Consider the following 57671-nt stretch of genomic DNA (forward strand, 5'->3'; position numbering starts at 1 on the left):
CAGTTTGACCAGCTACCTAGGTCGCAGGCTTAACTTCACGCTCCGCAGATAATTTTTCACTTTCCTGTTCCTTTCCGCCCAACTTTCTCTCCTACCGTCACACCTTTACCATGCAGCAACCTTCACTTGGGGAACAGGCTTTAGCCAGTAAAGCACTTCATAGCAGCTCTAAGACAGCAGATTACCAGCGCTGCGTGCGCTGCATTATGGACACAACCGTGCCCGGCATTCATTTCGATAGTAAGGGCGAGTGCAACTTTTGCGGGCTGCACGACAAGATGGACCGCGCTTTCCCCCTAGGCGAAGCCGGCCGCCGGAAAGTGCAGGAGCTAGCCGACGACATCAAGCGCACCGGCAAAGGCAAAAAATACGACTGCGTACTAGGTGTGAGCGGTGGGCGCGACAGCTCATTTACGCTGTGGTATTGCGTTACGCAGCTCAAGCTGCGCCCGTTGGCCGTGCACTTCAACGACGGCTTCGGCAACCCTGTGGCGGGCGAAAATATGGTAAAAGCCTGCCGCAAGCTAGGGGTGGAAATGCGCACTATCACCTCCGACTGGCGCGAATCGAAGGATTTGAAGATTGTTTTCCTGAAGGCCTCCACGCCCGACATGGAGGAAGGCACCGACCTAGGTATTGCCACGGCCCTCTACGGCGTGGCGGCCAAAGAAGGCATTCAGCGCATCGTCATCGGGCAATCGTTCCGCACGGAAGGCATTGCACCACTTTCCTGGAACTATTTGGATGGCAAATACTTGAAGGCAGTGCACAAGCAATTCGGCACGGTGCCGCTGCGACCTTGGTCACCCAATGACCCCGGCTTCAACCTCGACCTGAAGGAAATGTTCTACTATGCCTTCCTGCGTCGTATCAAGACGGTCACGCTGCTCTACCACGTTGATTATGTGCGTGCTGACGTGGATGAGCTGCTAGAACGCGAGCTGGACTGGAAAAATCCCGGTGCCCACTACTTCGACGATCTGTATCAGAGCGTTATCTATTACCTGAACCGCACCAAGTTCAACATTGACCGGCGCTTGTTCAACTATTCGGCGCTGGTTCGCTCGGGTCAGATGTCGCGCGAAACGGCCTTGGAGCGCACCAGCCAAATCAACTCTATTGAGGACCAACGGGTTATTGATTTGTGCATCAAACGGCTAGGTCTCACCCGCGCCGAGTTCGACCAGATTGTGGCCACGCCGCCCAAAACCTTCCGCGATTATCCGAACAATTACTCCCTAATTCGCCTGTTGCGCTGGCCCATCAAAGTACTGAGCCAAGTGAGTCTGTTGCCAGAATCGGCATACGACAAGTACTTCAACTGCGGCACCTAGGTCTTTGGCGTGTAGGAACGCGCCGTGGCGCGTTCAATCGTTGAAGGATTTCGTTCGCTCAACTCAACTTCAACACACGTCCATGCAACACGCACAGGTCGTGCCATGCGGCCGTTCAACGACGAACACGCCGTGGCGCGTTCCTACAGCGAATAACAAAAAAGCCTTTCCGGAACTCGGAAAGGCTTTTTTGTTTATTAATACTGACCAACCTAGCTTGCTGCGTGCAGCCACTCTTTTTTAGCAACCAACTTCTCCTCCGACTCACGATAGTCGGGGTCGTCGACGCAGCAATCGACGGGGCACACAGCGGCGCACTGAGGCTCTTCGTGGAAGCCCACGCACTCGGTGCATTTATCGGAGACGATGTAGTAGTACTCGTCCGAAACAGGGGTTTGGGGGGCAGTGCCGGCCACTACCTGACCGCCATCTACCTCGACTTGCTTCAATGTGGTGCCATCGGCCCAGCGCCACTGCGCGCCGCCTTCGTAAATAGCGGTGTTGGGGCATTCAGGTTCGCAGGCACCGCAGTTGATGCACTCGTCCGTTATCATGATGGCCATAGCCGTTTTCCTCTGGTTTAGTAGGTGAATGACGATAAATACGTAGAAAAGGCGAGCATGGCCCGGCCTGAATAGGCAAAAGTAGAAACTAAGCTGTAGCCTTGCGAGCTATTCAGCAATTTTAAGGGCTGAATAATGGACATTGTGACCGAAATAGCTGTTAGCAGTGACGCGTGATGCTGCGAATTGCTCTTGAGGTCTCGTACTGTCACTCCTTCCATTCAACACTCAACACTTAGCATTCAACATTTCCCTGATGACTCATTCCGACCGCCTCGCTGCTTTTGTGGCCCTGGGGCGCCGTTTAGAACAGCTTACCGACGAAGAAGTAACAACGCTTGCCGCCCGTGCGCGCAACACCAATGCCTGGTTTGATGCGCCTAACGTCACGGCGGCGCTGCGCGGCATTGCCGATCTGCTGGCGGAAGAGCCGTTGCGCCAATGGGCGGCCCGCTACCCGGCCGAACCTAGCACCCCGCGCCGCGTGGGCGTAGTTATGGCCGGCAACATTCCTTTCGTCGGGTTTCACGATTTAATGTGCGTGCTGCTCAGCGGCCACCAGCTACTCGCTAAGCCCAGCGCCGAGGATACTGTGCTCATGCGCTGGCTGGCCGAGGAGCTGGTACGCCTGGAGCCCCGCTTCGCCGAGCGTATGGCCTTCGTGCCGCGCCTCAACGACGCCGACGCTTTCATTGCTACCGGCTCCGATAACACCGCCCGCTACTTCGAGTATTATTTCGGCAAGAAACCTAACCTCATCCGGCGCAATCGCACCAGTCTGGCCGTGCTGACGGGTGAGGAAACCCGCGAAGCACTGGCCAACCTAGGTCCGGATATTTTCCGGTACTATGGCCTGGGTTGCCGCAACGTATCCAAGCTTTTTGTGCCGGAGGGCTACGATTTCACCCCGTTGCTGGACGGCCTGCAACCGTGGCACGACGTGCTCAACCACCACAAGTACCAGAACAACTACGACTACAACAAGAGCATTCTGCTGGTCAACCGCGTGCCGCACTTCGACACAGGTTTCCTGCTGCTCACCGAGAACCCGCCGCTCGTCTCGCCGATTTCGGTGGTCCACTACGGCACGTACTCGGACACGGCCGACCTGACTGCGCAACTCGCGGCGGTAGCGCCTCAAACCCAATGCATCGTCTCGGATAATGGCTGGTACGCGGGCAGCTTTGCGTTCGGGCAGGCCCAGCACCCCGGCGTGGGCGATTACGCCGATGGCGTCGATACAATGGCCTTTTTGGCGGGAATGGCGTAATTAAAAACCGAAACCTAGGTCCAGGTGTTCCACTCACGTTGGTGATCAGGCCTTTGGGTTAGTTTCTTTCACTTTCACCTGCTTCTTTTTCACAACGGTTTTTGTCCCTGTTAGTCTATGCAACCTATTGAACAACAAGATGTAGAGCTTGTCGAGAAAGAAAACATTCCGACCCTGCACTTTCCCTACGATGATGTTTTACCTGACCCGGAGGCTCAGAAGTTGCGTCGTTCTGAGGCCGAGCGCGCTACCTCTCTCGGCAACGCGTACCACAACAAAGTAATCATCTACTTTCAAACCGACGACGGCGCCACCAAATGCGTGAACACCTCCGTCTGGGCCACGCACGAGGAATATATCACGCTCAAATCGGGCATTACCATTCCCTTGCGGGCGATTCTGGGCTTCACCTTTTAGGCCACTCAGGCCAGGTAGTACTGCCACTCGTAGCAGGCTGAGGCACCAGCAAAGTAAGGCTGTAGTCTATCATTGGATTGTAACTAGCCAAGGGCTATTGCAGCTAAGAACCCTTAGCCGCAATAGCCTTTTTTAGCTCAAACGCAGCCTATAGCCACCAAACCGCCACATTGAATAATTATATTTTTTATACATTATGAATATTGTTTAGATTAAATATTACTTTCATTTTAGCAGGAAATAATCCACCTTTTATTCCTGCCCAACATGCATACCTTGCCCAATGAAGTGGTCACCAAAGAAGCCATTTCAACGCTCCGCTTTCCTTCTCACGATGTTCTCTCTACAGTAATTGAGCGCCAGCAAAGACGCTGGCAGGCCGAGCGGGCTACTACGTTAGGCAATGGTTATCAGAGCAAAGTAGATATTTACTTTCAAACGGTTGATGGCTTAACCAAGCGCATCCACACCACCGTTTGGGCCAGCGACGCAGAATATCTCTCGCTAAAATCGGGCAAGGCGCTACCACTTCGCGCCGTGCTAGGCTTTGATTTTTACTAAGGTCAACAACCAGATTCCAACCTAGGTCATAGTATAACTATTACAACAAACCCCAGGATGCGAGCTAAAATAGCTCGCATCCTGGGGTTTGTTGTTTTTCCTGTATTCAGGAAGAGGCTACAGCGCTGCTACACCCGATCCAGCGTTTTGACGATCAAATCGTTTACAACCGCTTCCGAATCGGTGGCAAACTCGCCGGTGGCCCGGTTGGCTACAATGGCGTTTAGGGAGGTTACTTCGTGGCCCAGCATCCGGCATAAGGCATAATAGCCAGCGGTTTCCATTTCGAAATTGGTGAGCCGGAACTCCCCTTCGGCGCTTTCGTAGCGGAAGTTCTGGAAGCGGCTGATCAGGTCGGGCTGGCGCAGGTCGAGGCGCAGCACGCGGCCTTGCGGACCGTAGAAACCGGGGCAGGTGAGCGTATTGCCCACAAACATACCGGCGCCTAGCTGCTCGCGAAGCAGGTCGGAGCCGCGCACGCAGTACGGGCGGTAATCGAGGCCCAGGGCCTGCTGCACGCCGGTGCCTACCTCCACTTCGAGCCCCGTTTCGACTAGCGGGTAGAACTGCATCAGCGAATCCAGCCCCACGGCGTGCTCCGTGACCAGGTGCGAGCCCACCGGAATATCGGCCTGCAAGGCGCCGCTCGTGCCCACCCGAATGATGCGCAACGCAATGCGCTCTTCATGCGGCCGCAGCGTGCGCGTCACGAAGTCGATGTTGACCAGTGCATCCAGTTCATTGAGCAGAATATCAATGTTATCCGTGCCCATGCCGGTGCTGATAACGGTGAGGCGTTTGCCCTTGTAGTAGCCCACATGCGTCACAAACTCGCGCTTGTGAATCTGGGTTTCGATGGAGTCGAAGTGCTGACTTACCAGCGCCACCCGCGCTGGGTCGCCAACGGTGATGATGGTGTCGGAAATATGATCGGGCAGCAGGTTGAGGTGGTAGATGCTGCCGTCGCGGTTGAGAATCAACTCCGAATCGGGTATTGCGGTCATATTGGCTGCGGATTAGTAGGCTACAACGTACGGGTAAGCCAAGCAACGGTTTTGGTGTTGCTTGCCGCGGGTAAATGTACAGGTTGGGGCTAAACTAAGTGCGCGAACAGCTAAACGCATACTTGTCCGCTTTTTATGTAATGCTCCTTCGACGTGCTAACTAAGGCTAGCGCTTGCTTTATCTTAAAGCGAGAACAGTAGTGAAAAAGTCACCGGAATAGCTGTATACTTTGCAAAGAACCTAGGTATTTTCTTATTCAAACATCTAGTGCTAATGATCAGACGAGCACACAGATACTTCTTAATAAGCATTGTTTTCTGGCTCCTGTTTTCCTGCCAATTGCAAGCTCAGTCAAAGGTAAAAAGCACACCCTTGCATGTATTCTTCCAGCAGAACTTTGACAGCACCATCATCTACCATGTAGGCTCGAACTGGAATAATTCGCCCCATTATTTGATCATAGCTAAGCACAAGGAGCGTGTTTACTTTTTCACCTATATCAGCCCTTACCGTCATTTGCGAGGCGCTTATTATCCGGGCAATCTACCCCTAAAGATTATGCGAGCAGAATCCACCTTCCAAGCCACCGCTCCCGACACCAACCGTTACTTTTTGCCTAGACCACTTTCATCAGACACTCTTCTTCGTGCTTGGCAGTTACTAAATCTGCCTCATTTATGGCTTATAAAAGATGAACGTGAAACTCCAACGTCAAGACGAGGCTGTACTGTGATAATGGATGGAGATGAAAATACTTTATACCTAATTGATAAGCAGACTATCAAGGCAGTCGACTTTTATACACCTGATGATGAGGGCTGTGAGGAACAAGACCCAAACAGGCAGCAGGTTGTTAAGGTTAGAGACACGTTACTTATGCTTCTTAAGCAGTGGAATAGGCAATGGCAATGGTAGTTTTACGTAACGAAAATGCAACAGCCTCTATGACGTTTCGCAAGACGTCGTAGAGGCTGTTGCATTTTGTCGTTTCCTTGATCAGCGAACGTTACGACTGCACTTACGGAGCTCAGTATAAAAACAGTTCTTGCTCTGGATTGTAGTTGTTGCTCAGCTTCGGGTACGTACCCATACAATCGTATGGGAGTTTGTTGGGGTGCTGCTGGCACGTTTTGGAGCAGATACATTGAAAGTTGCAGTTGCAGGAACCTAGGTTCAGGCCCCCGCAACATACTGAACTAAGCTCCACCGAATACCTAGGTGCTTATAGGTTAAAGATTGTTTTTACTCCTTCTATCAGAGTGCTCGGTTTGCGCCCCAGTAGCTGTTCCAGATCGGAGCGCACGATTTCCTCCTGCCCATTTTTGATGTCAGTCATGAAGCCTACAATGCGCTGAATGACGATAGCCGGCAGGCCACGGGCGTGTAGTCGTTGCTCAAACTCAGCGGTTTCCAATGGGGTGTAGGCCACTGGCTTGCCGGAGAGAGTAGTCAGGGCGGCGGCTACGTCGTGGAAGGAATAGGCTTCGCTGCCGGTGAGATAGTAGGTTTTAGTATTGCAGCTGCTATCCAGCAAGGTGTGCGCAATGGCTTCCCCCATCTCGCTGCGCAAAGCATACGCTACCTTGCCCTCACCCGCGGGCAGGCCAATGCCGGTGGTCAGTACGTGCGGGCCGGTAAACTGCGGCAGCGCCTCCATGTACAGGATGTTGCGGAACAAAACGTAGGCTAGGCCGCTGGCTTTGATGTAGTCTTCCGTCTGAAAGTGCCGCACCATCAACTGGTTAGTAAGCGAGTCAGGATCTTTCAAGGCGCGACTGGTGTAGGCCAGGCACTGCACGCCGGCTTGGCGGGCGGCATCTACTACGTTGTAGTGCTGCTGAAGGGCATCGTCGTCTCCACCACCCGATATCAGGAGCACTTTGGTTATGCCCTGCATCGCTCGTTGCAGCGAAGCCAGGTCGCGGTAATCGCCCACACGAATGCTTATACCCTGGGCTTGCAGGTCAGCGGCTTTGTCGGGGTCGCGCACCAAGGCAGCTAGGTTATCAGGAGCCGTTTTGCTGGCTAGCGTCTGTAGCACGGCCCGGCCGAGGTGCCCGGTAGCACCAGTTACCAAAATCATACGAACAATCTTATCTGGTTGAACATGAGTTCGCAACACCGCCTCCGCTACTTGCTGCACGGCCGATGGCAAGTAGTGGAGCATCTGGTGTTGCACCAGCAAAGTTCATAGTTGGCCTACCCGCCGGACATAGCCAGAAGGCGGCAGGATTTGGCTAAATGGCGGCAATCAACCTAGCCTTGCTTATAGGCGGTAGGCGAAAGCCCCGTGCTCTTTTTGAAGAACCGGCTAAAGGCAAACTGATCGGCAAAATGCAGCTTATCCGCTATCTGGTGCATCGGCAGCGTGGTTGTCTGCAACAAGGTTTTAGCTTCCAGCACCACGGCTTCGGCTATCAGGTCGCTGGCGGTTTTCCCGGTTACTTCCCGCACCATTTCCGTCAGGTGCTTCGGCGTGACGCAGAGCTTATCGGCATAAAATGCCACGTTGCGCGCCAACGCGCTATGCGCCTGAAGCAAGTGCTTGAACGCCGTTGTCAGCTCCTGGCCCCTGGGTTGCGCGACGGGGCGCGGGGCGGGCATTTGGTCGTACAAAGCGCCAATCTCATACAGCAGCCCATTGATGATATTCTTGACGATTTCCCGGCGGTTCGCGTGCGGGGTACGGTATTTCTGCTGTAGAAAACGGAAGGAAGCGGCAATGTTCGCGGCCTCCGGGGCCGAAAGGGGCAGCACGTACGCCGTCGGGTTCAGCAGAAAACCTAGCTTTCCGACGTGGGCGTTGTTGGCCGTGATAAAGTCGCTGCTGAAAAAGACCGAGAGCGTTTCGTAGTCGTCGGCGATGTGCGTCCACTGCTTGATGATGTGGGGCGTAACCAGCACCAGGCAGCCGGGGCGCACAACGGAGGTTTGCAGGTTGACTTTCAGCTCGGCCTTTCCGCGCAGGCAGAGGCTGATTTTGTAGTAGTCGCTGCGGTAGGGAATGGTAATGGGCGCAACTGCCTTACCCCCAGCATGATACTCAGGGCAAAAGACCTCCGTAGCCGCCTCGTCGTAGTCAGCAAACATGCGCAGATGATATGTCGGAATATGATCATTCATAGCACATGGCCGGCACAGGAGGACATTTATACTGTAAGGTAACTGGTAAAAGTCAAAGAGCCGTGGCTTTCGCCACGGCTCTTTTTACAGCTGTAGGAGCTATAATTGGTCGGTGCTCCTGCCAACCTAGCTTATTCAGCGGCCGGCTGCGACTGGAACTTCTTGATAATCTTCTGTTCCTGCTCGGCTTGCTTGGCAGCAATTTGCGCGCGCTGTTCCGCCGTGCGTTCGGTGCCCAGGCTTTCAAGCTGCTTTTGGATTTCGGCAGCGGTCAAATCCTTGACGTACAACGGCGTGCCGGGCTGCTGCCGCCACGACTCGTGCAGGCTGCCGCCGTCTACGGGGTCAAAACCTAGGTCGTCGCCGAATATTTGCGCCCGCCGAAGCCCTACGTCGTAAGCTTCGGTGCCCGGTACGAAAGCAGCCCTTGCTCCGGGTTGTAGTTGTTGCTGAGCTTCGGATACGTGCCGGTACCGTCGTATGGGCGCTTATCCGGGTGTTGCTGGCAGGTTTCGGAGCAGGCGCCGGCTAACTTTTCGCCGCAGCTCTCGCACATTGCCAGGTGGGCGTTGCAGTGCGGATTGGCGCAGTTAATCATCCGCGCCGAGGGCGTGTGGCAGTGGTGGCACTTCGAGATAATCGTGGGGTTGACGCTGTTTACGTCCACGGCTACGCGGCCGTCGAACACGTAGCACTTGCCCTCAAAATCTTCGCCACCCGCCTCCAAGCCGTACTTGATAATGCCGCCGTGGAGCTGGTACACGTTCTCGAAGCCCTTCTCCAGCAGGTAGGCACTGGCCTTTTCGCACTTGATGCCGCCCGTGCAGTACGTGAGGATCTTCTTGTCTTTGTACTGGGCTAGCTCATCTACTTTATCCGGAAACTCGCGAAAGTTCTCGATATCCAAGGTCACGGCGTTTTTGAAGCGACCTAGCTCGTGCTCGTAGTCGGAGCGCACGTCCAGAATCACGACGTCGTCCTGGTCCTTCATATCGCGGAACTCCTGCGGCGACAGGTGAATGCCGGTGCGCTCGTAAGGCTTGATTTCGGGCAGGCCAACGTGCACGATTTCCGGCTTCACCCGCACGTGCAGCTTCTGAAACGTGTGCGTTTCGGAAGGCTCTATCTTGAATTCGAGCGCCGCAAACCTAGGGTCGGCCTTCACAATGCGCATGTACTCTTCACAATCGGCCGTGAGGCCCGACACGGTGCCATTCAACCCCTCCGGTGCCACGATGATACGACCCAACAGGTTCAGGCGCAGGCACAAGCGGTGATGTTCCTCCCGGAAAGCCTCTACATCGTCGATGGGCGTGTAGCAGTAATAAAGCAGAACGCGGTAATCCATAAAACAATGAGCAATTATCAATGAGCAATGAGCAATTAGTCAGGCTTGTACACCTTTAATTGCTCATTGCTCATTGTTCATTGATAATTAAACTTTAGCGGCGGGGTTGCCGAACACCGTCTGGTTGGCGGGCACGTCAGCTACGACAACGGAACCGGCCCCGATGCGAGCTTTACTCCCGATTTTCACGCCTGCCACAACTACAGCGCCGGCTCCGATAAAGGCTTGTTCGCCTACTGTAACCCCGGCATTGAGAATTGCGCCGGCACCTAGCTGTGCGTAGTCACCTAGCTCGGCGCGCACATCCACCACGGCATTCGGACCAATGATGCAGCCGTTGCCCACTTTCGTGTTGCTGGAAACCACCGCGTTGGCGCCCACCAGAATACCGTGCCCCAGCCAGGCATGTTCCGATACACTGCCACGGGCGTGAATAGCATTGACGGGCGCCACCTGGTATTCGTCGTGGAGCATGCTGGTAAGGCTGCGGCGGCTGGCCGTATCTTCGGTCGCCACAAACACTTCGCATTTCTTGCCCAGCAGCTTCAACAGCTCTTTGTCGTCGGTGTTGCCCATCACAGGCACATCGTTGAGCTCGGTATTTTGGAGCTTGGCGTCATCGTCGAGCAGGCAATACACCACCACGTCGTTGCTGAGAAACGCGTCGAGGGCGGTAGTGCCTACGTTTTGAGCGCCCAGAATAATAACAGGATTTTCCATGCGGAGAAGCGAACAGCCGCTGAGCGGCCGGTTTTTGAACTGCAAAGATAGGCTCTGAGCCGGCCAGGGCCAAGCCTGGCGCTAGTGGGTCCGTAACACCTTATCGGAACCAGCGGTTCAGCCAACGCGCTGCGTACGCATTCTGGAACAACAGAAAGAGCAAAAAAGGCAGCAGCACGGCCCGATATCGATTGAGCGTACCTAGGTTGGGCGTACTCAGCCCCAGCAAAACCGCCAGTACAATGCAATAAAACAACAGGCCTACCACCAATGCGAATGGCAACGCTCCACTCCTGCCCTGCAGCAGCGCCACGCTGGCCACCACCAGCACCACTAGCAAGACCATGTTTTCAAGTCCGGCGGCAATGTACGCCGGGTCATGGTACTCCCAGGGCCATGGCCGCATCAGGGTATAACCAATGGCAAGCGGCGCATTACGGGCAATGCTGGCACCGGTAGGCGCTAGATCATTGAACTCAATATGAGGCCGTTCGAGGGACGTAGCTCGCAGGTCGGAGTAGTTGCGGATGAGCTGGCTGGTAAACTTATTGAAGCGAAACGCCGGGATAACTTCGCCAGCGGCCCAGGCACCCCCGCTCAATATCAGCGCCATTAGCACTACCTGCCCCCAGCGGCTTCGGGCGCCACCCAACTGCTGCACCAGCCGCACTACACCCAGGGCTACCAAGGCTCCCAACAGTAATGCGGCAAAGAAAAACCGCATCTTAAAGAAAAGTATTGCCAGTATTATTATCCACAAACCCAGCAACCTAGGCTGCTGAGCAGTGCCGTAATACCAGCGCAGCACCAACGCCAGCAACCACGCTGAGCTGCCCACCAGCAGGCTTTCCTTCGTGAGACCCGACGACCAGTAGAGCACCGTGGGCCACAGCAAAAAAGCGAGGATAGTGGCGCCACGTGGTGTTTGCGGGAAGACTTGTTCTATTGTTCGCACCAACTGCCAGCAACCCACAAAGCAAAACAGGCTGAGATACAGCACATTCAATAACACATGTCCCAACGAAAGCAAGTTAAGAGCGGAGAGCAGCTTGATAAGGAAGAATGTGTTGGAGAAGCCGTGGTAGATGAGCTGATGCCCTTCAAACAAAAACGTGTCGCTACTCATAGTTTGCAGCCAGGCGCTGGGGGCTGCCCAAAGCTGCTCCGTCAGCACACGCGCCCACGATTGAAAGAACACCGCATCGGCGCTCAACCGCTGCCACGATATCACGCCGACACCTAGCTTCAGCAGGAGCAGCGGCACCAACCAGATCCGCAATGTGGGCTGCTGGTATTGGGTACGCAGCCAACGGCCCAGGGCTAGCAGCAGCGCCGCATTTAGCAGAAGAGCCAATACTATTTTCACCGGAGCACTTTGTTTTGCCGTAGTACGTGGCTGCCGATGGCGCACCGCAAGCAGTGACGCGGCTCGCAGTAGCTCCGCCCCAAGGCCAGCAGCCCCTGCGAATCAGCGGCACTGCGGTGGCTGAAATTCAGTGCCTCGTACGGCTCGGTTAGGTGGTTGCGCTCGGCAGGAAGTTGGTTGAGCAACGCCACTGCGCTTTCTGTAAGCTCGGGCTGGCCCACATAGCGCGCATAGGCTACCCGCAGCGGCACAACTACATTAGTGACAAGTAATTGCGCGCTGCTCCGACCTAGGATGGGCACTTTGCCTGTGCGCCCCGGCCGATAATGTTCGCGCCAGTACTCCGACAAAGGTGCCGCGAAAAATTGCTCCAGCGTCAGCACGTCGGCGGCGGTGAGCAGAGCATCAAATAAGGTGGGCCGAGCATGCAGCAGGGCAGCAAACTGCGAGAGGCGTACCGTCGGGAAATTAGCGGGTCGTAGCCGCAGGAAGTTCCAAGCGTGTACGGGCAAGGCAGAGGAAGCTAGGTTGTACTTGTGAGCCAGAAACATATACTCGTTTCGCAAGCCTGTAATATAGCTGTCGGTTTCCGTTTCAGCCGCTTCTCCCAAGAAACCAGCTTGCCCGAATACTAACGCTTCCAACTGCCTTACATCGTGGCGATGCCGCCGTACGATATTCAACGGCAACGCTTTAGCTAAACGAGCAAGAGACTCGCTGTTCTTTTGGAACCCAAATGCGGTGGCCAACGCGTGGTACGCTGTAGCTTCCCAATCAGCTCCGAGCTGCTGGTGCAAGGCTTCAATTCCCGCCGCTTTCTGCTCCACCCGTTCCAGCAAGGCCCTTTCGACCATCATAGCCCGCGTGATGCCCGGCACCTGCATCAGAAATGGGGCGCACGGCAGCGCGGTTGGTGGCGCGCTTAGCAGCCTTTGGTAGCGCTGTAGCAACTCGGGAGCTAGGCGCGAGGCCAAAGCTAGGGTCGGCACCAGCGTACCATTTGTGCGCCGCACGGCATGGTCGGCGGTGTATACTACGTGCAGCACTACCTGGTCGTATTTGGGGTCGATTTGGTGTTGGTGGCGCGCCCAATCGGAGGCGCTCAGGTGAATTTCCACGGCTCCGTTCCACTCCACCTCCCCTATTTGCAGCCGCGCACCCAGGAAGTCGGGGCCGGCGTCGGCGTTGCGGTTACCGGGGCGCAAAACGGTGATGATTTCGCCTGCTTCCGTTTGTAAATCAGTTTTATCGAAGTATTGATGCTGCCAGATATAGTGTAGGAAATCTTCTTGCATAGAGGATAAACGAAGTATTATTTGTGGCGTTAAGCTAGGTTCTTCTGTCATTCCGAGCAGCGCGAGGAACCTGAGCAATTTGTTGTAGCTGCTACCTCAGATTTCTCGTCTCTGCTTGATGCGCAGAATGCTCGAAATGACAAGAAGTTTACTTAAGCTTCAAAGCTTGGGCCTAATTTTCACAAGCGCCTAAAAAGCTAGCGCGACATACCTAGGTCCTGTATAAACCAAACCAGCCCGCCCTCACACGAAGTGAAAGCGGGCCGGACAAATCGTCAGCGACAACCTAGCGTAGGTCAATCACCTTTACGCCTTTGTACTTAGCCTTGTCAAAGGCAAATGTGTTGGCATCAACGGGCGGATTAGCCTGGAACTTCTTGATAGACACCGTGTAGCGATTGCCATTTTTTTTGAACATCTTCCAGCTTTTCACCGATTTATCGGTTTTGCTTACCGTCATGCGCACTTTATAGATCTGGTTCGTGCGGTCTTCGGGCGAGAGTTCGATTACGTCGCAGGGCTCACCGGCTTCTTTGGTTTCCTGCACGTAGGTGTACTTGTAGCCTTTCTTGTAGAGCGTGTAGATCTGGGAAGGCGAAATATCCTGCTCATCCGGGTCGTAATCGGAGATATTCACCTCATTCTCAGCCTTCATGTAGGTCCACACGGTTTTGCCGTTGTTGATGACCTCCTGGCCGTTCATTTTGAGGTGATACTTCTGACCGCTCACGGTAATATCACCGCTCATGTTGTCTTTTACCTTCGCCGCGTCGTTTTCCAGCGTCTGCGTGAAGGTAGCTTTGAAAGCATTCAGCGCCTGATATTTAGCGCTCATCTGATCCAGAATCTTACCTGCTTTAGGGTCCTGCTGCGCTGAGGCCGACGTCATCAGGGAAGCCGAGAGCAGGAGCAGGGCGATGGTTTTCTTCATTACAAAAGGGTGGTGTTGCTAAGTAAGTAGTAAGACATCAACAAGGAGGCATTCGTTTAAAACAGAACAGTCAACCGAAGCCTTCAAGGTATGTTTCTGTACTTACTTCTAACTTTTCGAAAGATTATTCAATAACTGTTCCAAACTATACTCGTCCGGAATAAGCACTTCGCGGGCTTTGCTGCCCTCAAAGGGTCCTACGATACCGGCGTGCTCAAGTTGGTCGATCAGGCGGCCGGCCCGATTATAACCTAACTTCAAGCGGCGCTGCAACAGGGAAGTACTACCCTGCTGGTGCGTAACAATCACACGCGCAGCCTCTTCGAACATGCTGTCGCGGTCTGTGGGGTCAAAGTCTTCGCCGCCACCGTTGCCGCCGTCTTCGCCGGCCACTTCGGGCAGCGCGTAGGCATCTGGGTAGCCCTGCTGCTCGCCGATGTAGTCGCAAAGGCGGTCTACTTCGGGTGTGTCGATGAAGGCGCACTGCACGCGAATCAGGTCGGAACCGGCCGAAAACAGCATGTCGCCCTGACCGACAAGCTGGTCGGCACCGCCCGTGTCGAGGATGGTACGCGAGTCGATCTTAGAAGTTACTTTGAAGGAAATGCGGCAGGGGAAATTTGCCTTGATGATACCCGTAATGACGTTCACCGAAGGACGCTGCGTAGCCACAATGAGGTGAATACCAATGGCTCGGGCAAGCTGGGCGAGGCGGGCAATCGGCGTTTCGACCTCCTTGCCGGCCGTCATCATCAGGTCGGCCAATTCGTCGATGACCAGCACGATGAAGGGCATGAAGCGGTGGCCTTTCTTCGGGTTCAGCCGGCGCTCCACAAACTTGCGGTTGTACTCTTTGAGGTTGCGGCAGCCGGCATCTTTCAGCAGATCGTAGCGCCGGTCCATTTCCATGCACAACGAATTCAGCGTGTTCACCACCTTCTTGGTGTCGGTGATGATGGCTTCTTCGGTGTCGGGCAGCTTGGCCAGGAAGTGACGCTCGATTTTGTTGAAGATGCTCAGCTCCACCTTCTTCGGGTCCACGAGCACAAACTTCAACTGCGACGGATGGCGCTTGTAGAGCAACGACGCCAGAATCACGTTCAGGCCCACCGACTTACCCTGACCGGTAGCACCGGCCATGAGCAAGTGCGGCATTTTAGCTAGGTCGGCCACGAACACTTCGTTGGTGATGGTGCGACCGAACGCTACCGGCAGGTCCATTTCGGTGTTCACGAACTTATCCGTGCTGAATACCGAGCGAATGCTCACCATCTCCTTTTTCGTGTTCGGCACCTCGATACCGATGGTGCCTTTGCCCGGAATCGGGGCGATGATACGAATACCTAGGGCTGCTAAGCTCAGGGCAATATCATCTTCCAGGCTCTTGATTTTGGAGATTCGCACCCCGGCATCCGGCACGATTTCGTAGAGCGTCACCGTTGGGCCGATAGTGGCTTTGATGCTAGCGATATTGATGCCGTAGTGACCTAGGGTCTCCACGATGCGGTCTTTGTTGGCTTCCAGCTCTTCTTTGCTCACTTGGGCCTTGGCGGCTCCGTAATCATTGAGCAGCTCCAGGGTTGGATACTGGTAGCGCGGCAGGTCCAGCGTCGGGTCGTAGTTGACCGTGGGCATGGTTTCAGCTTCCTCGTCGGCTTCGGCAATAGCGGCCATATCAGCACCAGCAGCGGGGTCCAGCTCGCCGGGCGTGCTTTCGATTTCCAGGGCTGGCGTAGGTGCTTCACGCACAGTTAGCGTAGGCGAAGGAGCCGGCAAGGGTGCATCCGGATCGGCCAGGTCTGCTAACGACAGCGGCGTGGGCACGCGGGAAGGCACCGCAACCGGCGGCTCCGCTACGGGTGCTTCGATGGAAAAGCTAGGTCCGCTGGTGGTGGCGACCTTGGCAGCAGCTGCGGCGGTTGTAAGTGCGGCCGCAGCCGGCGCTACCGTCAGCGGAACCACCGCTGCACCAGCGGCAACTGCCGCCGCAACGGGTGCCGTCGTATCGACGCTGACGCTTAGTGCAGGCTTCGCTATGGGGCCAGTTGCCACCATCGGTACGTCCTGCTCATCGTCAGCATCTTCGTCTTCCTCTTCTTCCTCAAGCTGCGCTTGCGGGCGAGCAGGTGCAGCCGGAGCGGCGACGGGGCCTACGCGGCGCAGCGTCATACCGAGCGGGGCTGCTTCCTCTTCTTCGTCCTCCTCTTCAAGGGAAGCCGTAGGGTTAGCAGCATGATTTACACCTAGGCCATTACGCTCGTATGTATCCTGATAATCAACCTCCTCATCCTCAAGACCAGAGCGGTGCAGATTCAGACTCGTTACGTTGAAGAAGAACACTACGAAGGAAATCAGCAGGAACGCCAGCAGCAGCACCGTGCCCCAGCCAATGAGGCTATCAAGCCAAAGGGCCGTCTCGTAGCCGATGCCACCGCTCAGGAAATCAAGGCTATGTGCCAGGCCAGAGTCGCCATCGGGTGCTTCCAGCGACAGGACGACGTAGCCCAGCAGCACGCTCAGCCACACCATCGTAAACAAGCACAGGGCCAGCACGTAGCTCAACGACAACCCAGGGCGCCGGAACACAATCTTGTAGCCCAGGAAGAACACAATGGGAATGACGGCGAAAGCTGCCACACCGAAGCCTTTGTAAATCAGGACCTGCGCCATGAACGCGCCGACCAGCCCCAGCCAGTTGCCGGACTCCTGCCCCGCTTCCTTCACCTGCGTATTGCTCAGGCCTTCTACCACGCTTTGGTCGGAGTGCCCGGTGAACACAAACGACACGAACGCAATAGTCAGGTACATAGAGCCTAACAGGAAGAAGAAGCCCAGAAAAAGCTGAAAGCGCCGGTCGCGCAGGAAGCCAAACAGCCCACTGAACGACACCGTGGGCAGCTTCAGGGGGCGGCGCGGTGGCTTGGCAGCTTTTGCGGCGGCTTTTGCGGCCGCAGGTCGCTGACTGGCTTCGTTGCGCCGGGGCTCACGTACGGGCTCCTCCGCGGGTCGCGCGGCAGCGCGCGATGGGCGGGGCTCGTTGCCACGAGCAGGCGGAGTCATATTTTGTTTGTATGTATTTTTAGCCATTCTCACGCACCAAAAGGCCAAATCTAGCTATTTCCGGTGAGATGGTGAGTTGGTGAAATAGTGAGTTATCCAGCAATAGGTTGGGAAGTTTACTACTTACCTAACCTAGCTCATCTGGAACATCAAACCTTCTATTCACAAACGCACCATTTCACTACTTCACCTCATAAAGATACACCTGCCAGTACGCCATTGGGTCATGGAACTCGCGCAGTAGGCGCAGACCGCTGCGCACCGGAGTGGCAAGCCGCACGGCCGATAGTACATAGCGCCCACCCATCTGGCGGAAAGCAGCGGCATCAAACGCAAAATCTTGTACTGTACGGTGAGATAACGCGCCGACGCGGAAATTCTTGCCTAGCTCGGCGGCCATCAGATAGCAGCGGTTGCCCCAGGCATCGAAGTACGTACGCAGCACGGCGCTCTTGGCCAGCTCGCCCGCAATCAGGGGGCGGAACTGGTGTTTGTACGGCAGCGGGTAATTGTTCTGGTAGCTGTCCAGCGTGTAGAAGCCGTTGAGTTGGGCAACACTAGGCGGCAAACCCAGGCAAGCCACGCGGTATTGGGCGGGCTCCTCCCCTGTTTGCTGCTGAATACTGTTTTGAATTTCAGCGAACAAAGCTGGTGCTACAAAGGCTTTGTAGCTAGGTTCATTAGTGCGGGCACGACCAACTAGTATGCACAGGTTTGCCAGCCATTCGGTGTTCATCGCTAAGCCAATAAGCAGTTGAAATGTCACCAACGCCATGCGCAACCTAGCATTGAGCAGCCGCCGCAGACAAAACACCAGCACCACAAACCACAGCAAAGGCGTCAGGAAATGAAAGCGGCTCAGGTTGAAGGTGCGCAAGGCAGGCACTTGGTTTTGTACCACCGCTACAAGCTGGGGATAAAATCCGCAGAACACCGCCAAGCAACCTAGCCCGATCAGCAGCGGCACCAGCTCGCGGCGTAAGGAGCGGCGCGCGGCAGCAGACGCCGTAAATAGCGCCGCACCAATGCCCAGCAGCGCCGCGCCCCGGAAGAAAAGGCTAGCATGATATTGCCCCATGAAGAAGTAGAGCGCGGCGCTCTTCAGTCCAGCTTTCCAGCCATGCGGACCTAGCTGACCTAAGTCGAACTCCAAGCGGTGCGGCACAAACTGCTTGGCAATCAGCAAGGAGTAGAACAATGGGTATTCCACAACCAGGAACATAATCGTCAGCAAGGCCAGGCCGGCCACCAGGCGCCACGCCACTCGCCGCTTCTGCCACACGTCCCAGAGCAGCAGCACAAACGCGCCGGCCACCACAAACGCGCCGGCCAAGACAAACATCGACCACAGCGGAAACAGAATCAGCAGGAGCCAGTCGGTCCAGTGGCCGGGGCCGCGCCGTAGGTTCAGCAAAGCCAGCAGCACCCACGGCTGCCCCAGCACTGATACGCCATAAATTGGGTAAATCGGCAGCACGGCCCAGGCCAGACCTAGGCCAGCGGCCAGCCAGCGGCTCTGCGCGGTTGCGTCGGGCAGAAAGTGCCGCCGCAGCAGCGCGTACATGCCCAGCAACCCGATCAGGCGCACCAGCACCTCGTGCGCCAGGTAGGCCCACAACGGTGAGAGAGCGGCAAACAGCGGCATCGTCAGGCTCAGACCCGAGCGCAACGCATTGCGGGGCAGGCCATTCATGATGGGCGGCACCACGGCGTCAGATCGGTAGTCGAGGGCTAGGTGATGGCGCGTGAGCAGGTATGGAATGCTGATTTCTGTGTCCAGATTATCATCGATGGTGATGTAGCTCTGCGGGCCGAGCACCAGCCAGGGCAGCAGAAAAAGCAGCAGCCCCAGCAGCGCAACAACCAGCGGCGATGAAAAACGGGAAGAAAAAGGCATACAACAGCAGGTTGGGGCAAAGGTAACAGGCGGCTCCGAGCTGCCTGCTGCGCTCCTCAGAAGTTCCCGTTGAGCTTACATTTCATAATCTGACCAGTACTTTTAACCCACAATTGCCGGCTTTCGACCTAGGTCGCGACTTTCCGGTTTTCTTTGTTTCTGCTGCTCAGTGCTATACCTGAATCATTGGGCTGCCAACGTCCGTGCCCGCGTACACTCGTTCTCAGCTACTACCATAAACTAAGTAAAGCACAAAGCTGTAAACAGCTTTTAGTTATCACTATGTTTCAACATATACTCACCTTCGCCAATCCGCAGGACGTCTGCATCAATGAATATGACGAGGCAAATGGCTGGCTGCGCGCTACCTGGCGGGGCTTCGTCAACAACCAGGATGCCACCAAAGGCGCTAGCAAAACCCTGGAAGTCATGGAAATCACCCATGCGCCTTGCCTGCTGAACGACAACAGTCAGATCGTCGGGCCGTGGTTCGATTCGGTGGAATGGCTGGAGCGCGTGTGGGTGCCGCAGGCGGCAAAGCTAGGTCTGCGCTACATCGCCCACGTAATGCCGCCCGATGCCAACGCCGACATCACTACCGTTGCCATCCGCCACCCCGACCAGATTCCGTTTGAGCTGCAAATATTCCGGCAGGTAGCCGAAGCCGAAGAATGGCTCCACACCTGCCAGGAGCGGTGAGGTGGTGAGTGGTGAGGTGTCTTCTAAGTGATGGACGAGTTAAACATCAAATTCACCACTCACCACCTCACCACTCAGCTACGCGGGTGAAACTCCGTGATTACCTGCTTGAGATAATCACGGTCGAGGTGGGTGTAGATTTCGGTGGTCGTGATGCTTTCGTGACCTAGCATTTCCTGCACGGCCCGCAGGTCGGCGCCGCCTTCGATGAGGTGCGTGGCAAACGAATGGCGGAACGTGTGCGGGCTGATGGTCTTGCGGATGCCGGCTTTGGTCGCTAAGTCTTTGATAATGTTGAAGATCATGATGCGCGAGAGGCCCGTGCCGCGCTTGTTCAGAAAGACGGTGTCTTCGTGGCCGGGCTTGATGTCGAGGTGCGTGCGCACGCCGGTGAGGTAGAAACCTAGGTGCTTGAGCGCATCGCGACCGATGGGCACGAGGCGCTCCTTGTTGCCCTTGCCGGTCACGCGCACGAAACCCTGGTCGGCGTAGAGGTTGGAGAGGCGCAGCTCCGTCAATTCCGACACGCGCAAGCCCGACGAGTAGAGCACTTCCAGGATGGCCCGATTGCGGGTGCCTTCATTGGTACTCAGGTCCACGGCCTCCAGCATCTGCGTAATTTCCTCGTAGCTCAGCGTGTCGGGCAGCTTACGGCCGATCTTGGGCGCTTCCAGCGTATCAGTCGGATCGAGCAGCAGTAGGTCCTCCATAATCAAGAAGTTATAGAAGGCTTTGATACCCGATAGCGTGCGAGCCTGGCTGGTGGCGCTCATACCTAGCTCGCCGAGCCACGCCAGAAAATCGCGCAGCAAGCGCGTGGTTACCTTTTCAGGACCGGCGGACAATTTTGAAATTTCCAGGTACTGCCGCAGCTTGCTGATGTCGCGCACGTAGGCCTCCACCGAGTTAGGCGACAACGATTTTTCGAGCTGCAAATAGCCTTCGAATTGCTTGATGCTGACGGACCAGTTCACTTGGGGAGAAGTTAGAGGTTGGCAAAGGTCGGTGAACCTTGCTAAAGGTTTAGAAAAACCTAGCTCCAAAATTTCTGTTCAACGACCTTTGCCACCTAGGTTTCATCTACTCCGGGAGAACAGCCAGCCTCCTATTTCTCAGCTCCCAACTCCTAGCTCCTAGCTCCTTCCAAAAAGCACATGCAAATCCTGATCATCAACGGCCCGAACCTCAATCTGCTCGGACGGCGCGAGCCGGGCATCTACGGCACCCGCTCTTTCGACAGCTACCTCCCTGAGCTTCAAGAGGCTTTCCCCGATATCCAGCTCGAATATTTCCAAAGCAACCACGAAGGCGAACTGCTCGACAAGCTGCACGAAGTGGGCTTCACCTACCACGGCATCGTGCTGAACGCCGGCGCCTTCACCCACACCAGCCTAGCCCTCGCCGATGCCATTGCGGCCATTGCCACGCCGGTCGTAGAAGTTCACCTATCCAACGTAGCCGCCCGCGAAGAATTCCGGCAGCACAGCTACATCAGCCGCGTGTGCGTGGGCACTATCACGGGTTTCAAGCTGGACAGCTACCGACTGGCCCTACACTATTTCGAGGGTCTCCGCCCTAAGCGTGTGGGCTTTAAAGTGTGAGGTGGTAAGGTGGTGAAATGGTGAGGTAGTGAGTTTATGAGTCCACCTAGGTCTGATTGCCAAAAACAAACTCACCACTTCACCACTCACCACCTCACCATCAAACTCACCATTTCACCACCGCACCATTTCACCTATCCCTACCTTTGCCTTTTCCAACTGACTTTCTAACTCGTATGTATACTTTCAATCCGGGTCCGTCGCAGGTTTATGCCGAGGTGCGGTCCTATCTCACGGCGGCTTTCGACGAAGGCTGGCTTTCGGCTCCCCACCGCGGCGAGCGTTTCACGGGCCTGGTACGTCAGGTTATTGCCGACCTGAAAGCCAAGCTCAACATCCCGCAGGATTACACGATTTTCTTCCTCAACTCGGCCACGGAGTGCTGGGAGGTGTTGGCCCAAAGCCTGACGCCTACCAAGAGCTTCCACCTCTACAGCGGCGCGTTTGGGGAGAAATGGCTCGAATACGCCAAGGCACTTAAGCCGGCCAGCACGGGTCAATTGTTTGGCGTCGACGAACTCCCTAACCTAGGTCAGATTCCGCAAGATGCTGATCTGGTGTGCATCACGCAGAACGAAACCTCCAATGCCACGCAGCTGCGCGACGGCTTCATTCTGAACCTGTACAACAAGCTAGGTCCTAACTCCTTGCTGGCCGTGGATGCCACTTCTTCACTGGGCGGCATTCAGCTCAAGATGATCAAGGCCGACATCTGGTTTGGCTCGGTGCAGAAGTGCTTTGGCTTGCCGGCGGGCCTAGGTCTGATGATTCTGTCGCCGCGGGCGGTAGCTCGGTTCCGTCAGATCAATGAGCGGGCGCACTACAACAGCCTCGTGTCGCAGTACGAGAAGATGCTCAACTACCAGACCACGCACACGCCCAACGTGCTGGATATCTACCTATTGAGCCGCGTGCTGCAAGATCGGCAGCCGATCAAAACGGTGCACCAGCACCTGCTCGACCGCGCCACCAAGCTCTACGACTACTTCGACAACGCCACGCAGCTCACGCCCCTCGTGACGAACCCCGAAACGCGCTCCACCACCGTTATCGGCCTGCAAGGCCCTCCTGCCCTGATCGACGAGGTGAAGCGTCGCGCCAAAGAGCAAGGCTTGCAGCTCGGCAACGGCTACGGCAACTGGAAACCCAACTCGCTGCGCATCGCCAACTTCCCCGCCATCCCGGACGCCGCCTACGAGCAGCTAGTCCAGTTCTTCGCCCGCGAGTTTGCTTAGAAGTGAGATGGTGAAATGGTGAGTAGTGAGTAAGCTATCCTATCATCATTTCACTATCTCACCATTTCACCATCTCACCTATGTTCAGTCTTCAGGAAATCTTTTCGGTTACGCTTACGCTTTTTGCCATCATTGATATTCTGGGCTCCGTCCCGATTATCATCCAGATCCGGCAGCGCGAAGGCAAGATTCACTCGGAGAAAGCTACGTTGGTTGCCGGCTTGCTGATGGTCACGTTTTTGTTTCTGGGCCAGAGCATTCTTTCGCTGTTTGGCGTTGATTTTCAGTCGTTTGCTTTAGCCGGCGCCATCATCATTTTCCTCATCGGCATGGAGATGATCCTAGGTATCGAGCTGTTCAAGAGCGATATAGCGGCCAGCAGCGGCTCGATTGTGCCGCTGGCCTTTCCGCTCATCGTGGGCGCCGGCACCATGACGACCCTGATTTCCCTGCGCGCCGCCTACTCTTTACCTAACGTGCTGGTAGGCATCGTATTAAACTTGTTGTTCGTGTACATTGTGCTCAAGAGCAGCGCCTGGATCGAGCAAAAGCTAGGTAAGGCCGGCGAAGATATCCTGCGCCGCGTGTTCGGCGTGATTCTGCTGGCTATTGCCATCAAGCTGTTTAAACAGAACTTCTAGGGTCTTGGGGACTTGGGGGCTTAGGGGCTTGGTTGACGTTCTACTAAACATGCGTTAAACGTCAACCAAGCCCCTAAGCCCCCAAGTCCCCAAGTCCCAAAACTCAATATGATTTACCTCTTCACCGATGGCTCCTCGCGGGGCAATCCGGGCCCTGGCGGCTACGGCGCCATTCTGCGCTACGGCCAACACGAAAAAGAAATTACCCAGGGCTTTCGCCTGACCACCAACAACCGCATGGAGCTGCTGGCCGTGATTGTGGGCCTGGAAGCCGTAACGCGCCCCGAAATCCCGATTATGGTCGTCACCGACTCGAAGTACGTGGTGGATGCGGTGGAGAAAAAATGGGTGTTTGGCTGGGTCAACAAGCCGGATTTTGGCAAGAAGGCCAACGAGGATCTGTGGCGCCGTTTCCTGAAAATCTATCGGCAGCGCTCGGTGCAGTTCCGCTGGGTGCGCGGCCATAACGGCCACCCCGAAAACGAGCGCTGCGACCAACTGGCCGTGTACAGCGCCACGCAAGGCCCGCTGCTCATTGATGAAGGCTACGAGCTGATTGAAGCCCGGCGAAGCTAGGTTGCTGCTTGCATGGCCAATTCGTACTTCCAGTTCAAACAGTTCCGCGTCGAGCAGGATCGGTGCGCCATGAAGGTGTGCACCGATGCCTGCGTGCTTGGTGCCGCCGCCGATGTAGCGGGTGCTACCCGCGTGCTCGACATTGGCACCGGCACGGGCCTGCTGGCCCTAATGGCAGCGCAGCGCAACCTAGGTGCCACCATCGAAGCGGTAGAACTAGATGAGGTCGCCGCCACACAAGCGGCTGAGAACTTTGCCGCCAGTCCGTGGGCCGAACGCCTGATGGTGCACGCGCAAAGCCTCCTAGCTTTTGCCAACACTCAGCCCGCACCTTTCGACCGCATTCTGTGCAACCCGCCGTTTTTCCGGAACGCGCTCCGCTCGCCGGATGCGGCCCGCACCACGGCTCGCCACACCGCCCCCGACACGCTGCCATTTGAAGAAATCGCTGCCTTTGCCCAGCAGTTTCTGACCTCAGCTGGGCAACTCATTGTTTTGCTGCCACCGCCTGAGATGCAGCACTTTGAACGAGCGGCCAATGCTGCGCAACTCTACCCGAAGCAGCGCCTGGTGCTGCACCACCGGGCGGGCAGCAAGCCGCTGCGCCACATCACCATGTTTGGGCGGCAGCCGCAAGCCGCAGCGCAGACCAACCTAGCTATCTACGCCTCCGACACCAACGTGTACTCCGCAGAATTTCAGCGCCTTCTGCGAGATTTTTACTTGCATTTATAATTCTGTAAGCCGTCGTGCTGCGGTTCGACAAGCTCAGCATGACGTTCTTCTGGATGACGTGGTAGTGGCGCTGGCTGTCATACTTCTTTGACACGGCGTCGAACTGCTCTTTGATGGCGTTCATAAGGAAGGACTAAAGACATTCATTATCTTGATTTTCAAGCTACAACACTCACTTCATTGTCTAGCCACAAGGCCGCGGGCAGATGGCTGCTCTTCCTCCAAAAACTCAATCTGATAGTCCTGCTTCAGCTCGGCTAATATGGGCTCGTAAAAATCGGCGTTGGTAGGAATGACGACGCCGTGGTGCGCTACCTCGCCGCGTGCCAAGCGGCGCACCGCCATACCCAGCGGCAGGCCTACCGTTTTAGCCATAGCCGTGTGGGTGGCATCTTCCCCGAGCACGATGAGGGAAGCCGTTTTATGGTAAAGCGCGCCATCCAGCTCATACTCAAACTGATGCTGCATCACAATCATGTCGTGGTCGTGGGGCTGGAGCTGCCATTTTTCCGATAGCAGCCGCTCCAGCAGCTGCGCGGGCGTGGCATTAGCGTGGCCCACCGGCTTGTCGCTGAACAAACCCAGCCACGTCAGGCGCTGCATTTCTTCGCCTTCCGGGTCAAGACCTAGGTAGGCAGCCAGGTGCGCGGCAATGTCGAAATCGGGGGGCACGGGCGGCAGGTAGGCGGCTACCAGCTCGCGCCAGGTAAGGCCCGATGAGTTGCCGAGCTGCACCGTATCATCGGTCAGACCTAGCTTCACCAGCGCGTGCCAGGCGGCGCAGTAGCCGGGCCGACGCAACGTGCCGCGCAGCATCGTCGGGATGTGGTCGAGACCATAGGGGGCGCGGTAGCTGAGCGAGTCACGGTTGGCGTAACCCTCAAATTGGCCGTACCCAGGCACTTCCAGCGTTTCGTAGCGGGCAAACAGCTGCTGATACGGAATAAACCGCAAGTGCCCGTTTTCCAGATATTTGGCAGTGCTCTGACCGGCCAGCACCACGTTGCGCGGGTTCCAGGTGAACTTGTACTTCCACGGATTGTCTCCTTCCGAATCGGGCGCCAGCAGCCCGCCACAATACGATTTGAAGCTCGTGAGCGTCCCACCTTTCGCCCGAATGTCGCTCAACACTTGCATCGCCGACATGTGGTCGAGCCCCGGATCAAGGCCGCACTCCATCAGAATCGTGAGGCTAGCTTCTGCCGCTTCCGCGTGCAGCGCCCGAATCTCATCGGTGGCGTAGCTGGCTGTGGCCAGGTGGCGGCGGTGACGAACGCAGGCCTGCGCAACCGGCAAATGAAACCCAGCTGGCAGCATAGAAATCACAATGTCAGCTTCTTGCACCAACTTCTCCAGCTCCTCTTCCTGCTCAATATCGAAGCGCACGGCGCGGGCGTACTCACTGTGCGCGGCCAGTACCGGGACCAGGTGCGCCGGGTTCACATCGGCAATGGTCAGGCGCCAGCCTTCCACCGGAGCGTAGCGCAGCAAGTATTGCAACAGTGAAGCTGCCGAACGCCCGGCCCCCAAAAGCAGCAGGTTTTTCATTTGACATTTACCAATTAACATTTAACAGCTACTAACTGCTGGTAGCAACAGCAGGGCCGTTGGGCCAATAATCGGTAAAATTGACGGAACCTGCGCTGCACGAACCTAGGTTTCACCGCAACGCAACAACATCTCCGCAGCAATTGATAAATGGTAAATGATAGATGTTAAATGATAATTGTAGTACATTCACCGCCCCTCACGCTGTCGGGGCAGCCATTTGGTGCCTGGACCAGCTTTTATTTTATCCGCATCAATGGCCCAATTACTTAACGTGACCATTCAGGTCGACGTACTTTCCCCGACTGAACTTACTCCTGCTGAGACGCTTACCTGGCAGCAAGCCCGCGCCGCTACCGATAATGCGTATGCGCCGTTTTCGCAGTTTCATGTGGGAGCCGCGCTGCTGCTCGACGATGGCTCGGTGTTTCAGGGGAATAATCAAGAGAACCCAGCTTATCCGTCGGGGCTTTGTGCGGAGCGCACCGCTATGTTTGGTCTGGCCGTTAGTCAGCCGCAGCGCCGCATTGTGGGCATGGCCGTAGCGGCGCGGCCCAAGCACGGCGACTTTGTGGTCGGGATGCCCTGCGGCGCCTGTCGGCAGGTGATGGCCGACTACGAAACACGTCAGGGTCAGCCGATTCCACTGCTGCTGCTCGGCCCCGATGAGACGATTTATCGTTTCCGCTCCCTGGCCGATCTGCTGCCTTTTCAGTTTACCAGCGAAAACCTGCCGCCACGAGCCTAGGCTTTGTAGCGCGAAGTTCTGCTTCGCGTATCGTTGAACGATGAAGCTAGCACGACAACCTAGGTGCCAGTCGTTCTGCGATACGCGAAGCAGAGCTTCGCGCTACAGCCACGCACTTTCACTTTTATGTCCGACAACGCACAGGAACACCACCTTACCGTCAGCCGCTCGGCCCGTTATTATCAGTTGGGCGAGCTGTCGGCCGCTACCCGGCGCGTGTGGTTTGTGGTGCATGGCTACGGGCAGCTGGCGGCCTACTTCATCCGGCACTTTGCCACGCTCACGCAGGCCGATCCGACCCTGGTGGTACTAGCGCCCGAGGGTTTGTCGAAGTTTTACCTGAATGGCCACAGCGGCCGAATTGGCGCCAGCTGGATGACGCGGGAAGACCGGCTAACAGAAATCGAAGATTACGTGGGTTACTTAAATCAGCTGGCGGACAGCATATTGGCGTCGTGCCCGGCCGTGGTTGAAATCACGGTGCTGGGTTTCTCGCAGGGTGGGGCCACCGTGAGCCGCTGGCTGTCGCGGGCGCAGTTCCGGCCGAAGCAGTTGATCTTGTGGGCCGGCAGGTTTCCACCCGATATGGATGCTGAAACGGCCACTCACTTGTTGAACCAGCTGCCGGTCACGGTGGTGTGCGGCGATGAAGACCCTTTCGTGTCACCTGAAGCCTTCGAAGAAAATCTCCAACTACTACGCTCGTTCGGCGTGGAGCCCGAGGTAATTCGCTTTACCGGCAAGCACACGCTCGACGCCGACGTATTGCGACAACTAGCAAGCCACTAAGTAGTTAGCTACTGCCACCCAGGTATTCATTTGGCTTTTCTTCAGCTGCTCAGGAGCCGCCCTTCATGGTCTCTTCACAGTGGGGTTGCGTATGTTGTATTCCGTATTCCTCCCGAGTTATAAGCTGTTCATCCTATTGCTATCATGCACGTTCTCATTGTAGAAGACGAAAGAAGCCTGCACCAGGAAGTGAGGCAGTTTCTGCTCCAGGCGCAGTATCTCTGCGATTCGGCCTTCACCTTTGCCGAAGCCTCCGAGAAAATATTTGTCAATAGCTACGACTTCGTGCTGCTCGACCTAGGTTTGCCCGACGGCGACGGCCTACAGCTGCTGCGCGAAGCCAAGCAGAACGAGCGCCAGGAAGCCTCCTTCATCATCCTCACCGCGCGCGGCGCCATCGACGACCGTATTCGGGGCCTCGACCTAGGTGCCGACGATTACCTGCCGAAGCCTTTCTCACTACTGGAATTATTGAGCCGGATGCAGGCCATCACGCGGCGCAAATTTGGATTGAAGCGCCAGGAGCTGACGTTTGGTGGCGGTTTTCAGCTGGATGTAACGGGTCGCACGCTGCGTTTTGAGGGTGCTGAAGTGCCGCTCACCAAGAAGGAGTTCGACTTGCTGCACTACCTGCTGCTGCACAAAAACCGCGTGCTCACGCGCTTGCAGCTCGGCGAACACCTGTGGGGCAACGTGCTGGAGGACGATTCTGACTCGAACTACATCGACGTGCATATCAAGAACATCCGCAAAAAGCTAGGTCACTTCGCCCCCACCGACTTCTTGGAAACCGTTCGCGGCATTGGCTATCGGGTAGCGGATCAGAGTTAAGCTAATAAGCAAACTACGTAGGAACGCGCCACGGCGCGTTCTCACCCGCGCCGTTAGCCCGACGTGCCCACTCATCATCAACTCCAGTCGTTCAACGATAAACGCGCCGTGGCGCGCTCCTACCGTAGTTACTCTCGATAAGAAGTGAAAATGCGCCTGGAGGCCAAGTTGGCCTTGTTCAATGCTTTATCGAAGCTGCTGCTGCTGCTGACGGGCGCGCTGGTGATTCCGCCGGTGGTGAGCCGGGTCGCTGTTGCACACACCGATCAGCGGCTACACGAGCAGATGGGCGAAGTGCTGAGCCTGATTAAGCGCGACGGCATCACGACGTTTGTGCGCACCGAGCACGACGAGGCCTACGCCGATTACAACCTGCTCAAGCAGGAATACATCACCCTCACGCCCGTACCGACCAACGCCAAGCACCTAGGTAAGGTCAACATCTTCGAAGAGATGCGGCAGGTGGACAACGAAATCGAGGATTTTCGCATCCTGAGCTACACCCTACCGAGCCGCGGTCCGCGCACCTACCGACTTGAGATTGGCAGCAGTCTGGGCACCGTGGAGCTGCTGACGCGCACGCTGCGCAGCATGGCGCTCTGGGTGCTGGTGATTGGGGCCCTCATTACCATCATCACCGACGCGGCGTTTGCCCACTACCTGCTCCGCCCGTTGCGGGTGCTCATCCAGCGGAAGCTGCGGGGCGTGCAACACCCGTCGGCCTTCTCGTTTACGCCCATCCCGACGGACACCACCGACTTTCGCCGCCTCGATACGAGCCTTTCGCGCATGATGCGCCAGATTCAGTCGGCCTTCGAGAAAGAGCGCGAGTTCATGTCCAACGTGTCGCACGAACTGCTCACCCCGGTCAGCATCTTGCAGTCGCGCTTCGAGAACATGCTCCAGGACCCCGACCTAGGTGAAGCGCATTCGCTTAAAATCGTGGATTCGCAGAAAACGCTGTACCGGCTGCGCAACACCGTGCGGACGTTGCTGCTTATCGCTAACATCGAAAATGCGCAGTACCTGCGCGACGAGCCAGTGTCGTTGGCAGGGGTGCTGGCCGACGTAATCAATGAGCTGGAAGACCGGCTGGCGCAGCGCGAAATCCGGCTGCTGCAAGAGCTGCAACCCGACTACGTGCTGCCCGCCGCCAACCGCACGTTGCTCTTCACGCTGCTGTTCAACTTGCTCAGCAACGCTATCAAGTACAACAACTGGGGCGGCGACATCATTATTCAGGGCAAGCTGCGCCCGGAAGGTGGCTACCGCCTGAGCGTGACGGATACCGGTCCCGGCATCGCGCCCGAGAACATTCCGCACCTCTTCGACCGGTTTCGGCGCTTTCACAGCGGCGGCGCCTCGCCCGAAGGCTATGGCCTGGGGTTGCCCATTGCCAAAACCATTGCCGAGTTTCACGGCGCGGAGCTGGTTGCCGAGTCGGTAGTAGGCCGGGGCACCACTTTTTCCCTGCTGTTCAAGTAGCACGAAAGCTAGCTTCTGCTTTCACCGCGAATTCATGTCGCTGAGCCTAAATTAGATCTATTCCCGCTCGAATAGTCTCAGCCCTTTACCATGCCATCCTTCCTTCTCTCTGTAGTTCTTGCACTTGCCGCGCTGCCGGGGCAAGTCACGCCAGCCCGAACAGCGGCCGTAAAACCGCACGCCACTGAGCTGCCGTCTCACCTAGCCGTTTTACCGGTTCATAAAAAAATCCAGAAGTCTGCCGCTGCTCGTCGACCCAAGCGCGTGCTGATTATTAAGTCTACCATCAATGATCAGCTGTAAGCTAGGTCAACCTAGGTTGCAACCGATTACTCATCAAGCAAAAAGGCCGGAAGAACTTCCGGCCTTTTTGCTTGCGGCAAAGTTGATCTATTCTAGGAGCTAGCTTTTGTCTTGCTGCTTTTCTTCCCTTTTGCGGGCAGCACCGCCCCGGTAGCCACCTCTTGGTGGGTAGGATTTTCGGCGGGCTTTTCCCCGCTGAGCGCTAAGCTCCACTGCTCATTAAGCTGCGATACGCCATGCTGGGCCGTCAGATCGAACTGGCAGGGCACGATAGAAATGTAGTTCTGCGACAGCGCCCACTCGTCGGTGTCCTGGCCTTGGTCTTCGTTCACAAAATTTCCGATGAGCCAGTAGTAAGGCCGTTGGTGCGGATCGTAGCGCAGGTCGAAGTCTTCCTGCCACTTGGCTCTGGCCTGGCGGCAAATCCGGGCACCTAGGATTGGCTCCTCTGTTTTCTTGGGAAAGTTGATGTTCAGGGCCGTACCTACCGGAATGCCGTTCGCCAACGCCTGGCGCGTCAGGTGTTCTATCCAGGTTTCAATGTGGGAGAAATCGGCCAGGTGGCCGTAGTCGCAGAGCGAAAAGCCGATGGCCGGCAGCCCTTCGATAGCCGCTTCAATGGCCGCCGACATCGTGCCCGAATACAGCACGTTCACCGACGAATTGGAGCCGTGATTGACGCCCGACACCACCAAGTCAGCTTGTCGGTCGCGCAATACGAAGTGCTTGGCCAGCTTCACGCAGTCGGCGGGCGTGCCGCTGCATTCGTAGGCCTCAATGCCGTCGAAGATGGTGCTCGGGTCCAGGCGCAGCGGCTGGCCGATGGTGATGGCGTGGCCCATGCCCGACTGCGGCGAGTTGGGCGCCACTACCACCACCTCACCGATGCGCTGCATCACGCGCACTAACACCGCGATGCCGGGCGCCGTGATGCCATCATCGTTTGAAATCAGAATCAACGGTTTGCGAGATTTGGTAGCCACGGGCAACAGAATTTGGTGAGAAAAACCTAGCCTCCGATACGTAAGGCGGCCGGTTGTGGTCGTAAAGTTTTGATTAGAAGCAGCGCGGCTCAACGACCAGCTAGCTCGCCTCGTACTAAAACCATTATGACAGACCTAGCTTACCTTATTCGCTCGACCGCCGGGGCGCTGCTGCTGACGGCCACGCTCACCGCCTGCGACTCCTCCACGAACAGCACGCCCGCTTCTTCCAGCAGCGATACGCCTTTCGCGGGCAACTCGACGGCTACTGACCCCGCAGCCGCGGCCGAACGGATAGCGGCTAACCCTAATACGCCCGATTCGCTGCACCTGCTCAGCCCCGGCCAAGCGGGACGGTTACGCATTAAAATGTCGGAGAAAGTTCTTCTGGCCCGAGTACCGGCCGAGCAGCTGCGCAAAATCACGCGCACCGTGGGCGACAGCACCTACCCGGCTTATGAGATGCGCGACGCGCAGCAGCCCAGCGCACCCGCTACGCTACTGGAACTCGCTGGTAATGAGCAAAAAGGCTTCCGCTTGCGCCGCATCATCATCACCGATCCGCAGTACCGAACGGGTGAGGGCATTGGCGTCGGCTCACCCTTCGGCGTGGCGCGCCAAACCTTCGGGCTTTCCCGCGTACGCATAACCCCAGACGGCTTCGCGGCCGTGTCGCGCCAAACGCGCATGGCTTGGCTCCTGGATGAAAATTCGCTGCCCGCCAAGCACCCCAACGATATGGCCACCGCTGAAATCCCAACGGCTACGCGTATCACGGGTGTAATCGTCTACTAGGTCAATTGCTGTGTTTTACAGCAATTATTGCACTTTGACGATAGTAAAACCTACTGAGAGCTAGGTTTGCGCTGTCTGCTCCTCCCAAAACCCGCCCCATTACACGATGCTATTCTTCGAAAATCGGTATAACTCCCACGACCTAGGTCTGCTCATACTGCGGGTCGGCATTGGCATTATGTTCACCATTCATGGCTACCCCAAGCTGATTGGCGGACCGGAAAAGTGGGTGGAAATCGGAAGCGTGATGAAGTCGTTCGGGATTAGCGCTTCGCCCGTGATGTGGGGTTTATTGGCTGCCGTATCCGAAGCTATTGGTGGTCAGCTACTTGCTTTCGGGCTTTTCTTTCGGGTTGCCTGCCTGCTGTTGCTCGGCACCATGCTGGTAGCCACCGCCATGCACCTGATGAATGGCGACGATTTTAACGGCTATTCGCACGCGCTGGAAGCGGCTTTCCTGTTTCTGGGTCTGCTCTTCGCCGGCCCCGGCAAATACAGCGTCGACCAGATGCTGTTCCCGGAAGAAAGCGAGCTGTATTAAGCAGGAAACCTAGGTTAGCACACTCGTTGTCATCCTGACAATGAATCATGGCAAGGTTTGTCTGGCGCTAGCCTAGCTTTGCGGCTCTGGCCTTACTCCTGCTTTATGCTTGCTTTTCTGCTTTCCGCGCTCCTGCTCACCGATTCCGGCCCCAAAACAGACTGGCGCACGCCGTTCGAAAAAGGCGACGGCAACACCACTACCACCTACGCCGAGTGCATTGCGTACTACCAACAGCTCGACGCGACGTATCCTGAAATCACGATGCGGGAGGCTGGCACCACCGATATTGGCCAGCCGCTGCACGAAGTAGTCGTGTCGCTGGATGGCGACGCTGACCCGGCCTCCGTGCGGCGCAAAAACCGGCGTATTGTCTTCATTCAGAATGGCATTCACCCCGGCGAGCCGGAAGGCATTGATGCCTCGATGATGCTGGCCCGCGACTACGTGCAGAAGAAAGAGTTGCGGCAGCAATTGGAGAACGTGACGCTGGTCATTATCCCGGCTTACAACGTGGATGGCATGCTGAACCGCTCGGCCACGAGCCGCGCCAACCAGAACGGGCCGCGCGAGTACGGCTTCCGGGGCAACGCCCGCAACCTCGACCTGAACCGCGACTACATCAAGCAGGACTCGCGCAATGCCAAGTCATTTGCCCAGCTTTTCCAGCGTTGGCAGCCTGACTTATTCGTGGACACACACACATCGAACGGCGCTGATTACCAATACGTCATGACGCTGATTGACACGCAGAAGGACAAGCTGCACCCCGCGCTCAGCCAGTATTTGCAGAAAACTATGCTGCCGGATCTGTACAGTGGCATGGCAAAAAAGAAGTGGCCGCTCACGCCGTACGTTGATTTCACGGGTCGTACGCCAGAGAGTGGCTTGCGGGGCTTTTTGGAAACGCCGCGCTACTCCACCGGCTACACGACGCTGTTCAACACCATCGGCTTCATCACCGAGACGCACATGTGGAAGCCGTTCACGCCGCGGGTACGTGCCACTTACGACTTTCTGGATCTGCTGGTGCACCTGGCCCACCGCGACGCCGCACAGCTGGCGCAGGTGCGCGCCACCGCCGAGCAGCAGCTCCGCGCCCAAACGGAGTTCAACCTAGGTTGGCAACTCGACACGACGGCCGTAGAGAAGGTCAACTTTCGGGGCTACGAAGGCCGCACCAAAACCAGCGAAGTGAGCGGGCAGCCCCGCCTCTACTACGACCGCAAAGCGCCGTTTACGCGGCCTGTCAACTTCTACAACACGTATCGACCCACGGCGACGGTGCGCCGCCCGGTCGCCTACCTGATTCCGCAGGCCTGGGGCGAAGTAATTGACCGTCTGCGGCTCAGCAACGTGCGCCTGCAACGCCTGCGCCGCGACACGACGCTCACCGCCGAAGTATATTACGTGGAAGATTACAAAACCGCGCCGCGCCCCTACGAAGGCCATTACCTGCACAGCCAGGTGAAACTGCGCCCCGAGCAGCAGAACCTAGCTTTCCGCCGCGGCGACTATGTCATCTACCTCGACCAGCCCGCCGTGCGCTACCTCGTCGAAACGTTGGAACCCCAGGGCACCGACTCGTTTTTCGCCTGGGGCTTCTTCGACAGCATCTTGCAGCAAAAGGAGCATTATTCCGACTACATCTTCGAGGACCTGGCTGCTGAGCTATTGAAGCACGACCCGCAGCTACGACAGCAGCTGGAAGCGCGCCGTCAGGCTGATCCGGTTTTTGCCAAAAGCGGCGCGGCGCAGCTGGATTTTGTGTACCAGCATTCGCCCTATTACGAGAAGTCGCACTTGCGCTACCCGGTGGCGCGCTGGCAAGGCGGAAAGCTGCCGGTGGAGCCGTAAAACCACTAGCTTTTAATGACTCCCTAATAACCCGGTGGCACCGCCTCTGGCGGTGGCGGCGATTGCAGGGAGTTAGCGTAATTCACCAGAAAAGCTAGCTCGCGGGCATTTTTGAAACTCAACTCGTTCTCCTTCGCATACGCCTTGATTTCGCGGGCCTGCTTCGGAAAGAAAGCCAATAAGTCGCGCTTGGTCTTGTGCAGGGCTACCGGCGTTCCCTGGTTTTTACTCAGGTAGAAGGTTGTTGTGATGTCGGTGCTGGAGCGCATCATGGTCCGGTTGGCATTCACTACCGCGTAGTTGTATTGCACTGGCTCTTCACGCCGTAAGAGCATTACGGGGCCCTCACTGAGTTGCTCAAAAAAGGCCCATACCTTGAATTCGGGCGCTTTCTTCATCGACCACGGAAACGAATAGGAACGGAAGATGCGGGTAAGTGCCACATATTCTTCTCCTTTCTGCCTGTTCTGCTCGCCGCGCACGGCAAAGCCCCGCACTATCTCGGCTGGCAGCGTGTAAATGGTGTCATTGGTCATGCGAAGCGCTATTTTGTTCTTCGCCCGATCCAGGCTGATTTCTCCCTGCACTACCGCGCCGGAAGCCAGCATCACCGAGCCTTCGGTGAAGTGTACAGAGGAGGCATCAGCCCAACCCATTTGTGCCTGTGCCCGTCCAGTCAGAAGCACGCTCAGCAGGATAACAGTAACGCGTAAGGTAGTTTGCATAGTCCATCCTAAAATCTTTCCAGCACCTTATACGCATCAGGGCTGCGGCGCGGGCAACGAGTTGGCGTAGTTCACGATGAAGGCTAGCTCGCGGGCATTGGTGTAGTGGAGGTTGTTTTCTTTTGCGTACTGCTCAATCTGCGGAGCCTTCTGTTTGAAGAAGGCGAGCAAATCTTTCTTAGTAGCCCGCAGCGGCAGCACGTTGTTAGTGCCCAGCGCCAGAAAGAAGTTATCGACGCTTGTTGAGTAGACCATGTTGGCCGAGACATACTGACTAGGCCGCTGGTAGCGCAAGAGCGCAACGGGCCCGTCGCTGATCTGTTCGAAAAAGGCCCAGGTAGGTTGCAAAGAGCTTTTGTTCAGCACATAGTAAGGCCGGAATACGCGCAGAGTTGACACCAGTTTATCCGCCGTAATCCGCTCCTGCTGCTCTTCTACCGCCACGCACTGCACCATCGGCGCCGCGAAAGTATAGACCGAGTCGCTGGCCTTTTTCACTTGCACCACGCCTCTGGCTGGATAGAGCATGACCGTGCCGCGTAGCTGGGTACCGCTGGTGAGCACTACGGCGCCTACGGCGTACTGCTGTGCATAACCGAAGAACTGTGCCTGTGTTGCCTGGCTGAACACTAAGCTCAGCAACCCGATAACCGTAATTTTCCAACGTTTCCACATAATCTGAACGGTTGAATAATGACCTGACAGCTACCCATCTACTTGATTAAATATACTTATTTATGGCTCCTTTGGTGGTGTGTTGGCGCTTAATAGTTTCTGACAAAAAAAGAGCCTCCTGTTATGCACAGAAGGCTCTTTTTGGTGGTTGCTAAATGAAGTACTATACCGCTACTGCTTAGGCGCGCTTTGGAGCGAGTTGGCGTAGTTTACGATGAAGGCTAGCTCCCGCGCTCTGGTATAATCAAGCTGGTTTTCCTTCGCGTATTTCTCGATCTGCTTGGCTTGCTGATGGAAAGCAGCCAGCAAGTCTTTCTTCGGGTTGCGCAGCGAGATAATAGCACCCGCGGGCGTACCTAGGTAGAAGTTATCCTTAATCTCGGTGTAGTAGCCCATTGTGCGCGGCACGCCATACGGGTAGCCGTAGCCCCCATAACCACCGTAACCGCCATAGCCGTAGGGCGAACTAACCGCCCGTTGCACCAGCGACTCACGGCGCAGCAGCACCGTGGGGCCGCTGCTAAGCTGCTCAAAAAACGCCGGCGACTTGAAGTCGCTGTAGTCGTTGTCGCGGTTCCAGCGGTACACCCGAAACACGCGCACCAAACTCGTATCGGGCTTTTCGCGGCGCGGACGCGGCGTCATGCCACCATAGGGGCTACCGTAGAAGTAGCCCATGCGGGCATCGTAGAAGTCATCGTACTGGTTGCGGTTGCGGTCGAGCCGCTCGCCCTTCACCGCGAAGCTCTGCACGGCCACCGCCGAGAGTGTGCTCACGGTGTTGTTGGGCTGCGTCACCAGAATCACGTCTTCATTGCGATGCAGCGTGAGCGGGCCTTCGATCGTGTCGCCAGTCGCCAGCAGCACGGTGCCGCCGGCGAATTGCTGAATGAAGGTAGAGCCATTGGAGCGCTGCGACCAGGCATTGCTGCTAGCTAGTAGATTGAGTACCAGCGCCAATACGCAAGCACTCAGAACGGTACGCATTCGTTTCATAACCTAGGAGAGATAATCTGGAAACGCGCCCCGCTTGCCACTCGTTACGACTCTTTTGAGGCCGCTTCGGAGGTGGGCGCCGCCGGCCGCATTTTAGTCAAAATTGTGTGACCTAGCTTGTCGCGCTTCGTAGTTAGGTAACTTTGGTTATGCTGATTGGGTTCAATCTCAATCGGCACCGTCTCGATGATTTCCAGGCCGTAGCCCATCAGGCCGGTGCGCTTGCGCGGGTTGTTGGTGAGCAGGCGCATTTTGGTGATACCTAGGTCGCGCAGAATGGAAGCGCCCACGCCGTAGTCGCGCTCGTCCATGCCGAAACCTAGCTCCAGGTTTGCCTCCACCGTGTCGCGGCCTTGCTCCTGCAACTTATAGGCACGCAGCTTATTAAGCAAGCCAATACCACGGCCTTCCTGGTTCATGTAGACTACCACGCCGCGGCCTTCCCGGTCGATCTGCTGCATGGCGCGGTGCAGCTGCGGGCCACAATCGCAGCGGCAGGAGCCGAAAATATCGCCCGTCACGCAGGAGCTGTGCACGCGCACCAGCACTGGCTCGGGGCTGCTCACGTCGCCTTTCACGAGGGCCAGATGCTGGGCGCCGTTAGAGCTTTGGGTGAACGAGTACAATTCGAAATCGCCCCACTCGGTTGGCATTTGCACCGAGATATCGCGGGTGATGAGGCTTTCGGCTTTCAGACGGTATTTGATGAGGTCCTGCACCGAAATCAGCTTCAGGCCCCAGCGTTTGGCTACCACCTCTAAGTCGGGCACGCGGGCCATTTCACCATCTTCCTTCAGGATTTCGACCAGCACCCCAGCCGGCTCGAAGCCCGCTAGCCGGGCTAGGTCCACGGCCGCTTCGGTGTGCCCCGCGCGGCGCAGTACGCCTTCCTTGCGAGCTTTCAGGGGGAAAATATGTCCTGGCCGACCTAGGTCCGACGGCTTGGTTTCGGGGTCGATGAGCGACAGAATCGTTTTGCTGCGGTCGGAAGCGGAAATACCGGTGGTCACGCCGTTTTTCAGCAAATCGACGGACACTGTGAACGGCGTGGCGTGCAGGGCCGTGTTGCGGCCTACCATCAGCTCCAGACCTAGCTCGTCGCAACGTTCTTCCGTCAGCGGCGCGCACACAAGGCCGCGCCCGTGCGTGGCCATGAAGTTTATGACTTCGGGAGTAGCACAACGGGCCGCGCAGATGAAATCACCTTCGTTTTCGCGGTCTTCGTCGTCCACCACAATCACCACTTTACCGGCGCGGATGTCGGCAATGGCGTCTTCAATAGAGTCAAGCATAATTGTACGAGCAGCGGAATGGCCTGCTCAACCTGAATAACCAACAGTGGCGGTGCGAAGTTACGCCTTCGGAGAGTAACTGAGTGCCTGAGCGACTGAGTATGGTCGTTCAACATCACCCAACCATTCATTGCGTTACTTAGTTACTTTTTACCTTGGCGTGCTCGAACTGAAGGCAACGGGCTTGAACCTAGCCTCTCATCACATCCAACCCGCTCATGCTAAAAAGCTTATCTCTCTTTCTGCTCTTAACGGCCAGCCTGAACGCCACGGCGCAGGCTCGCCGGGAATACGTGCTGGCCAACGACTGGAAGTTCACAAAAGGCGATGTTCCGGAAGCCGCGAAACCTGACTTCAAAGATGCGCAGTGGCAAACCGTGAGCGTGCCCCACGACTGGGCAATTTACGGTCCTTTCGACGGCAACAATGACCTGCAAACCGTCAAGATTGAGCAGAACAACGAGCAGAAAGCCACTCAGAAAGCTGGTCGCACAGGCGGCTTGCCGTTCATTGGCACAGGCTGGTACCGGCGGCGATTTACGGTGCCGCAGTTCAAAAAAGGCAACCAAGCCGTGCTTCTGTTCGACGGCGCCATGAGCAATGCCCACGTTTTTGTGAACGGCAAAGAAGTGGGTTACTGGCCCTACGGCTACAACTCCTTTTCCTTCGACATCACGCCGTACCTGCAAGCCAGCGGCGAAAACACCCTGGCCGTGCGCCTGCAAAATCAGCCGGAAGCCTCGCGCTGGTACCCCGGCGCGGGCCTCTACCGCAACGTGCACCTGATCGTGACCGAGGACGTACACATTCCGGTGTGGGGCACCTATGTGACGACGCCCGAAATCAACTCCGCTTCAGCTAAAGTCAACCTGAAAACGCAGGTGGAACGCCCGAAAGGCAACACGCAGGCGCTGCGGCTGCAAACCGAAATCCGCGACGCGGCGGGCAAGGTCGTGGCTACCGTTTCGACGCCGCTCGCCTCCGGGCAGGCCAGTGGACAAGAATTCGTGCAAAACCTAGAGGTGAAATCGCCGAAGCTGTGGTCGCCGGAAACGCCGGTGCTGTACACAGCTGACTCTAAGCTGTATGCTGGCACGGTGCTGAAAGACGAATATAAAACCCGGTTCGGCATTCGCTCCTTTAAGTTTGAAGCGGAAAAAGGGTTCTCCCTCAACGGACAGCCGCGCAAGTTCAAGGGTGTGTGCAACCACCACGACCTAGGTCCGCTGGGCACAGCGGTGAACACGGCGGCCCTGCGGCGGCAACTCGCGTTGCTCAAAGACATGGGCTGCGACGCCATCCGCACCTCGCACAACATGCCCACGCCGGAGTTGGTCAGCCTCTGCGACGAGATGGGCTTCATGATGATGGTGGAAGCTTTCGACGAGTGGAAGCGACCCAAGGTGAAGAACGGCTACAGCCAATACTTCGATGAGTGGTCGGAGAAGGACATTGTGAACATGGTGCACCGCGACCGGAACAACCCTAGCGTGATTATGTGGAGCATCGGCAACGAGGTGCCCGACCAGAGCAACCCTGAAGGCTACATTATTGCCAAGCGCCTTCAGGACATCTGCCACCGCGAGGACCCTACGCGCCCCGTAGCCGCCGGCATGGACCGCTTCGACGATGACTTCAAGAACAACTTTGCTCAGGTGCTGGATATTGCGGGCTTCAACTACAAGCCGCACCGCTACCCCGAGGCGAAAGGCAAGCTCCCGCAGGGTTTCCTCCTAGGTTCCGAAACGGCTTCTACCGTCAGCTCGCGCGGCGTGTACAAGTTTCCGGTGGAGCAGGTAAAGCAGAAGAAATACCGTGACAATCAGTCGTCTTCCTACGACCTGGAAGCGTGCAGCTGGTCGCAGATTCCCGACGATGAGTTTGTGAAACAGGACGACTTAGGTTACGTCACCGGCGAGTTCGTTTGGACGGGCTTCGACTACCTCGGCGAACCCACGCCCTACGACGAAGCCTGGCCTTCGCACAGCTCTTACTTCGGCATCATCGACTTGGCCGGCATCCCGAAGGACCGCTACTACCTGTACCGTGCCCGATGGAACACGCAGAAGCCGACCTTGCACCTGCTACCGCACTGGACCTGGCCCGGTCGCGAAGGCCAGACCACGCCGGTGTTCTGCTACACCAGCTACCCGTCGGCCGAGCTGTTTGTGAATGGCAAAAGCCAGGGCAAACAGACCAAAGCGCCTTCGGATAAGTCCCAGAGCCGCTACCGCCTGATGTGGAATGAGGTAAAGTACCAGCCCGGCACCATCAAAGTGGTAGCCTACGATGCCCAGGGCAAAGCTGTGGCGGAGGAAGAAGTAAAAACCGCTGGCAAGCCCGACCACATCAAGCTCGTCGCCGACCGCACCAGCCTCACCGCTGATGGCCAGGAACTAGCTTTCGTGACGGCCCGCGTAGAGGACGCCCAAGGCAACCTCTGCCCCGATGCCACGAACGAGCTGCAATTTGCCGTAAAGGGCCAGGGCAAGTTCCGCGCCGTCGGCAACGGCGACGCGACTAGCCTAGAGTTATTTCACGAGCCAAAGATGCACGTCTTTCACGGCCAACTCGTGGCTATTGTGCAGGCTTCCGATAAAGCTGGCGATGTGCAGCTGAATGTTACGGGTTCGGGGCTGAAAGCCGCACAGGTGACGCTGAAGACGAAGTAATATTTCGTCTTCAAACCTAGGTTATACAACTAGAAAGGGCCGCGCTGATCAGCGCGGCCCTTTCTAGTTGTATATAGACCGTCATGCTGAGCTTGCCGAAGCATTTCGCGTGCAGTCGTTGCCCGAAGTAGAGACGCCATATCTTGCGTCTCGTCGTTGCTGATGTTGTTTACCTAGGTTGTTCTAGGTAAGTCGTTCAACGAGGAGACGCAAGATATGGCGTCTCTACATGGTTTTAGCGTCCGCAACGAAGCGGTAGAGATGCTTCGACCAACTCAGCATGACGGGTTTGTAGTAACCAGACGCTACATCGACACTTTCTTCTCGCCTTTATCAACCCCTAGGATAAACTTCGTAAGGCCTTTCATATAAACAGCCTGATCGTCGTACATGCTCATGTGGCTGCCTTTGTTGCAGATGAGGGCGGAGCCGTTTTGCACTTGAGTGGCAATCCAGCGCATGTGCTCGGGGTCCATGGTATCGTGCTTGCCGCCAATGGAGAGCACCGGCACCGTGAGTTGAGGGAGGTCTTTGGATCGGTCCCAATTGGTGAGCTTACCGGAAATACCAAACTCGCTCGGGCCTTGCATCGTCACGTAGAGCGACTGGTTGATTTTGCTCATCGAGCGGGTAACGGGCTCCGGGTTAGGCACGATGCGGCACAGGTGCTCGGCGTAGAAGTTAGGCTCAAGCAGGCCCATGTACCTAGGGTTGCTGAAATCCTTTCTGGCCTCAATCTGCCGGATTTCGGCCAGCACTTCGGGCTTCATCTGCTTGGCCAGCACTTCATCGGCGTATTTGCCGTAGGCGGGGCAGCTCATCATCATGTTCGAAATGATGAGGCCTTTCAGGTTTTGTTGGTATTTGAAAGCGTACTCGGCTGCCAGGATCCCGCCCCACGAGTGACCTAGCAGATAGAAGTTGTCTTTATTGAGATTCAGCGCTTTGCGTACCTGCTCTACTTCCTCCACGTAGCGCGGCAGGCTCCACATGGCGGTATCTTTGGGGTTGTCGGAGTTGCCGCAACCTAGCTGGTCGTAGTAAATGAACTCGATGCCTTCGGCGGGCAGGAAGCTTTCCATGCACTCGAAGTACTCGTGCGTGGCGCCGGGGCCGCCGTTGAGCAGCAGCAGCTTGATCTTGGGGTTGTTACCGAAGCGCTTCGTCCAGACGTTGAAGGTGCCTTTGGGTGTCGTAATCGGAATGATTTTCACGCCGCCCGTTTGCACCGCACCGCTGCTATCCTGGGCAAAATAGTTGGAAACGGCAGCCGCAGCGGCATTATCCTTCGATTGCTGCGTACTACAAGACAGCGCGCTGAGCCCAAACAGAGACAGGCAAGCACCGACGGCGATTTTCGAGAAGTTCATGGGGGCTGAGGGTAATAAGGCGAGGTAGCGCGTGTAGTTGAATCAGCTCAACTGCTTAAACCTAAAGATACTCCCCTAGCATTCCAAAAGCTAGGTAGCACGATGTAGCGCGAAGCTCCCGCTTCGCGTGTCGTTGAACGATGACGCCTGCAAGACCTAGGTGCCGGTCGTTCAACGATATGCGAAGCGGGAGCTTCGCGCTACATCGCGCCAAGCACCATCACTTCGCCTGCTGGAAGCGTTGCGTCGGCTGCCAAACGGTCGTTTTGATACCGCGCAGATAGCGCCACCAACCCAGCAGCAGCGCCGCGTTCATGCTGTAGAAGTGCGTGATAAAGCGCAGGATACGCGAGTGAAAACCCACCCGCCGCAGCAGCCAATCGAGGCCAACCAGTACCGGCAGACCTAGCTGCCCCAACAAGGAAAGCTGGTAAAACCAGCCCGTACCGCGCACCACCAGCACCACGTTAGCCAGCAACATCAGCAGCAACAGCTGCGGCGTGTACCAGCGCAACACCTTATGGGACCAGAAGGCAAAAGCGCGCCCGTTCCACGGCGGCCACAGCACCCCCCGGAATACGCTCAGATTCTGGAAGTTACCAGCCGAAATCCGCGCTTTGCGACGAAACTCCTCCGGTAGCCGATCCGACACGTCTTCGTAGCAGACAGCTTCCAGCTCATTAATTGCCTGATATCCATCGCGCAACACCGCCATCGAGATATAGAAGTCATCGACCAGGAAAGAGGCCGGAGCCGGATGATACGCGCTGCGGCGCACGGCAAAGCAGCCGCCGAACGCGCCCATCATGGCGCCCCACACCACACCTTCCTCGTACTTGATCTGGTTTTCGCGCTCCAGATAGGCCTTTTCCTGACCCGAAATTCCTTCGCGGCGGTGTTCGGGGTTGATGATGTTGCCACCTACTTGCCCGATAATCGGATTTCGGAAGTGCTTGACTAGATGATAGATTGTATCGGGGGCGAAGAACACATTGGCGTCGGTGAGCAGCAGTACCGGCGCGGTGGCTTCGCGGGCCAGGGCTTCTATCACGCCGGGCTTGCCGGTGCGCTGATAAAAAGGCCGAAACTGCACGCCTGAATACGTAGACGCGAGGCGTTCTACCAGCGTATTTGTCTGATCCTGAGAGTAATCGGAGCCAATATAGAGTGTGATCCGGTCGAGCGGATACGTGGTTTGGAAGGTGCTGCGGATCTTCTCCTCAATCACCTGCTCCTCATTGTGCACGGCCAGCAGAATATCGACAGCGGGCAGGTCGGCACCGTTCGGCGCATATACGTTGCGGTTGGGCTGTCGCCCTTTCGCCAGCCAACCTAACAGCACCGGAAACAACGCATACGTGTGTGCCACCAGTAACAAGCTCAGCCAGAGCACAATTGCCGCCACTACCTCTATCATACCGTAGCAGGCGTAAAGCGGCGATAAAGCTCCAGAAAGCGTTCTACCACTCGACGGTTATCATAAAGACGACCAACCGTTTGCGCAGCCGCTTGCCCGATTTCATCACAGTTTATCTTGCCCCGATGGTAGCGCACGATACGGTCGATCCACTCGCTGGGCTCGTCGCAGATGAGAATATCTTGGTTGTTGGAAACGTGAATTCCCTCCGAACCTAGGCCCGTGCTGAGAATGCACTTGCCCATTGCCATGCCCTCGATAATCTTGATGCGCATGCCGCCACCCGAGAGCAGCGGCACCAGCATCATCTCGTAGCGCTGCATGAAATCGGCCGCCGACTCCACGAAGCCGTGCATGAACACGTTTTTTAGCTTGAGTTTCAGCAGCTGCTCCGGCGGATTCTTGCCGGCAATGTGCAGCTCCATATCCGGCAGTTTTTCCTGGATGGTCGGCCACACGTTGGTCAGAAACCATTCCAGTCCTTCCAAGTTCGGCAGCCAATCGAGGGAGCCGATCATGAACAGCGTGTTGGGCTTGGGCCGAATGCGAGGGTCAGGGCGAAAACGGGCTAGGTCTACCCCGGCCGGGATAAAGACCACTGGCTCTTTGCACCCAAAGGCGCGCAGGCGACGCTGGTCGGGCTCGGTGATGGCCGCAATGCCATCGAAGCGGGGCAGGTACTCCTGCTCAAACTGCTTCACGCCCTTAGCCAAGTGGTATAAGTAGAAGCGGCGCAGCGAGTTAGGCTCGCGCTCAGCCAGCATCTGCCAGATCGTGTGCTCCACGTTGTGCGCCCGCAACACCACGGGCAGCTCAGGCCGCACGCGCTTGATTACGTCGAGGTACCAGGCCACGAACGTACCTTCCACCTGCACCACGTCAAACTGCTCCGTTTCTAGCAGGTGAGTCAGGGTATCGGCCAAAGCCGGGCTCACGAACCGCTCGACATTATAAGGCATTTTGCCTACCAGTAGGTTCTTCAGCGCTTTCCACGGCGACAGGCGCGTATCGACTGGCACGGGCACCAGACGCACAGCCGGACCTAGGTGGTCGAGCACATCTGCTTCCTGCCAGTGCTTGTGCGTGTTAGGCGCTACCACCGTTACGCGGTGCCCCGCCTGCACCAGTCCTGCGGCAACATCATACATGGCAATAGCGCCACCATCAGTTGGCGGAAACGGCACCCGGAAGCAAAGCTGAAGAATATGCACGAAAGAGTAACTGAGCGGCTGAGTAACTGAGTAGCGGTCTACTATCGTTCGGCAAACTTAATCAGTTACTCCGTTACTCAGTTACCCTGAATTATACGTGAAATTGCTGCAACACGGCTTGCACCTGCTCGTCGGTGCCGAGCAGCAGCAGCACGTCGCCGGGCGCGGGGCGGGTGTCGGCGCTGGGGCTCACCAGCACTTCCCCACTTTGCAGCCGCAAACCAATAATGGTAGCGCCCGTGCGGGAGCGTACATCCAGCTCCCGGATGCTGCGGCCCTGCCACTCGCGCCGAAACTCCTGATAACGTAACTCTTCCAGCCTCAACTTATTAGGACCTAGGCCACTAATCATATCCAGGAACCGAATTACTTCGGGCCGCATGATCAGGTTGGCCATGTGCGAGCCCCCGATTTCCTCCGGCATCACCACCGAATCGACGCCGGCGCGCAGCAGCTTGCTTTCGCTGGTCTTGACGCTGGCGCGGGCAATAATCTTGAGGTTCGGGTTGAGGCCGCGCGCCGTGAGAGCCACAAACACGTTGTCGGCGTCTTTGGGCAGTGCCGAAATGAGTGCCTGCGCGCGCTCCACTCCCGCTTGCAGCAACGTTTCATCGGCAGTAGCATCACCGAAAATAACGGCGGCCGGTCCGGTGCCATTCTCGGTTGCTAGGCGTACCAGTTCCTGATCTTGTTCAATTACAACCACTTGCGCCCCATTCGCCACCAGCTCCGCGTAGGCTTTGCTCCCGTTACGCCCGAAGCCGCACACAATTACGTGGTTCGTAAAGCTCCTGATTTCCTGGTCGGTCCGGTACATATTGAATAGCGTGCGCAGCTCCCCGTTGAAGATATAGGTGGTAAGCTGCGAAATCAAATAGGCAATAAAGAGGAGGTTGATGAAGATATAAACCGACACAAACAGCCGCCCTGCCGGCGAAAACGGATGCAGCTCGCCGTAGCCCACCGTCGAGACGGTGGTAATGGTCATGTAAAAGGCATCGAGCAGACTGTAGTGCTCGATCAGCATGAACCCAATGACGCCGGTAGTAAGGCTAGCCAAGGCCAGCACCAACGACACCATGAAGCGGTTCAGAGCGGCCGCGCGCTTCCACATGAGGGTTTGGATTTATGTTCAACGAGCTACAATGTAAGACTACTTACGCTCCCCTCGGAATCACCGTACCGAGCATGTTGCCGAGCTGGTCGTCCATCTGCTTGAGCAGCTTCACGGCGTGCAGGGTTTCCATGAGGGTTTCCTCGTCCAGTGGCTCGCGCAGAGAGTCCAGGCGGGCGGCTAGCTCGCGCTGCACGTTCACTTTGTTGAGGCGCAGAATGGCGTTGTCGCAGGCTTGCTGAAGTTGGTCTAATTCGCGGGGCACGTAGATCTGGTGGGTGCTCCAATTAGGACTCAGCTCGTACTTCTCGGTAGCTAGGTCGCTGACTAAGCTCCGAATGTCGCCGCGGCCGTGCTGAATGAAAGTGCGCACTTCGGGCCAGCGGCCCTGCTCCATTTCCTCGCGGCACAGGTGCAGCATGTCGGCGTAGATGGGCGTGCGGATCGGGGTTTCATCCAGCTGGCTAAACAGATACTGCGCCACGCTGATGTCATCGGCCAGGGGTTGCGCGGCGTAGAGCAGCAGCAGGCGCACGACTTCCCGCTCGCAGGCTTGCAATACGTCCGGCACCGGCTCGACCTCGGAGTCATCAGCCAAGGAGCTGCTAGCGGCAGGCGGACCAAACAGCTCCTCAGTGGCACCATACATGGCGGCTTCGTCCTCGGGGCTGAGTTCGGGTTGTAGCTGCGGGCCTCGGGTGGATGCTGACGCCGAGGCTGGTTTTGCCGCCGTCGTGCTATTATTGTTAGGTGGCGACCCGCCTGCTGCTTTGCCGGAGGCGTTCTTTACCAGCTTGTTATACTCCGTAATGAGCACCTGCTCATCAATGCCGAAGGTGCCGCTGGTTTGCTGCAAAAACACCTGCCGCTTGATCGGGTCGGGCACCTTGGCAATGCTTTGCAGCACGTCGCGGATGGCCTCTGCCTTCTTCACCGGGTCGTGGGCGGCTTCTTTGGCAACGAGGTTGGTTTTGAAGCTGATAAAGTCCTGGCTGTTGTTTTCCAGATACTCTTTGAAGCGCTGGTCGCCGACTTTGCGGATGTAGCTGTCGGGGTCGTCACCGTCGGGAAAGAGCACCACGCGCACGTTCAGGCCGCCTTCCAGAATCAGGTCGATGCCGCGCAACGACGCCCGGATGCCCGCCGCATCACCGTCGTAGAGCACCGTCACGTTGTCGGTGTAGCGGCCGATCAGGCGTATCTGACTCTCCGTGAGCGAGGTACCTGACGAAGCCACCACGTTGCGGATGTCGCCCTGATGCAGACTCAGCACGTCGAGGTAGCCTTCCACCAGGTAGCAAACTTCCTCATTGCGGATGGCCTGCCGGGCTTGGTAGAGCCCATACAGCACGTCGGACTTGTGGTAAATATCCGATTCGGGCGAGTTCAGGTATTTGGCGCTCTTATCGTTGGCCTTGAGCGTGCGCGCCCCGAAGCCAATCACGCGCCCCGAGATGTTGTGAATCGGGAACATCACCCGGCCTCGGAACCGGTCGTAGCGGCGGCCCGTATCTTTGCCCTGATCGTCTTTGCGCTCAATAGCCAGGCCGGTCTTTTCCAGATACTTGCGCTCGAAACCAGCTTTCTCGGCCGACTTCAATAGGTCGTCCCACTGATCGAGGGAGTAACCTAGCTCGAAGGTTTTGATGGTCTGCTGATTCAGGCCGCGCTGGCGCAGGTAGCTCAGGCCGATGCTCTGGCCCTCGTCGGTTTCGGTGAGCAGCTTGTGGTAGTGGTCCTTGGCCCAGTTCGAAATGATGTACTGCGAGTCCTTATCGTTCTGAATGAGCTGTTCCTCAGGCGTTTTCTCTTCCTCCTGAATATCAACGCCGTACTTCTTAGCCAGGTATTTCAGGGCCTCCACGTAGCTGGTGCCCTCGATGTCCATGATGAACTGAATCACGCCACCAGCCTTGCCGCAGCCGAAGCACTTGTACAGCCCCTTGGCCGGCGCCACCGAAAACGACGGCGACTTTTCGTGGTGAAACGGGCAACAGGCCCACATATTCTGGCCTTTGCGCTTCAGCGTGACGAAGTCGCCGACAACTTCTACGATGTCGGCAAGGTGCAGGATTTGGTCAACGGTTTCTTTGGGGATGCGGGCCATACGGCAAAGGTACGTGCACCACCTAGAAGTAGTGTTAAATAGTATCGCTAAGCTCCCAAGCAGACCAGCCAGAACAATGTAGCGCTAAGCTCCGGCTTGGCGCACGAGCGCAGCGAGTAACCGACTTCTCACATTTGCGCTGGACGCGTAGGAACTCGCTTTGCTCGTGCGCCAAGCCGGAGCTTAGCGCTACATTGTTCTGTACCAGCGGCTTAGTGCATCCCTACCGACTTGTTCTTGTTGTGCACATCACTTGCCCCGGAAGCATGCGACGATAGGCTTTCGGCCGACACGTACGCGTCGCTGGCGCCGCTGGCATCTACCGTGGCGCGCTTGCTCAGCAAATCGGAGGCGCGATAGTCGCTGCTACCGCTGATGTGCACTTGCTGGCTTTCCACCTGGCCGGTCAGGCGAATGTCGCTGGCGCCGCTGGCTTCTACACTGAGGGTTTTTGCTTTTACACCTAGGGTCACGTCGCTGGCGCCGCTGGCTTTGATGCGGAAGTCATCGGCGGAAAAGACCGACTCGCTTTTCACGTCGCTGGCGCCGCTCAGCTCTAAGCTATTCAGCTGAGGCGTAGTGATGTAGACGGTTATTTTATTGCTTTTGGTAGGTAGCCAGGTGAAGCTGCCCCCGTCTTTGTCGCGGTAGATGCGCAGCACGCCATTCTCCACTTCCGTCCGAATGTGGCGGAGTACATCCTCTTCCTCTGCTTCCAGCACTACCGACGTTTTCGAGCCTTGCTTCAGCATAATATTCACCGCGCCGCTGGCTTTAATCATGCGAAAATCGCCCGTTTGCCGCGTTTGCTTTTCCTGGGCGGAAACGGAGCAGGATACCAGACCTAGGCCCAAGGCCAACGCGCAGACGTGGAGTGTAGTAGTCGTTTTCATGAGAAAGAGTTTGAAGTTGGGGTTCAGGAAGGAAGATGCAGAAAAAAGCCCGCCCGTTGCCTGGTGACTTCGTCGGAGTGGCTGAGTAGCTGATCAATTGAGTCATTTTGGCGTCACAATTCGGTAGCTATTGCGGCACCTAGGTTGCGCAGGCAAAGTACCTCGTTGCGCATTTCCTGCTACCTTACGCGTCTATTTATTCTGGCTTTTCGCCTGTTTCTTACCTAGCCTATGCACAAGTATTTACTGGCGCTCAGCGCGGCGGCTCTCTTCCTCTCAGAGGTGGCCCTGGCTCAGCAGCAGCCTGCTCTCACCACCCAGGATTACGCCCGGGCCGAACGCTTCATGATCTACAAAACCCAACCACTGGTAGATCATAGTATTGACCAGATCAACTGGCTGACCAACGACCGGTTCTGGTACCGGACCTCGACGGCGCAGGGCAGCGAGTTCATCCTGATCGACCCGGCCCTTAAAACCCGCGGCCCGGCGTTCAACCAGGCTAGGTTGGCGGCCGCGCTTTCGGCGGCCACCGGTCAGGCGTATGAGGCCAACCGGCTGCCGTTTCGCAACCCCGTGCTTTCGCCCGACGCGAAGATGGTGTACTTCCGGGTGAGCGGCAAAGCCTGGAAATATGATGTGGCGAGCGGCCAGGTGAGCCCCGAAACCACGCCCGCAGATAGCCCTAACGCCAACGCCGACAATGAAATCGTTTCGCCCGACGGCCAGCTGGCAGCCTACATTCAGGATTATAACCTGTGGGTGCGCAACACCCAAACCAACCAGAAAACTCAGCTGACCACCGACGGCGCCAAGGACTACGGCTACGCCACCGACAATGCTGGCTGGTCCAGCAGTGACCGGCCCGTATTGCGCTGGTCGCCGGACTCGCGCAAGATTGCCACCTTCCAGCAGGATCAGCGCAAGGCGAGCGATATGTATCTGGTGACCACCAACATAGGTGCGCCGATGCTGAAAGCGTGGAAGTACCCGCTGCCCGGCGACAAGGACATCATCACCATCGAGCGGGTGATTGTGGAGGTGAACAACCCGAAAGTCGTGCGGCTGCAAGTGGCGCCCGACCCGCACCGCGGCACGCTTTCCGACGACATTTCCAGCAGCGGCACCTTCGACGACGTCGACTGGAGTTCTGATGCAACGCAGCTAGCCTTCGTGTCGACCTCGCGCGACCATAAGCAGGAGAAGTTTCGGATAGCCGACGCCGCGACCGGCGCCGTGCGGGAGGTATTTTCGGAGACGGTGCCCACGCAGTACGAATCCGGCCAGGGCGCTATCAATTGGTGCTATTTGCCCAAAACCAGGGAAGCCATCTGGTACTCGGAGCGCGACAACTGGGGCCACCTTTACCTCTATGACGCCGCCACCGGCAAGCTTAAGCAGCAGATTACCAAGGGCAACTGGGTAGTCACGCAGCTGCTGAAAGTAGACGAGCAGCGACGTCAATTGTACTTTCTGGCCGGGGGGCGCGAGCCGGGCAACCCGTATTTCAGTCACCTCTACCGCATTGGCCTGGATGGCAAGCACCTGACGCTGCTCACCCCCGAGGCCGGCAACCACCACATCACCTTCTCGCCTTCCAACCGCTATTTCGTCGACAGCTACTCGCAGCCTAATGTAGCGCCCGTCAGCGTGTTGCGCAGCCTGGATGGCAAGCTCATTATGCCGCTGGAAAAAACGGATATCTCGCGGCTGACAGCCACTGGCTGGAAAGCTCCCACGCCCATCACGGTGAAAGCCAACGACGGACAAACCGACCTCTACGGGCTGATGTTCACGCCCACAACGCTGGACCCGAACCGTAAATACCCGGTTATCAACTACATCTATCCGGGTCCGCAGGGTGGCAGCGTGGGCAGTTGGTCGTTTGCGGCGGCGCGAAACGATAACCAGGGGCTGGCCGAGCTAGGTTTTGTAGTCGTTGCGATTGAAGGCAGTTGTAACCCAATGCGTTCCAAGAGCTTCCACGATGCCTGCTACGGCAACATGGCCGAGAACACGCTTTCCGACCAGGTAGCGGGTATGCGGCAGCTGGCGCAGCGCTACCCCTACATCGACCTAGGTCGGGCTGGCATCTGGGGGCACTCGGGTGGTGGGTTTGCGACGGCCGCGGCCATGTTCCGCTACCCCGATTTTTTCAAAGTCGGCATCTCGGAATCGGGCAACCACGAGAACCGCAACTACGAAGACGACTGGGGCGAGCGGTACATCGGTCTGCTCACGACCCAGGCCAACGGCACTTCCAATTACGACTCGCAAGCCAATGCAGCCTACGCTAAAAACCTGAAAGGCAAGCTGATGCTAGCGCACGGCCTAATGGATAACAACGTGCCGCCCTACAACACGATGCTGGTAGTCGAGGCGTTAGTTAAGGCCAACAAGAGCTTCGACCTGGTCGTGTTTCCGAACGCCGCCCACGGCTACGGCGCCTACTCGCCCTACATGACCCGCCGCCGCTGGGACTACTTCGTACGCAACCTGGCCGGTGCCGAGCCGCCCCAGGACTACGAGATGACACCTAGGCCCGACCCGCGCACGGAGGTTGAGTAATAGCCTGCCTGTCATTCCGAACATTCTGCGCATAAAGCAGCGATGAAGAATGACAGGCAGGCTCTTTTTTAAACCGATCTAAGTTCAGGCAACTTCTACCCGCATTTCCGGGTTATCTTTGCACTTTGAACCTCTGACTTATGGCTATTACCCAAGAAGACGTCCTGCGCGCGCTGAGCTACGTGGAAGAGCCCGACCTGGGCAAAGACCTCGTGACACTCAACATGATTGAGGACGTGAAGATTGACGGCTTGAACGTATCGTTTTCGGTCATTCTCACCACACCCGCCTGCCCACTTAAGGAGCTGATTCACAACGCCTGCGTGCGCGCCATCCACACGATGGTCGATAAAGACGCGGTGGTAAACGTACACCTGACTTCCCGCGTGACGACAGCGCGCGCTGCCAATGCGGCCGTGCTGAATGGCGTCAAGAATATCATTGCTATTGCATCCGGCAAAGGCGGCGTAGGCAAGAGCACCGTGACGGCCAACCTAGCTTTGGCATTGGCCCGCACCGGCGCTAAAGTCGGCCTGGTAGATGCCGATATTTCCGGTCCTTCGATGCCGACCATGTTCGGCGTGGAAGATGCCCGCCCGCACGTTTTCCAGACGCCCGAAGGCAAAAACTTGATTCAGCCCGTCGTGCAATATGGCGTGAAGCTGATGAGCATCGGCTTCCTGGCTCCATCTGAAAGCGCCATTGTGTGGCGCGGCCCAATGGCGTCGTCGGCCTTGAAGCAGTTCATCACCGAAGTAGATTGGGGCGAGTTGGATTACCTGCTGCTCGACCTGCCGCCCGGTACCTCCGACATTCACCTGACGCTGGTGCAAACCGTGCCCGTAACCGGCGCCGTTATCGTGACGACGCCGCAGAAAGTGGCCCTCGCCGACGCCCAGAAAGGCTTGCAGATGTTCCGCCAGCCCCAGATCAACGTGCCGGTGCTCGGCGTAGTGGAGAACATGGCGTGGTTTACGCCCGCTGAGCTGCCCGAAAACAAGTACTACATCTTCGGGCAAGGCGGCGGTAGAGCTTTGGCTGACAAGCACGAAGTGCCGCTGCTGGGCCAGATTCCGCTGATCCAGAGCATTCGCGAGAACGGCGACCTAGGTACGCCCGCTATTCTGGAACCCGGCACTGGTCCGGCCCTGTTGTTTGAACAGCTCGCTGAGGAGCTGGCCCGTCAGGTTTCGATCCGCAACGCTACCCAAGGTCGCACACAGATTGTCGAAATGACTCGTTAATTTGTTGATGTGCTGATTGTTGATGTGCTAATATGCTGATTTGTTGATGAGTCTTTATCTTAGAGGATTGCTTGCTAAGCTCGTACTCTAAACCATCAGTACATCAGCAAACTATCAAATCAGCACACCAACACATTACCATCTCAGCACATCAAAGAGAATCAGCACATTACCCCATCAACCCATCACCTCATGTCGTATTCCGTAGTCGTAGAAGATCATCCTTTGTTATCCCGCATCGAGCAGGCGCTGGATACCATTCGCCCCTACCTGGCCGCGGACGGAGGCAATGTGCGCGTACTCGAAATCACGGATGACATGGTGCTCAAGCTGGAGCTGCTCGGCGCGTGCGGCACCTGCCCGATGTCGCCGATGACGCTGAAAGCCGGCGTGGAGGAATCGGTGAAGAAAGCCGTGCCCGAAATCCGGGCGGTGGAAGCGACGAACGCCACCCCCATGGATGAGCAGCCCGCCGGCCAAACGGGTCATCCGCTGCCGCCTACTCCCGTCTCGACGCCGGAGTTTTAGGGTTTAGCTGTTAGCTTGTAGTTCAATATAAGGTTGTGAAGGCCAGCTTTCTGCGGAAAGCTGGCCTTCTTATTTTGGCGCGGGTGCAGTAGGAACGCGCCACGGCGCGTTCTCGTCTGGGCGACGTGCCCACAGGAGGTGCTAAGCGGCATTGTGCAACGACGAACGCGCCGTGGCGCGTTCCTACTTTGCTAGTGAAGCTTCAGAGAGAACGTCATGCAGAGCATTCTGCGCATTAAGCAGCGACGAAGCATCTAGCGTGCAATGGCAACCTCAATCGTCAGGGTTTTCCACTACAACATCAGCACGCGAGATTCCTCGCATAGCTCGGAATGACGTTCAACAATGACGTTCTAGTGAAGCACGCGAGATGCTTCGACCAGCTCAGCCTGACGGCCTTTTTCGCTCTCTGTCCACACCAACCTAGGTATAGCTTTCATCGGAGAGCAAGTGGCTGGCGAGAACAGTTGGGCTTGCTGAACGTAATGAGTTTACATTCCTTCCGGCGCAGTACCTTGCCGCCAACCGCTTTCTTTCGTCATGCCAGCCGCCCTTAATAATCCCGACCTCCACTCCTGGATTGATATTCCCGCCAGCAGTCACTTTCCTATTCAGAATCTCCCGTTCGGCGTGTTCGAAACCCCGGAGCGCGGCTCGCGCCTGGGCATTGCCATCGGCGACTACGTGCTCGATCTGTACGCGCTGAGCCAGCGGGGTTTCTTCGACGACCTCGACCTAGGTCCGCGCGAGCCGAAGGTGTTTCGGCGTCGCTCGCTCAATGGCTTCATTGCCCTGGGCCGGACGGCATGGCGAGCGGTGCGCCAACGCGCCAGCGAGCTGCTGCGCCACGACAACCCTGCCCTGCGCGACGACGAGACGATGCGCGCCTGCCTCGTCCGCCAGCGCGACGTGCAGATGCTACGCCCTGTCAAGCCGGCTAATTACACGGATTTCTACTCTAGTCTGGAGCACGCCGCCAACGTCGGCCGGCTGTTTCGGGACCCGGCAAACCCGCTGCCGCCCAACTGGCGCCACATGCCCATCGGCTACCACGGTCGGGCGAGCAGCATTGTCGTCTCGGGCACAGATATTCGACGCCCCAACGGACAGCGCAAAGCTCCTGATGCCGCAGCACCTAGCTTTGGCCCATCGCAGCAGTTAGATTTTGAGCTGGAAATGGCTTTCATCACGGGCCGGAATACCGAGCTAGATCATCCTATCCCGATTCAGCATGCCGAAGAAGCTATTTTTGGGCTGGTACTATTTAACGACTGGAGCGCCCGCGACCTGCAAAACTGGGAATACACGCCTCTGGGCCCATTCTTAGGCAAGAGCTTCGCCAGCAGCATTTCGCCGTGGGTAGTCACGCTGGATGCCCTGGAGCCCTTCCGCGTGGCGGGTCCGGTGCAGGAGCCCGAACCCTTGCTCTACCTGCGCACCGTCGACCAGCACCACTTCGACATCAACCTGGAAGTAGCTTTGCAGACGGTGGATGGGGCCGCTACCACCATTGCCCGCTCCAACTTTCGGCACCTCTACTGGAGTATGGCTCAGCAGCTTGCCCACCAAACCAGCAACGGCTGCAACTTGCAAGTCGGTGACCTCTACGCCAGCGGTACCATCAGCGGCCCCACGCCCGAGTCGCTCGGCTCGCTGCTGGAGCTGACCCTAGGTGGTACCTACCCCTTGCTCCTGCCCAACGGCACGGAACACGGCTTCCTCCGCGACGGCGACACGGTGACGATGTGCGCCTACGCTGAGAAGAACGGCGTGCGAATCGGCTTCGGGGAAGTAACCGGCACGGTGCTCGGTTCGCTGTAGCGCGAAGCCTGAGCTTCGCGTATCGTTGAACGACTGACACCTAGGTTACTACAACGACATTGTTCAACGATGCACGAAGCGGGAGCTTCGCGCTACAGCACGCCTACACCTAGCCCTGATGGCCGTTTAGTATCGTGGTAGAGCCGAATCGTGGCTTTCTGGAAATCTTTAGGATCTGCTTTTGGGATGTCCACGAACGTCTGCGGGTTGCGGTCGACCAGCGGGAACCATGAGCTTTGCACCTGCACCATCACGCGGTGACCTTTCTTGAAGGTGTGCAGCACGTCGGGTAGCTCGTATTTCACTTCTGCGACTTGGCCGGGTGTGAACGGCTCCGGCTTCTCGAAGCTGTTGCGGAATTTGCCCCGAATCGGCTCGGCGCGCACAAGGCGTTGGTAGCCGGTAGCTTGTGGTTTTTTGGAGCTAGCTTTTGAATCGGCTGCATCGGCGGGCGACACGTCGATGAGCTTCACAACGAAGTCAGCATCGGTGCCGGTGGTCGATACGAACAGGTCGGCAGTGAGCGGGCCGGCTAGGGTCAGATCTTCGGTCAGCGGCTCGGTTTGAAAGGTCAGAACATCCGGCCGAGCGGCAGCGAAGCGCTGATCTTCAATCATGTATTCATTGTTGCGATGCGCATATACGCCATTGGTGTACGGCACCGGATTGGCCGGGTCGCTGACGTATTCGTTCAGACTTTCGGCGGCAGTGGGTTTGGCTAAAGTCAGCTTGCCACCTTCCTGCATATAGAAAGCCTGTGACTTTACGGCTTTCGGTGGCCAAGTCTCATACGTTTTCCACTCGTTGATACCGGTGTTGAAGACAGTGGCCTCGGCGGGTTTGAAGTCACCTTTGTCTTTGAGGTAATAGTTGAAAAACTTGGTTTCCAGGTTGTCGCGGAAGTACTTCGCCGTGTTCTGCCCAAAGGTCAACGGCCCGAACTTACTCCACTCCTGCCGTGCCCAGGCACCGTGCGTCCAGGGGCCCATCACGAGGCGGTTGGTGGTGCCGGCACTTTGCTTTTCAATGGCTTTGTAGGTGTTCAGTGCCCCGAACAAATCTTCCGCATCAAACCAGCCGCCCACGACCAGCACGGCGGGCTTTACGTCTTTCAACGCCGGCCGGATATTGCGGGCCTGCCAGTACGCGTCGTAGGTCGGGTGAGCTAGGTATTCATTCCAAATCTTGGCGCGGTTATTAAAATACTGAGCGCTGTTGCTGTTTTTAAGCGGACCTAGGTCCAGAAAAAACTTGTACAAATCCTTCGGTGCGTTTGCGAAAAGCTCGCTGTATTTCTCCGTCGGGCCCTCGTGGGGCGAGTCGAAGTAGTTCATAAAGGAGAAATTATCGAGCAGGTAGAACGCGCCTTTGTGGTTGGCATCGTCGCCCATGAACTCATCCGTTACAGGAGCTTGCGGCGACACAGCTTTGAGGGCCGGGTGGGCGTCGGGCAGAGCGGCGGTGGCATAGAAGCCGGGATACGAAATGCCCATCAGTCCGACGCGGCCGTTGTTGCCGGCCACGTTCCTGAGCAACCACTCGATGGTGTCGTAAGTATCTGAGCTCTCGTCGGTTTGCTGGCCACTGTTGCCGGGCACGTTAGGCGTCATTTCCTCAAACTGCCCTTCACTTTTGTAGCGCCCGCGCACATCCTGGTACACGAAAATGTACTTCTCCTCCGACAGCTCCTGACTAGGTCCGGGGCCACGCTTGCGGTAGTTGCTCTCGCCGTAGGGCGCCGCTGAATACGGCGTGCGCTCCAGCAGAAAAGGATACTGCCGCTGCGCTGATGCATCCTTGGGTACATAGGTGACGGTGTAGAGCTTCGTGCCGTCGCGCATCGGAATCTGGCGGTCGAGCTTGCGGTAATTTTGGCGAACGAAGGCCGAATCTTGAGCGGCAACGGGTGTGCGCTGGGCGAAGCTAGCTGGTGAAGAACCTAGGGTGAGCAGCAGCGCGGAAGCGTAAAAACAGCGAGTCATGCGGGGAAGGTAGCAAAGGAAAAACGGGCGCTGGATGAAGCGCTTCAATACTACTGAATTAGGTTTATAAATCGTGCTCCGGTCCGCCGCCTAGGGCGGCGACCAGTCGTCATGCACCTAGCTTGTTCCGATAATTTGTTCAATGACAACCGGTTGGACGCCTAGGGCGTCGGACCGGTATCCGCGAGTTGTTCAACGATACACGAAGTTCAGGCTTTGCGCTCTTAGTCTTGCTGCGAGGGCAAATGCTCGGTTGGCGAAGTAGCTTTGCGGTGTGCAATGCGGTAGGTTACGCTTACCACCACATTGTTCTTGGCTGATGTTATTTGGGGGATAAACTGCCCCTGTTGAATCACGGGCAGATTATAATTAGCCTGATTCACCCAGCCAACTTGCAGAATGACGTGTTTGCTGAACTGGTAGCCGGCGCCCCCATACACCCGATTGCGTTCGAACACCGGCCCGTCCGGATTAAGAAATATTTCGTCGTACACGGACAAGAAGACGGTTTTGTCGGTAATAGTCTTGTTGTTCAGCGGTAGAAAGGCATTGAGTCGGTAGCGAAGTCGCTGCCGCGTGCCAGAGCTGTCGCCGCGGTAGGCAAACCAGCGCTGCTCGATGCGGTAGCGGTGCTCAATCTTCAAGCGGTCGAGGTACTGATTCAGCACCAGTTGCAGCCAGAGCCGCTTTTCCACGTTCAGTGGGCCATCTTCCAGGGCGCGATAGTTGGAGGTGGCATAGCGGCCGCCGGCCAGCATCACGGTGAAGGTCTTGTCGAGGTCGTAGCTGATGCCGGCTT

The 57671-nt window shown here is 56.9% G+C and carries 52 protein-coding genes (2 of these 52 cut by a window edge); 25 read left to right on the forward strand and 27 right to left on the reverse strand.

Annotated features, from left to right (window positions below; all coding sequences use genetic code 11):
• Positions 1-33, forward strand: partial view of a carbon-nitrogen hydrolase family protein gene (locus tag IEX74_RS20780; RefSeq protein ID WP_188815966.1) — the final stretch only. 924 nt of this gene lie to the left of the window's left edge; only the last 33 of its 957 coding nucleotides appear in the window; its start codon lies off the left edge, out of view; the stop codon is at positions 31-33.
• A 77-nt stretch (positions 34-110) separates the two neighbouring features.
• A complete protein-coding gene (locus tag IEX74_RS20785; RefSeq protein ID WP_262892051.1) occupies positions 111-1334 on the forward strand; it encodes an N-acetyl sugar amidotransferase in 1224 nt (407 codons plus the stop codon).
• A gap of 212 nt (positions 1335-1546) precedes the next feature.
• Here the strand turns inward: IEX74_RS20785 and IEX74_RS20790 are convergent, their stop codons facing one another.
• Positions 1547-1897: a 4Fe-4S binding protein gene (locus IEX74_RS20790; RefSeq protein WP_188815968.1), complete on the reverse strand. Its 351-nt coding sequence runs from the start codon at positions 1895-1897 to the stop codon at positions 1547-1549.
• A gap of 256 nt (positions 1898-2153) precedes the next feature.
• Here IEX74_RS20790 and IEX74_RS20795 point away from each other — a divergent pair, with 256 nt between their 5' ends.
• The 3 genes from IEX74_RS20795 to IEX74_RS20805 all read left to right on the forward strand — a co-directional run bounded on the left by IEX74_RS20795 (position 2154) and on the right by IEX74_RS20805 (position 4145).
• Positions 2154-3167 carry an acyl-CoA reductase gene (locus IEX74_RS20795; protein WP_188815969.1) on the forward strand — a complete coding sequence of 338 codons (1014 nt, stop codon included), beginning with the start codon at positions 2154-2156 and terminating at the stop codon, positions 3165-3167.
• 117 nt (positions 3168-3284) lie between these two features.
• On the forward strand, positions 3285-3584 hold the full coding sequence (locus IEX74_RS20800; RefSeq protein ID WP_188815970.1) for a hypothetical protein: 300 nt from the start codon (positions 3285-3287) through the stop codon (positions 3582-3584).
• Positions 3585-3851: 267 nt separating this feature from the next.
• Entirely contained in the window at positions 3852-4145 is a 294-nt protein-coding gene (locus IEX74_RS20805) for a hypothetical protein (protein ID WP_188815971.1), read from the forward strand.
• Positions 4146-4273: 128 nt separating this feature from the next.
• Here the strand turns inward: IEX74_RS20805 and IEX74_RS20810 are convergent, their stop codons facing one another.
• Complete coding sequence (locus IEX74_RS20810) at positions 4274-5149, reverse strand: nucleoside phosphorylase (RefSeq protein ID WP_188815972.1); 876 nt, start codon at positions 5147-5149, stop codon at positions 4274-4276.
• Between the two features lie 340 nt (positions 5150-5489).
• Between IEX74_RS20810 and IEX74_RS20815 the strand changes: the two genes are divergently transcribed.
• A complete protein-coding gene (locus tag IEX74_RS20815) occupies positions 5490-6065 on the forward strand; it encodes a hypothetical protein (protein WP_188815973.1) in 576 nt (191 codons plus the stop codon).
• A gap of 307 nt (positions 6066-6372) precedes the next feature.
• Here the strand turns inward: IEX74_RS20815 and IEX74_RS20820 are convergent, their stop codons facing one another.
• The 10 genes from IEX74_RS20820 to IEX74_RS20865 form a co-directional block, all read right to left on the reverse strand.
• Complete coding sequence (locus IEX74_RS20820) at positions 6373-7233, reverse strand: SDR family oxidoreductase (protein ID WP_188816081.1); 861 nt, start codon at positions 7231-7233, stop codon at positions 6373-6375.
• A gap of 173 nt (positions 7234-7406) precedes the next feature.
• A complete protein-coding gene (locus IEX74_RS20825; RefSeq protein WP_188815974.1) occupies positions 7407-8273 on the reverse strand; it encodes an AraC family transcriptional regulator in 867 nt (288 codons plus the stop codon).
• A gap of 131 nt (positions 8274-8404) precedes the next feature.
• The gene (locus tag IEX74_RS20830; protein ID WP_188815975.1) at positions 8405-8548 is read right to left on the reverse strand and encodes a hypothetical protein; all 144 of its coding nucleotides are present in this window, start codon (positions 8546-8548) and stop codon (positions 8405-8407) included.
• A gap of 113 nt (positions 8549-8661) precedes the next feature.
• Entirely contained in the window at positions 8662-9621 is a 960-nt protein-coding gene (gene trhO / locus IEX74_RS20835; RefSeq protein ID WP_188815976.1) for an oxygen-dependent tRNA uridine(34) hydroxylase TrhO, read from the reverse strand.
• 87 nt (positions 9622-9708) lie between these two features.
• Positions 9709-10341: a NeuD/PglB/VioB family sugar acetyltransferase gene (locus IEX74_RS20840; RefSeq protein WP_188815977.1), complete on the reverse strand. Its 633-nt coding sequence runs from the start codon at positions 10339-10341 to the stop codon at positions 9709-9711.
• 100 nt (positions 10342-10441) lie between these two features.
• A complete protein-coding gene (locus tag IEX74_RS20845; RefSeq protein WP_188815978.1) occupies positions 10442-11695 on the reverse strand; it encodes a hypothetical protein in 1254 nt (417 codons plus the stop codon).
• Between the two features lie 8 nt (positions 11696-11703).
• Positions 11704-13002, reverse strand: a complete 1299-nt coding sequence (locus IEX74_RS20850; protein ID WP_188815979.1) for a DUF2851 family protein — start codon at positions 13000-13002, stop codon at positions 11704-11706.
• Positions 13003-13288: 286 nt separating this feature from the next.
• A complete protein-coding gene (gene lolA1, locus IEX74_RS20855) occupies positions 13289-13933 on the reverse strand; it encodes an outer membrane lipoprotein periplasmic chaperone LolA1 (RefSeq protein ID WP_188815980.1) in 645 nt (214 codons plus the stop codon).
• A gap of 108 nt (positions 13934-14041) precedes the next feature.
• Positions 14042-16993, reverse strand: coding sequence for an FtsK/SpoIIIE family DNA translocase (locus IEX74_RS20860; protein WP_188815981.1), 2952 nt, complete (start codon positions 16991-16993; stop codon positions 14042-14044).
• Between the two features lie 181 nt (positions 16994-17174).
• A complete protein-coding gene (locus IEX74_RS20865; protein WP_188815982.1) occupies positions 17175-18890 on the reverse strand; it encodes a DUF6044 family protein in 1716 nt (571 codons plus the stop codon).
• A gap of 282 nt (positions 18891-19172) precedes the next feature.
• Between IEX74_RS20865 and IEX74_RS20870 the strand changes: the two genes are divergently transcribed.
• Positions 19173-19589 carry a hypothetical protein gene (locus IEX74_RS20870; protein ID WP_188815983.1) on the forward strand — a complete coding sequence of 139 codons (417 nt, stop codon included), beginning with the start codon at positions 19173-19175 and terminating at the stop codon, positions 19587-19589.
• A 74-nt stretch (positions 19590-19663) separates the two neighbouring features.
• On the opposite strand, the gene xerD is transcribed toward IEX74_RS20870, so the two are convergent.
• Positions 19664-20563, reverse strand: coding sequence for a site-specific tyrosine recombinase XerD (xerD, locus tag IEX74_RS20875; protein WP_188815984.1), 900 nt, complete (start codon positions 20561-20563; stop codon positions 19664-19666).
• Positions 20564-20743: 180 nt separating this feature from the next.
• Between xerD and aroQ the strand changes: the two genes are divergently transcribed.
• The 5 genes from aroQ (at position 20744) to IEX74_RS20900 (ending at position 24377) form a co-directional block, all read left to right on the forward strand.
• Positions 20744-21190 carry a type II 3-dehydroquinate dehydratase gene (gene aroQ / locus IEX74_RS20880; protein WP_188815985.1) on the forward strand — a complete coding sequence of 149 codons (447 nt, stop codon included), beginning with the start codon at positions 20744-20746 and terminating at the stop codon, positions 21188-21190.
• 176 nt (positions 21191-21366) lie between these two features.
• Positions 21367-22425 carry an aminotransferase class V-fold PLP-dependent enzyme gene (locus tag IEX74_RS20885; RefSeq protein ID WP_188815986.1) on the forward strand — a complete coding sequence of 353 codons (1059 nt, stop codon included), beginning with the start codon at positions 21367-21369 and terminating at the stop codon, positions 22423-22425.
• A gap of 80 nt (positions 22426-22505) precedes the next feature.
• On the forward strand, positions 22506-23066 hold the full coding sequence (locus IEX74_RS20890) for a MarC family protein (RefSeq protein ID WP_188815987.1): 561 nt from the start codon (positions 22506-22508) through the stop codon (positions 23064-23066).
• A 108-nt stretch (positions 23067-23174) separates the two neighbouring features.
• Positions 23175-23642: a ribonuclease HI gene (gene rnhA, locus IEX74_RS20895; protein ID WP_188815988.1), complete on the forward strand. Its 468-nt coding sequence runs from the start codon at positions 23175-23177 to the stop codon at positions 23640-23642.
• Positions 23643-23654: 12 nt separating this feature from the next.
• Positions 23655-24377: a tRNA1(Val) (adenine(37)-N6)-methyltransferase gene (locus tag IEX74_RS20900; protein WP_229755400.1), complete on the forward strand. Its 723-nt coding sequence runs from the start codon at positions 23655-23657 to the stop codon at positions 24375-24377.
• 177 nt (positions 24378-24554) lie between these two features.
• Here IEX74_RS20900 and IEX74_RS20905 read toward each other — a convergent pair whose 3' ends face one another.
• Positions 24555-25925 carry a saccharopine dehydrogenase C-terminal domain-containing protein gene (locus tag IEX74_RS20905; protein WP_188815989.1) on the reverse strand — a complete coding sequence of 457 codons (1371 nt, stop codon included), beginning with the start codon at positions 25923-25925 and terminating at the stop codon, positions 24555-24557.
• Between the two features lie 256 nt (positions 25926-26181).
• Here IEX74_RS20905 and IEX74_RS20910 point away from each other — a divergent pair, with 256 nt between their 5' ends.
• From IEX74_RS20910 to IEX74_RS20930, 5 genes are all read left to right on the forward strand, one after another.
• The gene (locus tag IEX74_RS20910; protein WP_188815990.1) at positions 26182-26673 is read left to right on the forward strand and encodes a cytidine deaminase; all 492 of its coding nucleotides are present in this window, start codon (positions 26182-26184) and stop codon (positions 26671-26673) included.
• 126 nt (positions 26674-26799) lie between these two features.
• On the forward strand, positions 26800-27462 hold the full coding sequence (locus tag IEX74_RS20915; RefSeq protein WP_188815991.1) for an alpha/beta hydrolase: 663 nt from the start codon (positions 26800-26802) through the stop codon (positions 27460-27462).
• A 144-nt stretch (positions 27463-27606) separates the two neighbouring features.
• On the forward strand, positions 27607-28293 hold the full coding sequence (locus IEX74_RS20920; protein WP_188815992.1) for a response regulator transcription factor: 687 nt from the start codon (positions 27607-27609) through the stop codon (positions 28291-28293).
• Positions 28294-28443: 150 nt separating this feature from the next.
• Entirely contained in the window at positions 28444-29778 is a 1335-nt protein-coding gene (locus IEX74_RS20925; protein WP_229755405.1) for a sensor histidine kinase, read from the forward strand.
• A gap of 90 nt (positions 29779-29868) precedes the next feature.
• The gene (locus tag IEX74_RS20930; RefSeq protein WP_188815994.1) at positions 29869-30081 is read left to right on the forward strand and encodes a hypothetical protein; all 213 of its coding nucleotides are present in this window, start codon (positions 29869-29871) and stop codon (positions 30079-30081) included.
• Between the two features lie 92 nt (positions 30082-30173).
• Here IEX74_RS20930 and surE read toward each other — a convergent pair whose 3' ends face one another.
• A complete protein-coding gene (gene surE / locus IEX74_RS20935; RefSeq protein WP_188815995.1) occupies positions 30174-31064 on the reverse strand; it encodes a 5'/3'-nucleotidase SurE in 891 nt (296 codons plus the stop codon).
• Between the two features lie 126 nt (positions 31065-31190).
• Here surE and IEX74_RS20940 point away from each other — a divergent pair, with 126 nt between their 5' ends.
• The 3 genes from IEX74_RS20940 (at position 31191) to IEX74_RS20950 (ending at position 34257) form a co-directional block, all read left to right on the forward strand.
• The gene (locus tag IEX74_RS20940) at positions 31191-31859 is read left to right on the forward strand and encodes a hypothetical protein (RefSeq protein ID WP_188815996.1); all 669 of its coding nucleotides are present in this window, start codon (positions 31191-31193) and stop codon (positions 31857-31859) included.
• A gap of 106 nt (positions 31860-31965) precedes the next feature.
• Entirely contained in the window at positions 31966-32400 is a 435-nt protein-coding gene (locus tag IEX74_RS20945; protein ID WP_188815998.1) for a DoxX family protein, read from the forward strand.
• Positions 32401-32505: 105 nt separating this feature from the next.
• Positions 32506-34257 (forward strand): M14 family metallopeptidase, encoded by a 1752-nt coding sequence (locus tag IEX74_RS20950; protein ID WP_188815999.1) that lies wholly within the window; start codon positions 32506-32508, stop codon positions 34255-34257.
• A 23-nt stretch (positions 34258-34280) separates the two neighbouring features.
• On the opposite strand, the gene IEX74_RS20955 is transcribed toward IEX74_RS20950, so the two are convergent.
• From IEX74_RS20955 to IEX74_RS20970, 4 genes are all read right to left on the reverse strand, one after another.
• A complete protein-coding gene (locus tag IEX74_RS20955; protein WP_188816001.1) occupies positions 34281-34982 on the reverse strand; it encodes a hypothetical protein in 702 nt (233 codons plus the stop codon).
• A gap of 36 nt (positions 34983-35018) precedes the next feature.
• Positions 35019-35657, reverse strand: a complete 639-nt coding sequence (locus IEX74_RS20960) for a hypothetical protein (RefSeq protein WP_188816003.1) — start codon at positions 35655-35657, stop codon at positions 35019-35021.
• A gap of 171 nt (positions 35658-35828) precedes the next feature.
• Positions 35829-36653 carry a hypothetical protein gene (locus IEX74_RS20965; RefSeq protein ID WP_188816005.1) on the reverse strand — a complete coding sequence of 275 codons (825 nt, stop codon included), beginning with the start codon at positions 36651-36653 and terminating at the stop codon, positions 35829-35831.
• A 44-nt stretch (positions 36654-36697) separates the two neighbouring features.
• Entirely contained in the window at positions 36698-37945 is a 1248-nt protein-coding gene (locus IEX74_RS20970) for a bifunctional 3,4-dihydroxy-2-butanone-4-phosphate synthase/GTP cyclohydrolase II (protein WP_188816006.1), read from the reverse strand.
• 218 nt (positions 37946-38163) lie between these two features.
• Between IEX74_RS20970 and galB the strand changes: the two genes are divergently transcribed.
• A complete protein-coding gene (gene galB / locus IEX74_RS20975; protein WP_188816007.1) occupies positions 38164-40617 on the forward strand; it encodes a beta-galactosidase GalB in 2454 nt (817 codons plus the stop codon).
• Positions 40618-40922: 305 nt separating this feature from the next.
• Here galB and IEX74_RS20980 read toward each other — a convergent pair whose 3' ends face one another.
• The 6 genes from IEX74_RS20980 to IEX74_RS21005 form a co-directional block, all read right to left on the reverse strand.
• Entirely contained in the window at positions 40923-41987 is a 1065-nt protein-coding gene (locus IEX74_RS20980; protein WP_188816008.1) for a proline iminopeptidase-family hydrolase, read from the reverse strand.
• Between the two features lie 220 nt (positions 41988-42207).
• The gene (locus tag IEX74_RS20985; protein WP_188816009.1) at positions 42208-43404 is read right to left on the reverse strand and encodes a glycosyltransferase; all 1197 of its coding nucleotides are present in this window, start codon (positions 43402-43404) and stop codon (positions 42208-42210) included.
• Positions 43401-44615 carry a glycosyltransferase family 4 protein gene (locus IEX74_RS20990; protein ID WP_188816010.1) on the reverse strand — a complete coding sequence of 405 codons (1215 nt, stop codon included), beginning with the start codon at positions 44613-44615 and terminating at the stop codon, positions 43401-43403. Before IEX74_RS20990 ends, IEX74_RS20985 begins: the two co-directional genes overlap by 4 nt.
• 91 nt (positions 44616-44706) lie before the next feature.
• Complete coding sequence (locus IEX74_RS20995) at positions 44707-45729, reverse strand: potassium channel family protein (protein ID WP_188816012.1); 1023 nt, start codon at positions 45727-45729, stop codon at positions 44707-44709.
• Positions 45730-45772: 43 nt separating this feature from the next.
• The gene (gene dnaG, locus IEX74_RS21000) at positions 45773-47836 is read right to left on the reverse strand and encodes a DNA primase (RefSeq protein ID WP_188816013.1); all 2064 of its coding nucleotides are present in this window, start codon (positions 47834-47836) and stop codon (positions 45773-45775) included.
• A 212-nt stretch (positions 47837-48048) separates the two neighbouring features.
• The gene (locus tag IEX74_RS21005) at positions 48049-48729 is read right to left on the reverse strand and encodes a head GIN domain-containing protein (protein WP_188816015.1); all 681 of its coding nucleotides are present in this window, start codon (positions 48727-48729) and stop codon (positions 48049-48051) included.
• Positions 48730-48960: 231 nt separating this feature from the next.
• On the opposite strand from IEX74_RS21005, the gene IEX74_RS21010 reads away from it, so the two are divergent.
• From IEX74_RS21010 to fahA, 4 genes are all read left to right on the forward strand, one after another.
• The gene (locus IEX74_RS21010) at positions 48961-51297 is read left to right on the forward strand and encodes a S9 family peptidase (RefSeq protein WP_188816017.1); all 2337 of its coding nucleotides are present in this window, start codon (positions 48961-48963) and stop codon (positions 51295-51297) included.
• Positions 51298-51437: 140 nt separating this feature from the next.
• The gene (locus tag IEX74_RS21015; protein WP_188816019.1) at positions 51438-52541 is read left to right on the forward strand and encodes an Mrp/NBP35 family ATP-binding protein; all 1104 of its coding nucleotides are present in this window, start codon (positions 51438-51440) and stop codon (positions 52539-52541) included.
• 192 nt (positions 52542-52733) lie between these two features.
• Positions 52734-53069, forward strand: a complete 336-nt coding sequence (locus IEX74_RS21020) for a NifU family protein (protein ID WP_188816020.1) — start codon at positions 52734-52736, stop codon at positions 53067-53069.
• 540 nt (positions 53070-53609) lie between these two features.
• Positions 53610-54890: a fumarylacetoacetase gene (gene fahA / locus IEX74_RS21025; protein WP_188816022.1), complete on the forward strand. Its 1281-nt coding sequence runs from the start codon at positions 53610-53612 to the stop codon at positions 54888-54890.
• Positions 54891-54982: 92 nt separating this feature from the next.
• On the opposite strand, the gene IEX74_RS21030 is transcribed toward fahA, so the two are convergent.
• Positions 54983-56872: a CocE/NonD family hydrolase gene (locus IEX74_RS21030; RefSeq protein WP_188816024.1), complete on the reverse strand. Its 1890-nt coding sequence runs from the start codon at positions 56870-56872 to the stop codon at positions 54983-54985.
• 224 nt (positions 56873-57096) lie between these two features.
• Positions 57097-57671 carry the 3' portion of a DUF2490 domain-containing protein gene (locus tag IEX74_RS21035; protein ID WP_188816025.1) on the reverse strand. 223 nt of this gene lie beyond the right edge of the window, so 575 of the gene's 798 nt are visible here — the last part of the coding sequence; its start codon lies beyond the right edge, outside the window — the gene reads right to left on this strand; its stop codon occupies positions 57097-57099.

The organism is Hymenobacter cavernae (assembly GCF_014641455.1).
GTDB lineage: Bacteria > Bacteroidota > Bacteroidia > Cytophagales > Hymenobacteraceae > Hymenobacter > Hymenobacter cavernae.

Bases quoted from the DNA above. Each gene is read 5' to 3' on its own strand.
- IEX74_RS20920 (WP_188815992.1), top strand. From the start codon at position 27,607: ATGCACGTTCTCATTGTAGAAGACGAAAGAAGCCTGCACCAGGAAGTG.
- IEX74_RS20795 (WP_188815969.1), top strand. From the start codon at position 2,154: ATGACTCATTCCGACCGCCTCGCTGCTTTTGTGGCCCTGGGGCGCCGT.
- IEX74_RS20910 (WP_188815990.1), top strand. From the start codon at position 26,182: ATGGCCCAATTACTTAACGTGACCATTCAGGTCGACGTACTTTCCCCG.
- IEX74_RS20885 (WP_188815986.1), top strand. From the start codon at position 21,367: ATGTATACTTTCAATCCGGGTCCGTCGCAGGTTTATGCCGAGGTGCGG.
- IEX74_RS20805 (WP_188815971.1), top strand. From the start codon at position 3,852: ATGCATACCTTGCCCAATGAAGTGGTCACCAAAGAAGCCATTTCAACG.
- lolA1 (WP_188815980.1), bottom strand. From the start codon at position 13,933: ATGAAGAAAACCATCGCCCTGCTCCTGCTCTCGGCTTCCCTGATGACG.
- IEX74_RS20945 (WP_188815998.1), top strand. From the start codon at position 31,966: ATGCTATTCTTCGAAAATCGGTATAACTCCCACGACCTAGGTCTGCTC.
- IEX74_RS20965 (WP_188816005.1), bottom strand. From the start codon at position 36,653: ATGAAACGAATGCGTACCGTTCTGAGTGCTTGCGTATTGGCGCTGGTA.
- IEX74_RS20865 (WP_188815982.1), bottom strand. From the start codon at position 18,890: ATGCCTTTTTCTTCCCGTTTTTCATCGCCGCTGGTTGTTGCGCTGCTG.
- IEX74_RS20915 (WP_188815991.1), top strand. From the start codon at position 26,800: ATGTCCGACAACGCACAGGAACACCACCTTACCGTCAGCCGCTCGGCC.
- IEX74_RS21015 (WP_188816019.1), top strand. From the start codon at position 51,438: ATGGCTATTACCCAAGAAGACGTCCTGCGCGCGCTGAGCTACGTGGAA.
- IEX74_RS20870 (WP_188815983.1), top strand. From the start codon at position 19,173: ATGTTTCAACATATACTCACCTTCGCCAATCCGCAGGACGTCTGCATC.
- IEX74_RS20800 (WP_188815970.1), top strand. From the start codon at position 3,285: ATGCAACCTATTGAACAACAAGATGTAGAGCTTGTCGAGAAAGAAAAC.
- IEX74_RS20890 (WP_188815987.1), top strand. From the start codon at position 22,506: ATGTTCAGTCTTCAGGAAATCTTTTCGGTTACGCTTACGCTTTTTGCC.
- fahA (WP_188816022.1), top strand. From the start codon at position 53,610: ATGCCAGCCGCCCTTAATAATCCCGACCTCCACTCCTGGATTGATATT.
- IEX74_RS20905 (WP_188815989.1), bottom strand. From the start codon at position 25,925: ATGAAAAACCTGCTGCTTTTGGGGGCCGGGCGTTCGGCAGCTTCACTG.
- aroQ (WP_188815985.1), top strand. From the start codon at position 20,744: ATGCAAATCCTGATCATCAACGGCCCGAACCTCAATCTGCTCGGACGG.
- IEX74_RS21010 (WP_188816017.1), top strand. From the start codon at position 48,961: ATGCACAAGTATTTACTGGCGCTCAGCGCGGCGGCTCTCTTCCTCTCA.
- IEX74_RS20995 (WP_188816012.1), bottom strand. From the start codon at position 45,729: ATGTGGAAGCGCGCGGCCGCTCTGAACCGCTTCATGGTGTCGTTGGTG.
- IEX74_RS20820 (WP_188816081.1), bottom strand. From the start codon at position 7,233: ATGATTTTGGTAACTGGTGCTACCGGGCACCTCGGCCGGGCCGTGCTA.
- IEX74_RS20940 (WP_188815996.1), top strand. From the start codon at position 31,191: ATGACAGACCTAGCTTACCTTATTCGCTCGACCGCCGGGGCGCTGCTG.
- IEX74_RS20825 (WP_188815974.1), bottom strand. From the start codon at position 8,273: ATGAATGATCATATTCCGACATATCATCTGCGCATGTTTGCTGACTAC.
- rnhA (WP_188815988.1), top strand. From the start codon at position 23,175: ATGATTTACCTCTTCACCGATGGCTCCTCGCGGGGCAATCCGGGCCCT.
- IEX74_RS20955 (WP_188816001.1), bottom strand. From the start codon at position 34,982: ATGCAAACTACCTTACGCGTTACTGTTATCCTGCTGAGCGTGCTTCTG.
- IEX74_RS20930 (WP_188815994.1), top strand. From the start codon at position 29,869: ATGCCATCCTTCCTTCTCTCTGTAGTTCTTGCACTTGCCGCGCTGCCG.
- IEX74_RS21020 (WP_188816020.1), top strand. From the start codon at position 52,734: ATGTCGTATTCCGTAGTCGTAGAAGATCATCCTTTGTTATCCCGCATC.
- IEX74_RS20970 (WP_188816006.1), bottom strand. From the start codon at position 37,945: ATGCTTGACTCTATTGAAGACGCCATTGCCGACATCCGCGCCGGTAAA.
- IEX74_RS20810 (WP_188815972.1), bottom strand. From the start codon at position 5,149: ATGACCGCAATACCCGATTCGGAGTTGATTCTCAACCGCGACGGCAGC.
- IEX74_RS20985 (WP_188816009.1), bottom strand. From the start codon at position 43,404: ATGATAGAGGTAGTGGCGGCAATTGTGCTCTGGCTGAGCTTGTTACTG.
- IEX74_RS20860 (WP_188815981.1), bottom strand. From the start codon at position 16,993: ATGACTCCGCCTGCTCGTGGCAACGAGCCCCGCCCATCGCGCGCTGCC.
- IEX74_RS20980 (WP_188816008.1), bottom strand. From the start codon at position 41,987: ATGAACTTCTCGAAAATCGCCGTCGGTGCTTGCCTGTCTCTGTTTGGG.
- IEX74_RS20960 (WP_188816003.1), bottom strand. From the start codon at position 35,657: ATGTGGAAACGTTGGAAAATTACGGTTATCGGGTTGCTGAGCTTAGTG.
- IEX74_RS21005 (WP_188816015.1), bottom strand. From the start codon at position 48,729: ATGAAAACGACTACTACACTCCACGTCTGCGCGTTGGCCTTGGGCCTA.
- galB (WP_188816007.1), top strand. From the start codon at position 38,164: ATGCTAAAAAGCTTATCTCTCTTTCTGCTCTTAACGGCCAGCCTGAAC.
- IEX74_RS20950 (WP_188815999.1), top strand. From the start codon at position 32,506: ATGCTTGCTTTTCTGCTTTCCGCGCTCCTGCTCACCGATTCCGGCCCC.
- dnaG (WP_188816013.1), bottom strand. From the start codon at position 47,836: ATGGCCCGCATCCCCAAAGAAACCGTTGACCAAATCCTGCACCTTGCC.
- IEX74_RS21030 (WP_188816024.1), bottom strand. From the start codon at position 56,872: ATGACTCGCTGTTTTTACGCTTCCGCGCTGCTGCTCACCCTAGGTTCT.
- IEX74_RS20790 (WP_188815968.1), bottom strand. From the start codon at position 1,897: ATGGCCATCATGATAACGGACGAGTGCATCAACTGCGGTGCCTGCGAA.
- IEX74_RS20785 (WP_262892051.1), top strand. From the start codon at position 111: ATGCAGCAACCTTCACTTGGGGAACAGGCTTTAGCCAGTAAAGCACTT.
- IEX74_RS20850 (WP_188815979.1), bottom strand. From the start codon at position 13,002: ATGCAAGAAGATTTCCTACACTATATCTGGCAGCATCAATACTTCGAT.
- IEX74_RS20900 (WP_229755400.1), top strand. From the start codon at position 23,655: ATGGCCAATTCGTACTTCCAGTTCAAACAGTTCCGCGTCGAGCAGGAT.
- IEX74_RS20840 (WP_188815977.1), bottom strand. From the start codon at position 10,341: ATGGAAAATCCTGTTATTATTCTGGGCGCTCAAAACGTAGGCACTACC.
- IEX74_RS20925 (WP_229755405.1), top strand. From the start codon at position 28,444: ATGCGCCTGGAGGCCAAGTTGGCCTTGTTCAATGCTTTATCGAAGCTG.
- trhO (WP_188815976.1), bottom strand. From the start codon at position 9,621: ATGGATTACCGCGTTCTGCTTTATTACTGCTACACGCCCATCGACGAT.